The sequence below is a fragment of the Phenylobacterium sp. genome (assembly GCF_041913825.1).
Taxonomy (GTDB): domain Bacteria; phylum Pseudomonadota; class Alphaproteobacteria; order Caulobacterales; family Caulobacteraceae; genus Phenylobacterium.
Genome location: NZ_JAYSEO010000024.1, coordinates 1 through 54,265, shown reverse-complemented (window position 1 = coordinate 54,265; position 54,265 = coordinate 1). Strand labels below are relative to the sequence as shown.

Sequence of the window (54,265 nt, the reverse complement as noted above, 5' to 3'; positions counted from 1 at the left end):
CCTGTCCGGCGCCGCCAGCACCGATGTCCTCGCCGCAGGCAAGGGCGCAGACCTGGTCCAGGGCGGCTCGGAGAACGACACGCTGCTGGGCGGCGAGGGCGACGACCGGCTGTTCGGCGAGGCGGGCCGCGACATCCTGCGGGGCGGGCCAGGCGACGACACCCTGTCCGGCGGTGACGGCGACGTGGACTTCTTCGTGATGGAGCGGGGCGGCGGGCACGATCTGGTGACCGACTTCATGCTCCATGAGCGGGTCGACCTGCGCGAGTTCGGGCCGGACGGGCATGGCTATGCGCTGACCCAGGCCGCCGACGGCGCTCTGATCAGCCTCGGCGACACCAGCCTCCTCCTGATGGGCGTCCAGGCCTCACGGCTGCGGGACGGCAACTTCATCTTCGAATGAGAGCCGCCGCGCGCCCTCACTCGAGCTCGACAGAGCGGCCGAGGCGAGGGCGATGCAGCGTCCGCTTCTGGAACTGCAGCGGCCGGCTGACGGCGAGGCTGAACATCGGGCTGTAGGCGTAGCTCACGTCCGTGACGATCACGCTCTCGCCGGCCCGCAGGGACCCTGCGGGCAGGCTGGCCGGCGCGTCGCCGACGTAGGCGGGGCCGAGCACCTGCCAGTCGCGCCGGATCACGCCCTTGTCGTCGGCGCTGAAGCTCATCACCCGCTCGCCCAGCGCGGCGCCGGGGAACGGCGCCATCATGGCCGGACCGGCGGCGAGCACGTCCTGCAGTTCCGTCGGGCTGAGGCTCCGCTCCCGCGCCACCACGTCGCCGATCGCGGCGCCCACATGGGCGAGCTTCCGCTGCGCCTGGACGGCCTGCACGACCTCGATGGTCCCGAAGAACAGCAGGATCAGCACGGGCGCCAGGAAGGCGAACTCCACGAGCACGGCGCCCCGCTCTTCCCGGAGGATCGCAAATAGCGCCCGCCTCACCGGAAGGGCTCGTTCTTGAACAGCATGTGCGCCGTCATCCGCGCCGTCCCGGGCGGTCCGTGCGTGAAGCCGTCGCCGAGGAAGGGCGTGAACATCGGCCAGTCGTAGGTGGCGGTGACCAGCATGATGGCGTTGGCCCCGCCGTTGACGAACCGATCCTCCTCCGGCCGCGCCTGGTCCTGGGCCGCCGCGGCCTGGGCGAAGGTGGCCAGCGGCCGCACGTTCACGCGCAGGCGCGCCAGGCAGGTGGGCGGCGGATCGAACATGCCCTCGCAGATCAGGGCCTTGAACGCCGCTGCGCCGCCTGCGCCGCTCGCCTGGCCCGTCCGGATGTGACGCGAGGCCGCGAGCACGGCGTCGTCGAAGCTCGCCGACACCATGCCCGCGATCCCGTGCTGGATCGCCCCCAGCAGCAGGCCGAGGAAGAGCGGGACGAGGAGGGCGAACTCCACCGCCGCCGCCCCGGAGTCGCACCTCTTCAGGCTGGTCACGGGCATCTTCGTGTCGCTGCTCCACTACGCAGGCCGGCTCTCATTTGAGGCGGAGGCCCGCCCTACGGCCGCGCTTAGTCTTCCGCAGAGCGGACCACGGGAGCTGATCATTTGAACGTCCGTCGATACGCACGCCGACGGCTGTGGCGCCTGGCCGGCGACACCGGAGGGGCCATGGCTGTCAGCCTGGCGCTGGCCCTGCTGCCGCTCACCATCGCCACGGTGGGCGCCCTCGACCTGCACCGGGCCCTTTCGGCCCGGACCCAGCTCCAGGACGCCCTGGACGCCGCGGCCCTCGCCGGCGCGGGCGCGGTGACGGCGAAGGCCTCGCCGGCGACCGCCGGCGACGACGAACGCCTGACGGAGGTGGCGGCCCGCGCGTTCCAGGAGAATCTCGGCGCGGGACGACCGGATTTCCAGGTCACCCGCCGCGCGTTCCGGTTCGACCGCGACCATGCCGGGGTGGTCGTCGCCGAGGCCGAGGCGGAGATCCCGACGATCCTCGGCCAGCTCGTGATGGCGGGCCAGCCGCTGCGGGTGACGGCGCGCGCGGAGGTCGTCCGCGGCGCGAAGAACCTGGAAGCGGCGCTGGTGCTCGACGTGACCGGGTCGATGCGGGGCCAGAAGCTGACGGCGCTGAAGTCCGCGGCCAAGGACCTGGTGGACCTGCTGGTCCAGGACGAGCAGACGCCCTTCTATTCCAAGGTGGCGCTGGCGCCCTACGCCGCGACCGTGAACCTCGGCGGCCTGGCGGACGAGGCGCGGGGCGAGGCGCGGAAGAACTGCACCAGCTATGGCTGCGCGCGGTTCCGGTTCACGTCGGCTTCCGGCGATCCGCAGGAGTTCAGGGCGACCACCTGCGTGACCGAGCGCACCGAGCGCGAGCAATACACGGACGCGGGCTTCCGGCAGGCGCCGGTCGGCTTCAACTACGCCGGCGCCGCGAACCCTTGCCTGGGCAGCCAGGTCCGGCCCCTGAGCTCCGACCGCGCCGCGCTCAAGGCGTCGATCAACGGCTATGTGGCCGAGGGCTACACGGCCGGCCACATCGGCCTGGCCTGGGGGTGGTACGCGCTTGCGCCGGGCTTCGCAGGTCTGTGGCCCGTGGAGAACCGCCCCGCCGACTACGACCGTGACAGGCTGCTCAAGGTGGTCGTCCTGATGACCGACGGCATGTTCAACACCGCCTACCGCGACGGGGTCGTGGCGGCCGAGGACTCTCGGCAGGACTGGAACGCCCGCCGGGAGCAGATCCCGGGCAGGGCGACCAACGGCGACGCCTTCCACCAGGCCCGCGCGCTCTGCGACGGCATCAAGGCCCGCGGCGTCCTTGTCTATGCGGTCGGGTTCGATCTGGGCAGCCAGTCGGCGGCCGATGCGGCCGCCTCCCGCGCGCTCATGGCCCACTGCGCCAGTTCGCCGGACCACGTCTACCTGCCGGAGACGGGCGCCGACCTGAAGGCGGCCTTCCACCAGATCGGCGAGGAGATCTCCGCCCTGCGCCTCTCGCGCTGATCGCGGGTTTGGGGGGCTGCTCAGCCCGCCTGGCGGATCGCCCCCCACCGGCCCGCCAATCTCGCCCGGTCGCGCCGCCGCACGGCGGCAAGGTCGCCCGGGCAGGCTTCGTCTCGGTCGGCCTCCGCGGAATTCAGCCCGACCACGGGCATGGCCGGATCTACCTCTTCAGGTGGTCCTCGAACCACCGCACCATCGCCTGCATGGCCTCCGTGGCGTAGGCGTCGGTCTTCGCCGGGTCGCCCTTGACGTAGAAGTCGTGGTCGGCCCCGGCGAACAGCCTCAGTTCCGACTCCACCCCGGCCTTCTCGAGAGCCTGGCGCATGGCCGCCCCTTGGGAGGGCGGCACGCCCCTGTCGGCGTCGCCGTGCAGGATCAGCGTCGGCGGATCGCGCGCGTCGATGCTGTGGATCGGTGAGACCGACGCCAGCAGCGTGTCGTCGAAGGCGATGGCGCCGGCCTTGGGACGGCCCTGGAGGAGGGCGGCCAGGTCGGTGGGCGGGAAATAGGCGACGACGGCGGCGATGCGGTTGCCCGAACGCTCCACGGGGTCGGTGGCCGCGGGATCGCCGTCGTCGGCCATCATTCCGGCCACGAGCGCCAGATGTCCCCCGGCGCTCGCGCCCCACGCACCGATGCGCCTGGGATCGGCGCCGTAATCGGCGGCGTGGAGCTTGATGTGACGCATCCCGCGCCGGACGTCTGCGACCGCGTCCGGAACCTGGAAGCGGGGCGCCGAGGCGTGGTAGAGGGCGACGACGGTGAAGCCCCTGTCGATCAGCGCCTGATAGCGGGCCTGGCGTTCTTCCGGCGGGGCCCACGACGATCGCCAGCCGGCCGACACCATGTTGACCACAAGCGCGCCGTTGGCGTTTCTCGCCGGCTTGAAGACGTCGTAGGTGAGCGCCATGCCGTCGCGGTGGCCGTAGACGACATCGCGGACATAGGTCGCCGTCTTCAGTTCCGCGGCCGTCGGCGCTCGCAGGGCGCTGCGAGGGTAGCCGCTGAGCGGCGGGCCCGGGTCGGGCGTCGGCCGGACAGGAACCTGCGCCGAACTCACGCCGCCGAAGCCGACCGCCGACGCGAAGGCGAGCGCCGCGCCCCATAGCCAGGCCATGATCTTCCCCGTGCCTTTACTCTTGGAGCCTAGCGGCTCTCTTGGAGCCTAGCGGCGCCTGCGTCCCGGCGCCAACAGCGTCCGCCGCCGTCGCGGCGACGCGGATGGTCAGGGGCCCGACCTCATAGGCCGCGCAAGCTAGAGGGCGACGGCGGATCCCAGGCGCGATCCCGGACGGCCATTCAGCGCTGGGCTGGAGGCGAAAGCCGAGATCATTGGCCGGGCGGCGCGACTAGGCGGCCAGGCTGCCATCGGCGCGCCACATGGCGACGATCCCGAGCTGGCCGAGCGTCGTGAACATGCGGGCCAGGTCCCGCTGGTTGTTCCGCAGGATGCGGACGACGTCCCTGCGCCCGAAGCTGGCGACGGGGAGGGTGGCGCCCTTTGGGGAGAGGTCGCAGAGGCCCAGCTCCGCCAGTGCGCCCACACGGCGACGCACCGTTTCCGCGGGCAGGCCCAGACGTCTCGCAAGCTGAGCCGCGCTTGCGGGCTGCTGCCGCTCCGCGCTCAGTCCAGCCTCGAGGGGCAGGTGCTCGTGCGTCGAGCGGAGCAACTCGAGCCAGACCGTTGACGTGACCACATCGCCCAGCTCGGCCGAGAGGACCCCGACGAGACGAAGGAGGTATTCGGCCGACGCCCTCGCCACCGCCCGCAGCGGAGGCGCGCCTTCCCAGGGAGGCGCGGAGGAGGGCTCGAAAGGGAAGCCGAGGCTCGCCAGGCGGCTGAAGAGCGCCACCGCTCGGGCGTAGCCCGCCTCGGCGGCCGCGCGGTGAGAGGTGGCCCTGACGACCCAGCCGGGCACAATCACCCCGGCGGGGGTCGTGCGGTAGACGCCGACCAGGGCCAGGCGCGCGACGCGCCGGCGCGCCGTCTCGAACGGAATGCCCAGGGATTGGGCTACGGCGTTGATACTGATCGGGCGGCGTATCGCCTCCGGAGGCGGGCTGTCGTAGGTCGCGTATCGGCGATTGAGTCCCGGGTCCCGAAGAACCGGCTCCACGTTTGCCTGGGTGACCGCCAGCATGATGAGCGCGTCGACGAGATCGAGCGGGCCGCGTCCAAGCCGCACCTGGTCCAGGAGGACGTCGGCGGAGGCGCGAAGCACCGCCTGGGGTAGCTTGAGTGCCACGCTCCTCTCCGCCTCTGCGCTGCGTCCTCTCCAGGTTGAAGGATGATAGTTTGCTTCTGCGGTCTCAGGCCATGCGGCAGCCCGCCCGCGCCAGTCGCCCTGCCACTCGCTGCGCGTCGCGTCCGTTCGATGGCGCGGGCGCCCTGGCAAAGGCAGTCGAAGCGATAGCGCGGCGCGTCATCAGCGAACACGAGCTTCCGGCGCCGCCCTGGTCTGGACTTTCCACCCAGCTGCCAAGAGGGGGCCGCAGACCGCTTCTGGCGCATGACGGCCAAGCACGCCTCAGGCGAAGACCGTCTTGCTGAGCAGGACGTCCACCTTCTGTACGTGGGCGGGGACGGCGAGAAGGCGGTTCATCCGCTCCACGTCGCGGAAGATGTCTCCCCCGCCGCCAGCCACATGTGCGTCGCGGCTGGCGATACTTGGGAACGCTTCGAAGATGGCGAATGTGGTCTGCGAATGCCGTACTGCGTACCAGGGGCCCGTGCCTGGCTCGTCCTCCACGCATGCTCGAATGTCGTGGAGCATCTGCAGCACTTCGTCCTCCCGCCCTGGGAGGGCCTCGACAAGGATGTAGAAGGCTTTCGGGCCCTCTTCGCCGTCCCCTCCGGTCATTACGACCCCGCGATGCTGCTCGTCGTTGGTCATGATCAAGGTCTGCTCCCTCGCGTCGAGCGCAGTGAATCCGGGCCGGAGCCCAATCTGCCGCCGAGAGCGCAGCCGGGGTTGCGCGCTTGACCTGAAATCTTGCCCAAAACTCCGATGAACCTTTACGCTGTGGTTGGTCCGGCAAGGAGGTCCGCGTGACCCAGGCTCTTCGGGACGCGATAGACCGCTACGCCCGGACCCACGCCGACGCCGCCGGTATCGCTGGGACGCCTGTTCGCGGAATGAGCCTGGTGCGCTCGATTTCGGCGGGGGAGCTGCGGCACGCGATCGACCGCCCGCTGATCTGCCTGGTCGTCCAGGGGACAAAGCAGGTGACCACGCGATCTCAGTCTCTGGCGTTTCGCGCTGGCGACTGCATGCTGCTTACGGCTGACGCCGTCACGGTCAGCCAGATCACTCAGGCCAGCCCGAGCACGCCCTATCTCTCGTTCGCACTCAATCTCGACGCGGCCATCATCGCCGAACTCAGCGCCGAGATGAACGCGGTCGCGTCCGAGGGCGGCCCAGCGCTTCGGCTGCAGCCCACTGATGCAGAGGTGGCCGACACCGCCCTGCGGCTCGTCAACCTTCTCGATCGCCCGGCGGCCATGCCCGTGCTCCAGGCGCAGATTGTGCGGGAGCTGCACTACTGGCTGCTGGCTGGCGACCAAGGCCCAGCGATGCGCCACATGGGGCTGCCGGACAGCCGCTCGCGGCGGATCGCCCGCGCCGTCGAGATCGTCCGCACAGACTTCGCTGCGCCCCTGTCTGTCGCGCAGCTCGCATCGGCGGCCGGCATGAGCACCTCAACCTTCCACCACCACTTCCGAGCCGTCACCTCACTCTCCCCCTTGCAGTTCCAGAAGCAGCTGCGGCTCATCGAGGCGCGACGCCTGATGCTGGCGAAGGGGCTGAAGCCCAGCGTCGCGGCCCACAAGGTCGGCTATGAGAGCGTGTCGCAATTCACGCGCGAGTATCGCCGCCTCTTCGGACAGCCGCCGGCGCGCGAAACTCGGCAAGCTCAGCGCGCGCTTCGGTCTGCCTGACGCCCAGGGACTCCTAGGCGGTTGCCTGAGCCGGTCCGGCGTGGAAATGGTCGTGGGAAGAGCGGCCGGGCTCTGCCCCGCGCTGCCGACATGCAGGTCCTCCTGAAGGTCCGTCAGCGGTCGCGAGCCGACGGCCGGTGGCAGGGCCAGCCAAGGTCTGCTTCGCGGCGAGCAGTGAATATCCGCTCGGGGTCGCGAGCGGACCTTGGCCCCTGTCCAGCAAGCGGACGTCGGCGTCGGAGCACAGAGCGCCGACCACTAGGGCCAGCTATGCGTAGAGAGCGCACTCCGCCCTCGCCGTAGCCTTCCGCCGCAGGCAAGCCTGCGACATCGGAGGATGGAGCCTTAGCATCAGACACCTGCCAAGCTGGGACCACACGAGCAATCCTGATGCGCTACTTCACAGCCACGGCCCGTCCCATCGTCACTGACCTTGCCTCGACGCTGGTCTTTTATGGCGTCTACCTGGCGACGGGGTCAGCCCGGCTGGGCGCCGCGCTTGGGCTCGTGATCGCCTTGGCTCAGCTTTCGGTTTTCCTATTCCGTCGCCTTCGACCGCCCGGCCTCCTGATCGTGAGCATAGGCCTGACCCTAGCCTTGGGGAGCCTCACCTTCCTCACCGTCGATGCGCGCTTCCTGCTGATCAAGCCTGCGCTGATCTCCCTGGTGCTCGGGGTGACCATGCTGCCGCGCGGATGGGTGACGAGCTATGTTCCCCCGCTCGCTCGTGAGCTTCTCTCAGACCGCACGTTCGATCACGTCGGCTGGGGGTGGGCGGCGCTGATGTTCACGAGCGCGGCCGTGAACGTCGCAGCCGTTGCGCTCCTCCCCCCGGATAGAGCCGCTGTGTTCTTCACTCTGTGGGCCGTGGCCTCCAAGTGCGCGCTGTTTATCGGCCAGTACGCAGTTCTACGTCTAAGGGCGGGGCGGCTTTACCGCGAGCGGAGCGCCGCCGAGACGGCGCCTTCGTCCAATTGAACGTTGGCGGCTCGGTAGGTGGCCGGTCCGCCAGGGTCGCGAGCGGCGATTGCTCCAGGCCGAGCAGCAGGCCTTCCGAAGGTCCGCTCCCGACCCGTTGCGGAGCTTCGATCCGGGCGGCCAGTCGGCGGCCGAAGCGGCCGCCTCCCGCGCGCTCATGGCCCACTGCGCCAGCTCGCCGGACCACGTCTGCCTGCCGGAGACGGGCGCCGACCTGAAGGCGGCCTTCCACCAGATCGGCGAGGAGATCTCCGCCCTGCGCCTCTCGCGCTGATCGCGGCTCTGGGGGTCGATGGGCGGGGTGCTCAGCCCGCCTGGCGGATCGCCCCCCACCGGCCCGCCTTCGCACCCCAGACGCGTTGACCCCGTCCGAGGGGGCGCGGTGCGATCCGGCGGCGGAGCACAAGGCCGACCCATTCCTGGCCTTCATCCACGTCGCGCTATCCGTTCTGGCTGCGCCGGACGGTGAGTCCTCCTAGATCAGCTTCCGCATCTCCCGCGACATCACGGCCTCACGAGGCGCAACCGTCAGTACGTAGCTCCCCGCCGGTGGCGTACAGGCGAAGGCTTCCTTGCCGGGACCATTGAGGTCGAGCCATTCGAGCCCTTGCTCGAGCGTCAGGATCGAGGGCGTGCGGTCGTGGATCGGCTCGACGTCAGCGCAGGCCGGCCCGGTGACGAATGCGAAGCTCTCCAACCCTTCGGGGAAGTCTTCAGGGTTCGAGCGCTCCCAGATCCCGGCGAAGTAGCGGACGCCGCCACTCCGCCACGTGATCTCGTGGCGCGTCTTCGGCTGGCCCTTTTTCCAGCCGGGCGGTTCGCTGTACTCGATGAAGGAGGTGAGCGGCACGAGACAACGCCGCTTCCTGTAGGACTCTCGGAACGTCGGCGCCGTGTCCACGGTCTCGAAGCGGGCGTTCGTACACATCGCCCGCCAATCCTTCACGGCCTTCCGATGGAAGAACGGCACGAGCCACCAACGGACGTCGGCGGCGTAGAGGCCGGCGCGAGGGTTCTCCGGATCGTCGGGCCGGATGATGGTCGCGCGGTTGGTCGGCTTAAGCGGCTCGCCTGGCGGACGGTTCGAGGCCGCACCCTCGAACCTCAGCGGAATGTGGAGTTGCGAGAATTCGGCTGCGATCTCGGCGAGCTTGCCGTTGAAGCGGTATTCGTTGCACATCACGAGAGCTAACGTCCGCTAGGGGCGCGTGTCGAGATGTCTGCCTCAGCCCCATGACCGACCGCGGAGCCATGGCTGCCCAGCATTGCACGCGCCGGAATCGGACGGGCCGGTCACCCCGCAGGCTGCAAAGCCCGTCGCATCCGGAGGTGGAGGACACGATGATCGACCCGCGGACCTCACGCCTGCGCCGTCCCTAGAACCGCCGGCTGAATCGGAAGGTCACGGTGCGGGGGCTCGGTGGGGTGATGATCTGCTCACGGCCGATCAGGTAGGGGTTGCCGTAGGCGAAGGTGTTGGCCTGGCTGTTCAGCGGGTTATCGACGGCGGCGCTCAGCGTCCAGTCCGGCGTCGCCAGGCTGGCGACCCCACGCAGGCCCACGACATCGCCCATCGCGTGAGCCTGATCCGCGTCGAAGGTGAAGTAGGACGCGCCCACATAGGAGGCCTGGCCCTGCAGGCGCAGGGTTAGCCCCGCGGCCAGTTCCCGGTGGTAGTCGAGGCCAAGGCTGGCCGAGGTCCGCGGAACTCCGGGGAGGGCGGCGCCTTCGCGCCCGCTGAACGCGGGGTCGAACCGGGTGACTTCGGGATCGTTGACCAGCGCCGCGGCGCGCAGGTCGAGCCGCTCGTTGACGCGGAAGGCCGCCTCGACCTCGACGCCTCGGTTGGCGCCGTCGCCGATGTTGGCGGTGTAGGCGACGCCGTCGGCGAGATACTGGTCGCTCTGGACGGACTCCCAGCTGGCGTAGAACACCGCCGCCCGGCCTTGCAGGCGCCCATCGAAGCCCCGGACCTTGGCGCCCAGTTCGAAATTCCACAGCTCGTCGGCCAGGTAGCGACCCGGTGGCGTCCCCGGCGCGCCGAACAGCTGTCCGATCCGCCCGGCGGTGTTGAACCCGCCCGGGCGGTAGCCCTCGGCGGCCTGGGCATAGACTAGGACCTCGGGGCGGACCGCATAGGTGACGAGAAGCTTCGGGGAGAAGCCACTGGCCTCGGCGGATCGACGGGTCTCGCGCTGGCCCGCCGCCTGGGTCACCGTGGAGGCGGTGGTGAAGCTGTAGTCGAACCAGCGCAGACCGGCCGTGGCGGAGAGGCGGGCGGTGGCGTCGAAGGTGACTTCGCCATAGAGCGCAACCTCGTTGATCTCGTCGCGCCGACGCTCGGCATAGGCCGTCGGCGAGCCGGCGGGCAGGGCGTGAAGGTCGGCGGCGAGCCCGAGCGAGCCCTGTGAGGCGAAGGCCCCGATGAGGCCGTGCAGGCGGTGCTCGCCCGGGGTGGCGTAGGTGACTTCCGCCACCGTCAGGTCGATCCGCCTGTTCTCGTCGAACGCCGCCGGGCCAGCCGCGAGGCCGTAGAGCGGGGCGACCGCCGTGGCGTCGTAGCGGCTGTCGAACTGGTGGGAGAGCCGCGAGACCGCGCCCGTCGTCCGGCCCCAGCCGCCTTCGCCAGCCAGGGACACGGAGGCATGGTCGAAGTCGCTGTCGTGGGGCTCGCGCACCAGGGTGTCGCGGGTCCTCGGTCCCAGGCGCCGCAATCCGTACTGGGTGTCCGCGTTGTCGATCGACTGGTGGGTCAGGCCCAGCGTCAGCGTCCAGCTTGGCGTGACAATCGCGCGCAGGGACGCGCGCGCCCCAACCTGGTCGGATCCGTTCGCGCGGCGCAGGCCGAGCGCGGGGTTGGCGATATAGCCGTCCTGGGCCTCCCGGTAGACCACCGCCCGCAGCGCCGCGCGGCCCCGCATCAGCGGCAGGTTGCCCATCGCCTCCAGCTCCGTTCCGCGCCCGCCGCCCTCGGTGAGGCCGACCCCGGCCGACAGGCTGGCGGAAAATCGGTCGAGGTCGGGCTTGCGCGTGACGATCCGCATCACCCCACCCAGCGCGCCGCCGCCGTAGAGGGTGCCCTGCGGGCCGCGCAGGATCTCCACGCGCTCGATGTCGGCCAGGCGCAGGTTCGGGTCAGGGGCGCTGTAGGTGATCGGCACGTCATCGAGATAGAGCGCCACCATAGACTGCGCCTGACCGCTGAAGGCGCCGTCCGACAGGCCGCGGAGCAGCACCTTGTCGCGGCCAGGGCCCAGGTTCGTCACGGTCATGCCGGCGACCTCGCCGGCGAGGTCCTCAAGGCTGGTCAGCGCCTGGCGCTCGAGCACGTCGCGCGGCAGGACCGAGATGGCGTAGGGGGTGCGGCCGGGCAGGTTGGGATAGCGCTCGGCGGTGATCACCACCTCTCCGAGCGCCAGGGGCGCCGGTGCGGGGCGAATGGGTGCGGCCGGGGCTTCGGCCAGGCGGTGGATGATCACCGTGCGGGGATCGGGCCGCCGATAGCCGCAGCCGCTCCCGGCCAGGATGGCGTCGAGGGCGGCGGCCGCTGAAAGGCGGCCCGACAGGGCGGGAGCCTGGCCGCGACAGGCGTCCAGGTCGCCGCCGAGGGAAAGCTCGGCCTGGAGAGCGAAGTCGATCAGCGCCGCCCGGACCGGCTTGGCGGGAATCTGCAACCGTACGACGGGGGCGCTGCGGCCGGCGAACAGGCGCGGCGCAGCCTCGGCGGACGCGGCGCCCATGCAGGCTAGGCCCATGCCCAGCGCCGCGGCCCGGTGTCGGGTGCGGACCTGGCCGAGGTTTCCCTCCGCCATCAGCGCCGCGCTGGCTTGGCCTTCAGGATCACCTCGGGCGGCGTCGTTTCGGCCACGATGGGGGCGAACAGCTCCAGGCGCCGGACCATGGCGGCCTCCTCGTCGACAAGCAGGACGCCCGAGACGGTCACCGCGGCCGCGCTGGGATCGACGCGGATCGGTGTGGCGACATAGCGGTTGAGGTCGGCGACCACCTCTGGAAGCGGCGTGCGTTCGTAGATCAGCTGGCCCGATCGCCAGGCGAAGGCGACGTCCGGCGCCACGTTGCGTTTCCGGGCGCGGCCGCCGGGAGACTGCGCCAGCTGCTCGCCGCGGGTCAGCTGGACTGTCCCCTCCTGGCCGCCCGAGACGGCCACCCGTCCACGGCGAACGGTGATGGCGAGGCGGCCGCCGTGGCTGAGGATGTTGAACTCCGTGCCGAGGACCCGCACCTCGCGCGCGCCGACGGCCACCACGAAGGGGCGGTTCTCCAGATGGGCGACGTCGAAGCTCGCCTCGCCATCGACCAGGGTGACAACTCGTTGCTGGCGGCCCAGCCGCACGCGCAGGGTCGTCGCGCTCCCCAGGGTCAGGCGCGAGCCGTCGGCGAGGGCGATCTCGCGCGTCTCGCCGCGGCGGGTGACGTAGTCCGTGTATGAGGGCGCAGTCAGGTGCGGCGTCACCACGGTGGCGACGATCGCCGCCGCCGCGGCCACGCCGAAGCCGAGCAGCAGGCGGCGTCGCGGGGGGCGGCTGGCGCGCGGCGGGCGCAAGGCGGCGATGTCGGCGGCCAGCGGCGCGGCTTCCTGGGCCTCGGGAGGAAGCCCGTCCAGATCGACCCAGACCGCCTCGACGGCGTGGTAGGCGTCGGCATGCTCGGGATCAGCCTCCAGCCAGGTCTGGAACGCCGTCCAGTCCGCCAGGCTGGCGTCGCCCTGCAGCCTGGCGAACCAGTCGGCGGCGGCCTGATGGATCGGATCTTGAGCGGCGGGCTTGGTCATCGACGGTCTGCGCCTTCTTCGCGCGCGGTCCTGGGCGGGCATCGCCCTAATGACGCCAGGGCGGCCGAGGGCCCACCCAGCATTCCGACGAGGCGATGCAGGCTGGCCACAGTCATCGCCCCACCTTGCTGACCAGATGGCCGAGGGCGAGGCTGATGTGCTTCTCGACAGCGCTGCGCGAGATGCCGACCCGCTCGGCGGTCTCGGCGTGGGTTAGGCCCTCGAACTTGTGCAGACGGAACACCCTCTGGGTCAGCGGCGCGAGGGTCTCCAGCGCCGACGAGAGCTTCTCCAGCCGCTGGCGGGCGATGACCGCGCTCTCGGCGTCGGGCGTGTCGGAGATGTCCAGGGCGCCGACGCTGGCATGGTGGGTCCGGCGCCACTCCGTCTCGCGCGCGGTCGAACGCCTGGCCTGTTTGAGGCGGTCCAGCATCAGGTTGGAGGCGAGGCGGTAGAGATAGGCCGGCGGGTTCTCGACCGGCTCGTGGGCGACCGCCTGGACCTTCAGATAGAGCTCCTGGACCAGGTCCTCCACATCGCCCCGGCCGCCCAGGCGCGCCAGGAAGAACCGACGCATGTCGTCGCGGCGCTCGAGATAGGCGTTGGCCAGAGGCGAGAGGTCGAGGGAGGCGTCCTTCATGCCCAGGTCTGGCGCGAGGTCGGGGCCTGTCGATTGGCGTCGTTCGTCATCACCGGGACATGGGCCCGCTGGAAGGGGCGGCGGTCGAGACATGACGCGCCGAAGGGGCGAAAGCAAGCGCCGGCGGCATGCCGCGACGGCGACTAGTCCGGCAGGGCCTGTGGCCGCCGGAGCATCCGGCCGACCGCGGCGAAGACCGCGGCCACCTGCTCCGAGAGCCAGCTGACCGGGTTCTCGCCGGGACGCCTGCGGCTGGCGATCCAGGTGGCCACGCAGGCGCCGCCGAACAGGCCGGCCGGCGCGCCGATAGCGGCGGCGGCCGGCACGGACGTCGCCCGCACCACCGCCTGGGCCAGCACCATAGAGGTCTCGAAACCGAAGAGCATCAGTCCGCCGATCGCCATGGCGGCACCGGCGCCCCCGCGCTTGGCGCTCAGCCCCAGCGGCACGGCCAGGAGCGGCAGGAGCGGCAGCACCAGCGCCCGCGATGTCCGCGTGAACAGCTCGGCCAGCGCCACCTGGCGCGACAGCGCCGGTTCGGGGGCGGCGAAACCCTGCCTGGCCAGCTCGACCAGCGTCAGTTCGCTGATCTCCTGGCCGCGCCCGCGCAGCAGCGCGGCGGCGTGGGCCGTCGGCAGCCTGACCCTGAAGGTGGTGAAGTCCGTGACATAGGCCCGCCCCTCGCGCGTGGTGCTGACCAGCTGGCCGCGGTCCAGCACCAGGGTGACCACGCGCGCGCCCGGCGCCCTGACGACCTCCGCAGACGCGGCGGCGATCACATCCTCGCGGCCGTCCGGCCCCACGGTGCGGATGAACACGCGCTTCAGGCGATGACCGCTCGAGTCGGCGTCGTCGGCGGTGAGGACGAGGTCGGGGCCGGCGGAAACGATCGCCGCGGGCCGGACGGCCCCGTCCCAGCCTGCATTGGCGGCTGCGTGCAGCACGGCGTGATAGGCGTAGCGGCTGTAGGGTTGCAGGAAGCCGAACAGGGCTACGCTCAGCAGCATGAGGGCGAGACCCAGGCCAACGAGCGGCGCGGCGAAGCGGCCCAGCGAAACGCCGCTGGCCAGGATCGCGTCGATCTCCGAGCTCTTGTTCAGCCCGTGGACCACCACGAACAGCCCGATGAAGAAGCCGCCGGGCAGGGTGAGGCCGACGTAGTGCGGGAGGAGCGTCGTCAGCAGGCGCATCAGGAGGTCGAAGCCTCCCGCGGTCTGCGACAGCAGCTCGAGCGAGCGCATCAGCCGTTCCATCAGGAAGGCGACCATGGTGCTGATCAGCACCGCGGACATCGGGGTCACCGCCCGTCGCAGCAGGTAGCGGTCGAGGTTGGTCAGGATCATGGCGCGAGCCGACCCGACGCGCGGGCAGGGCCGCCCGCCAGGGCTCGTCGCGAGGCTTCCAGTCTGGCTGCAGCCGGCGAGCGCCAGCGGGGGCTTGCTGCGGCAGGCGCGGACGAAGCGGAAGGGCGGTCGAGCGCCTCGGCATAGACCGAGACGACGTCGTCGAGGATGTCCGACCAGCGGTAGGCGGCGCTGCGCTCGAGCGCCGCGGCCGCCAGCCGGCGCCGCGCGCCGTCATCGAGGAGAAGCTTGGAGATGGCCTCAGCGTAGGACTCCGGACGTTCCGGCGCGCAGAGCAGGGCGTCGCGTCCGTGGCGGAGCAGGGCGCGGGTGTTGGGCGCATCGGCGCAGACCATGGCGAGGCCGCAGGCCATGGCCTCCAGGTTGACGTTGCCGAAGGTCTCGGTGGTGCTGGGGTTGAGGAAGATGTCGCCGCTGGCCACGGCCCTGGCCAGGGCCTCCCCCGTCAGGACGCCGGTGAAGACCGCCCGCGGCAAGCGGGCCTCGAACCAGGGGCGGGCCGGACCGTCGCCGATGACCAGCACCTGAGGCGCGTGGCCGAGCGCCTCGAGCCGCGCGATCGTGTCGGCGAAGGCCGCCAGGCCCTTCTCCATCACGATCCGCCCGAGATAGACGATCACCGGGAGGTCACGGTCGAAGCCGACGCCCTGACGCCAGGCCTCGTCGCGGCGCCCCGGATGGAAGAGGGCGGGGTCGACGCCGCGGGCCCAGATGCGGACCGCCGTCGAGCCGGTTTCGCGGCGCAGTTCGTCGGCGATGGCCTCGGTCGGGGCCATCACATAGTCGCAGGCGCCGTAGAAGCCCCAGAGCTGCCGGCGAACCACGGGGCGCAGGAAACCGAGCCCGTAGTAGTCGAGGTAGGTGTCGAACAGAGTGTGGAGGCTGGCGACGACCGGGACCTCGAGCTTTCGGCCGTGGGATAGTGCGGCGCGGCCGAGAGGGTCCGGCGCGGACAGGTGGATCAGGTCGGGCCGGAAGGCCTCGAGGTCGCGCCGGATCGCTGCGGGAAACCCCAGGGCCATGCGGTAATCCGGCCGGAACGGGATCCGCACGGAGGGCACCGACACCAGCTTCCCCACCGGCGGAAAGGCGGGGGTGGGGGAGGTCGGCGAATAGACCCGGACGCTCGCGCCCAGGGTCTCTGTCAGATGACCGACCAGCCGGTTCAGGGACTTGTTGGCGCCGTCGAGGGTGTAATTGTAGTTGCCGGAAAACAGGGCGATCCGCGCCGGGCGCGCGCCGTCTGCGCCCGTGAGAGCCTTGATGCTCATGCTTGTCCTTCCAGGTCGTCGTTCAGCCCCGGCGACAAGGACGACGCGGGCCGCACGCCCCCGCACGGATTCCCGGAATCGATGAGAGCCGCGCCGCCCAGCGTCGTCTTCTCGTCAGGGCAGGCCGCTCGGCGCCGTCAGGGGCGGCGCCGAGCGGCGTCGGCGGGGCGGACCTGGAAGCTGCGAAGACGCGATGCGGGTGGTGGATGTGGCCGAGTTCTATTCCCCGACCGGCGGGGGCGTGCGGACCTATATCGACCGAAAGTTCGAAGGGGCGGCGCAGCTAGGGCACGAGCTGTTCGTGATCGCGCCGGGGCCGTCGGACGCGTTCGAGGCCCGCAGGGCGGGCGGCGTAATCCGAGTGCGCTCTCCCGGCCTCCCGTTCGACGCCAACTATCACATGTTCTGGGAGGCCGATCCGGTGCGCCGCTGGCTGGACCGACTCCAGCCCGACCTTGTGGAGGCCTCGTCGCCGTGGCGGGGCGCCTGGATCGTCGCCAACTGGGCGGGCCCGGCGCGGCGCGCCATGTTCATGCACGCCGATCCGGTGGCCTCCTATCCGCACCGCTGGCTGGCCCCGATCGCCAGCCCGCAACGGGTGGATCGCCTGTTCGAGGGATTCTGGTCCTACCTTCGTCGGCTGGCCGGCCGGTTTTCCTCAGTCGTCACGGCCGGGCCTTGGCTGTCCGAGCGCCTTCAGCGCCAAGGGGTGGATGCGGTGACCAGCATCCCCTTGGGCGTCGACCGCGGCGCCTTCTCGCCCGCGTTGCGCGACGAGCGGCTGCGATCGGCGCTGCTCGCGGCCTGTGGCTGTCCCGCCACGGCCCGCCTGGTCCTGGGCGTGGGCCGCTTCCATCCCGAGAAGCGCTGGCCGATGGTGATCGAGGCGGTGGCGCGGGCCGGCGCTGACGCGTCCCTCGGGCTTGTGCTCGTCGGCGATGGCCTCGACCGCAGGCGGATCCAGCGGGCCGCCGCCCGCCACCCGCACGTCCGGATCATGCCGCCCATCCGTGACCGCGCCCGCCTGGCCGCGTGGCTGGCCAGCGCCGACGCCCTCGTCCATGGCTGCGAGTCGGAGACCTTCGGCCTGATCCCGGCCGAAGCCATGGCCAGCGGCCTGCCGGTGGTGGGGCCCGATCGCGGCGGCTTCCCGCATCTGGCCCAGCCCGCGAGCTCGGAAATCTACCGCGCCGGCGACGCCAGGGCCGCGGCGGCGGCGCTCGCTCGGCTGCTCGCCCGGGATCCGCTCGCCTTGAAGTCGGCCGCGAACGCGGCGGCGGTCCGGGTGCGGCGCGACCTTGACCATTTCGCGGAGCTTTTCGGCCACTATGGGTCGCTGGTGGAGGGCGCGCCGGCATGACCCGGACCTCCGCGGGTCATGCCGGCGCGCCGAACGCCGCGGGAGATGGGGTCTCCCGACGCTGGCTGTGGCTGGGCGGGGGGCTCTCGGTTGCGATGGTCGTGGCCATTGGCCTGCAACTTGGCGGCGCGGCGCCGGAGGCGCTGACACTGATCGGCCAGATGCCGCCCTTCGTCTGGCCAGCCCTGTTGCTGCTCTATCTGATCCAGCCGCTTGTCGACTTCGTCGTCTTCCGGCGGCTCTGGCGCCTGCCTCTGGCGGGGATGGCGGCGCTGTTCCGCAAGAACGTCATCAACGAGGTCGTGCTCGGTTACAGCGGCGAGGCCTACCTCTATGTCTGGGCGCGTCGCGCGGCCGGCGGCGGGGTCGCGCCTTTCGCCGCCATAAAGGACGCCAGCATCCTCTCGGCCCTGCTCGGCAATTTCCTGACCCTGGTCCTGGCGGCGGTCAGCGCGGCGCAGCTGCGCGACCTGGATTTCGCCCGACAGGTGGGGCCGGCGCTCTGGTCGGCGCTTATCCCGTTCGCGATTTCCGTCGGAGCGCTCCTTTTCGCGCGCCGGGTGTTCTCGCTCGCCGCGGCGCAGCTGGCCTATGTCGGCGCCGTCCAGGGTCTGCGTCTGGCCGCCTGGACCGGGCTCACGCTCCTGATCTGGCGGCTGGCGCTGCCGGAGACGCCGCCCGGCGCCTGGATCGTCCTCCTGGCGCTCCGCTGCCTGGTCTCGCGCATCCCGCTGATCCCCAACAAGGAGCTGGTCTTCGGCAATCTGGTCCTGCTCCTGCTCGGCGCCGACGCGCCGATCTCGGTCCTGCTCGCGGCCCTGGCGCTCGTCATGCTCATGCTGCATCTCGTCGTCATGGTCGCGCTTGGGGCGGCGGACCTGGTCCGTCACCTGCGCCCGCCCTCGGGCATCACGGTTCGGGCGGCCGCCGCCGGCAGGGGCGGCGCATGCTGAGGTGGAGCCTGCCGGGGCGTGACATCTGGCGGATCGGTCTCGTGGAAGCGCCGATCGCCGAGGTGGCTCGCCACGGCTTTGCTCCCGGCGCGCTCGTCCATTGGCTGCCCGAGGAAGCGCGCCGGGCGTTCCTGGCCGACCCGTTCGGCGTCTGGCGCGACGGGCGGCTGCTGGTGTTCGCGGAGGCCTATGACTACCGGACGCGCCATGGCGTCATCGTGCTGATCGAGCTGGACGCCGGGTTTTCGCCCGTGCGCCGCTCGGTCGCGCTGCGCGAGCCGTGGCATCTTTCTTATCCGCAGGTCTTCAAGGCCGACGGCGACTGGTGGATGATCCCCGAGGCGCATCGCTCCGGCGGCCTGACGCTCTACCGCGCCGCCGCGTTTCCGCATCGGTGGGAGCCGGTCGTTCGTCTGGAGCTGGACACGCCGGCGATCGATCCCACGCCGTTCCGCCACGACGGCCTCTGGTGGCTGGCCTATTCGCCCTCCGGCGGTCAACGCCGGAAGCAGGGGCGGCTGCATCTCGCCCATGCCGAACGACTGTCGGGGCCGTGGCGGTTGCATGCGGGCAACCCGGTACGCGACGAGCTGGCGTCGAGCAGGCCGGGGGGCACGGCGTGGCTCGAGGATGGCGTTCCACATTTGCCGGTACAGGATTGTACACGGACCTACGGCGGGGCCCTTCGTATGTTGAAGCTCGTGGAGCTCTCACCCGATCGCTTCCAGGCCGAAACGACCGCGCCGCTGCGCCCGCCGCTCGGCGCGGGCGCCTACCGGCAGGGCCTGCATACTCTGTCGGCCTGCGGGCCGGTGACCCTGTTTGACGTGAAGCGCATCGACCGGCGCCTGTGCTGAGGCAGCGCTGAAACAGCCGCTCCGCCGCTGGGGCGGCAGGTGCGTTGAGCATCCGACGCCGGCTTCCGGCTGTCCGCCAGGGTTCGGTTCGAACGCGGATCTCGGCGCTCGGTCTGGGAGCGGAGGTTCCGCCGACCGGCTCAGGAGCTCGCCCGCTGACGTCAGCCAAGGGTGGTTAGCGGGCGATCGTCCCGATACGTTTCCGCCATGACTGGCTCACACGACAAGATCATTGCGAAGGCGGCGAAAGCGACGCTTCAGCCGCTGGGGCTTCGCCGGAAGGGCCACTCGCGCTTGTGGATCGGCGACCATGGCTGGTGGCTGACGATCGTCGAGTTCCAGCCGAGCGGCTTCAGCAAGGGCAGCTACCTCAACGTGGCCGCACATTGGCTCTGGTCTGACAAGGGGTACATCAGCTTCGACCTTGGCAGTGGAGCCGATTGGGATAGTCGAGCGGCTGACTTCGAAGATCACCAATCCGTTGAGCAGTTCGAGGAAGCGGCGAACAGGCTCGCCGTGATGGCATCGGAATAAGTCCGTGACTTGGCCGCTCGCCTACCGTCGGTCGAGGCGACGGCGGACCTTCTGCTAAGCCACGAGAAATCCACGCGCGGCGGGAGCTGGTCGACCTACAACGCAGGGATCGCAGCAGGGCTTTGCGGACGCGCAGAAGAGGCAGCCACCATGCTGCGCTCCATCACGGACGCGCGGATCAAAGGCGCGGCAGATCGTTATGTGAGCCTGACATCCGACCTCTCGCGCTTTCGCGAGCTGGCCCTCCTGCAAATCGCAAGTCAGCGCGAAGCACTACGATTAGCACCCCTTCGCAGTCCGCCCTCTAACGTCCGCAACTGGCGCTGAGCGGACCAAGCTGGGCGATCAATCGGCTCGAGCTGAGTGCGACCCGGCCTCTCGAGGCGGAGCATTCAGTTCGCTTCGAAATCCTTCGGTTCTAAGGGCCGGCCAGGCCGCCTTGGTGTGTACATTCTGATCCGCGCCGCGGAGCCGGCGAGCACCAGGTAAGTCGCGCCGCCACCGAGCAGGGCCCACAGGACTGCGCCCTCGAGCGAACCGCCTGTCCTCAGCTTCCAGCCGAACGCCCCCGCGGCCGCGACGGCGCAAATCGCGCTCCAGCCGATCTCCTCGGCCCGCTTGGCCGCCCTGATCTCGAGAACGAGGTAGAGGAGCACCGCGCCGAACGCGGCCAAGCCGAAGAAGATCGCCAGCCGTGCGTTGATCATGACGGTCGCTCAGGATGTCGCGGCAAGGCGAACCAACCATCGCGACTGCGGCTGAACATGGGCTTTCCGCGGGCAGGCCGTCGATGTCTGTCTGGCGCGCGCCCTGCAATCCGCGCCCGACCCGTTGCGGAGCTTCGATCAGGGCGGCCAGTCGGCGGCGGACGCGGCCGCCTCCCGCGCGCTCATGGCCCACTGCGCCAGTTCGCCGGACCACGTCTACCTGCCGGAGACGGGCGCCGACCTGAAGGCGGCCTTCCACCAGATCGGCGAGGAGATCTCCGCCCTGCGCCTCTCGCGCTGAGGCCGGAAGGCGTTGGCCGGAGCTAGCTGAAGACGAAGTCGCCGGCGCTGAGCTGAGCCGCCTGAACGCCGGCGATCAGGACCCAGTCTGCGCCGGAGAAGACGATCAGCACGCCCGCCTCCGCCGGTTGGAACAGGCTTGCGAGCTCGTTGAAGCCGTCGAGGCCATAGCCGCTGAGCTCGATCAGGTCCTTTCCGGGCTCGAAGTCCATCACCGAGCGGACCGCGAGTTGACCCGTCGGCGCGAACACGAAGCGGTCGGCGCCCGTGGTCGCGCCCGCCGCGCGGAACGCAGCGTCGCCCCACATGTCGGCGGAACCGCTCGGCGCTATGAGGAGGTCGTCGCCTCCGGAGCTCAGGCCTTCCAGCCGCTCCGCATCGCCGAACAGCCGCACAGCGCCGTGCAGGCTCGACAGACCGGTGACGGTGTCGTCGCCGCCCACGCCGGCCCCGAGGATGACCTCCGCGTCGCCGTAGGCGGTGGGCGTTCCGAAGCCGTCGGCGCTGACCCGGTCGTGTCCGCCCCTCGCCAGGCCGCCGATGGTCGCAGCATCGCCGTAGGCGACGGCGGTCTCGTCGGCCCCGGCGCGAACATCGTCATCGCCGCCGATCGCACTCCCCGTCAGCAGCTCTCCGTCGCCGAAGGCGTAGGCCTCCGCGCCGCCGCCGGCGACCACCAGATCATGCCCGCCGCGAGCGTGGCCGAGGAGGGTGAACGCGTCGCCCCAGACACGCGCGGCATGCGCGAGCGCCGTCAGCTCGTCGCTCCCGCCCTGCGCGAAGCCCGCCAATGATCGGCCGTCGCCAACCAGGTCGACCATCCCGTCCGGCAAGTCCGTCAGAAGCAGGGTCTGGTTCCCGGCGTGGGTGAAGGCTGCCAGCACACCGTCATGGTCGCCGAACACCGCTCCGGTCGTCGGAGTGTGGGACTCTGCGAGCATGGCGAACTCCTTCGTTCGTGACGCTGCCGCATACGGTAGCTTGGCGCATTTCCCCGCGACCCGGACAACAATCCGCACGGGAGCGATCATTAGATGGGCGGTCTTGATGTCCGATGGTGTCTCCGCGACCGTTCCCCCGACAGGAAGGGCCGACGAGGCGATCACGCGGGTTCGTTCGACGCGGCTCTCCGCCGCGCGCCCCGACAGATCAGGTTGCGGCAGCCGCGTCGATACAGGGTGGCGCGCCGGCGTCTTGGAGGCGCACAATCATTTCCGCGTCCGTCGGGGCGGTCGCTTGCGTCGCCCGCTCGGCCCGAAGGCGGCGCCCGCAGCTGACCGGCCGCAGACCGGGCGAGGGCGAGGCGAGGATGAGCAGGCCGACGCAGGTGGTGATCGTTGGCGGCGGGTTCGGCGGGCTGGAAGCGGCCAAGGCCCTGCATGACGCCCCGGTGGAGGTGACCCTGATCGACCGGCAGAACCACCATTGCTTCCAGCCGCTGCTCTATCAGGTCGCCACGGCCACGCTCAGCCCTGCCGATGTGGCCTGGCCGATCCGGGGGATCCTGTCGCGACAGAAGAACGTCCGCGTGGTCATGGCCAACGTCACCGGGATCGACGCCGACGCCCGCCTTGTCCGCACGAACAGTGGCGACTTCCCCTACGATCACCTCGTGCTCGCCACCGGCGCCACGCACGCCTACTTCGGACACGACGAGTGGGCGCCGAGCGCGCCCGGACTGAAGCGGATCGAGGATGCGACCGAGATCCGCCGCCGCATTCTGACCGCGTTCGAGCGCGCGGAGTTGGCGACCGACGCCGCGGAGCGGGAGCGGCTGACGACCTTCGTGGTGGTCGGCGGCGGCCCGACCGGTGTCGAGATGGCGGGCGCCATCTCCGACATGGCCCACGAGGCGCTGGCTCCGGATTTCCGCAACGTGGAGCCCGCGGCTTCCCGCGTTCTGCTCGTGGAGGCGGGGCCGAGGCTGCTGGCCGCCTTTCCCGAAGCCCTGAGCGCCTATACGCGCCAGGCGCTCGAGCGTCGGGGCGTGCAGGTCCTGCTGGGGGCGCCTGTGACACGGATCGCCGAGGATCATGTCATGCTCGGAGAGCGCCGCCTTCCCGCCGGCGCGGTGATCTGGGCGGCCGGCGTGGCCGCCTCGGCGGCGGCCGACTGGCTCGGCGCAGAGCGCGACCGGGCTGGCCGGGTGATCGTCGGCCCCGACCTGTCCGTGCCGGGCCGCCCCGAGGTCTTCGCGATCGGCGACACGGCGGCCGTTCCCTGGGAGCCGGGGAGGACCGTGCCGGGCGTCGCCCCGGCGGCCAAGCAGATGGGCGCCTACGTCGGGCGCCTGATCGGCGATCGCGCGCGAGGTGAAGCCGGCTCAGCTCCCTTCCGCTATCGGCACGCGGGCGATCTCGCCACCATCGGGCGCAAGGCCGCCGTGGTGAGGCTGCGCCGGCTGACGTTGAAGGGGTACGCCGCGTGGCTCTTCTGGGGCGTCGTCCACGTCTACTTCCTGATCGGCCTGCGCAATCGCATCGCCGTGGCGTTCAGTTGGGCCTGGGACTACCTGACCTTCGGCCGGCGGGCGCGGCTGATCACAGAACCCGCGGGCGTCCGGCCTGCCGAGGCTGAGCGTGAGGGATCGTCGGGCGTCCCCTCTGCGCCTGCGGCCGCGAAGGCGGCGCAGCCCGACGCCGCGCCTGTATGGCGGTAGGGCGCGGACCCCTGCGGCTTGTGGCCGGTCAGTCCGCGAAAAGGGTGCGCGCGAACAGGATCAGGATCGGGACGAAGATCACGCCCACCAGGCTCGGGAAGATGCAGAACACCAGGGGGAAGGCGAGCTTCACCGGGAGTTCGGCGGCGCGCCGTTCGGCGTCCAGGTAGCGGGCCTTGCGGATCTCTTCGGCGGCGGTCCGCAGGGCCGCGCCCAGGCTGGCGCCGACGGCGTCCGACTGAATGAGGATGGTGGTGAGGCTGCGCACCTGCTGGCCGGGCGCGCGCCGGGCGAGTCGGGCGAGGGCCTCGGCGCGGCTCGCTCCGGCCTGCATCTCGGCCAGCATCATGGCCAGCAACTGGCAGAGCTCCGGATGGAGGTCGCGGAACTCGGCGACGACCCGCTGCAGGGCGGCGGGCGCGGTCGCCCCGGCCTCCACCGCGACCACCAGCAGGTCCACGGCGTCCGGGAGGCCGCGGGCGATCGCATCGGTGCGGGCGGCGGTGCGCCGGCGCAGCCAGAGCACCGGGCCGAACAGGCCGAGGTTTCCCAGGCCCAACACGAGGGCGGCAAGCCACAGCGGTCCGAGCTCGGCCGTGAGGGCCAGGGCCAAGCCTGCGGCGGCGCAGGCGGCGGCGGCGAGGGCGCGGACGCCGAAGAACACCTCCGCGGCCCGCTCTCCGAAGAAGCCGGCGTGGACGAGGCGGGTGCGCAGGGCGCCTCTCTCCTCGGTGTCCAGGCTGCCGCGCCCGGCGCGCCGTCCCCAGGCCACGAGCGTGCGCGTCAGGCGCGGGCTGAGGGTCTGCAGCAGAGGCTGAAGCGATGGGCCCGCGGCCGGCGCGGCGGCCAGGCGGCCGGCCAGACGGGTGTCGAAGCTCCGGTCGCCGAAGGCGGCGGCGAGGGCGCCAGCGGCTGCGCCCGCGAGCGCCAGGACGAGGACGATCAGCAGGAGGTGCGCCATGCTCAGACCCTGAAGTTCACCATGCGCCAGATCACAACCGCGCCGGTGAACCAGAGGAGCGGCGGGGCCGACATCAGCGGCCAGAAGAGCGGATCGCCGGCCGCGTCGCGGTAATAGTCCGGTCGCAGCAGCATGATCGCGGCGACGACGAGGAAGGGCAGGCTGGAGATCACCCAGAAGGAGAGCCGGCCTTCCGCCGTGACGGCCTGAGCCTTCCGCTTGAGGTGCGCCGTTGCCCGCAGATCGTCGGCCAGCTTGAGCAGCACCTCGGCCACGTTGCCGCCGGTCTCTCGGGTGACCTCCAGGGAGGCCGCGAACATGCGGAGCTCGGCCACGGGATACCGTTCGGTCAGCGCGCGCAGCGCGCTCGCCCGGTCACGGCCGAAACTCATCTCGTCCAGGACCGCCGCGAACTCCGGCCCGATGGGGCCCGGCATCTGCTGGGCCACCACGCGCATGGCGACCACCACCGGGTGGCCCGCCTGCAGACTGCGCGCGATCAGCTCCACGGCCTGGGGAAGCTGGGCGAGCAGGCGCTCGCGACGCTGGCCGGCGATCAAGGACAGGACCAGGCCCGGCAGGGCGCCGCCCGCGCCGGCCGCGGCGGCCAGCGCCAGCATCGGATGCAGTCCGGCGACCGCCAGCGCCGCGAAGACAGCGACTGCCACCAGACCGCTGCCCAGGACGAGCTGGACGGGCGTGAAGCCGCCGCCGGCCGCAAGGATCCGCCTGCGCAGGCCCGGCCACCGGCGGTCGACGAGGGCGTCCAGCGCCGCCAGCGGCCCGCTATAGGGCCTGGCCTCGGCGCCTGAGGGCGCGCCCACCCGCATCAGTCGCCGGTCGAGCGATCGCGCCTCGCCGCCGAGCGCCCGCAGCAGCAGCCAGCCGCCAAGGGTCGCCAGGCCCAAGGCAAAGGCGAACAGGGCGCCGAGCAGCTCGATCATGCGTGCAGTCCTTCGGGAAGGGGCACGCCGCTGGCCCGGAACTTCTCGGTGCAGACCGGCCGCAGGCCCGTCCACACGAACCCGCCGCGGACGCGGCCGAAGTCGTCGACCCCCTGCGCCTCGAAGCGCAGCAGCTCCTGCATGGTGACCACCTCGCCCTCCTGACCGGCGATCTCCTGGATGCTGACCACGCGGCGGCTGCCGTCGGAGAACCGCTGGAGCTGGATCACGACCTCGATGGCGCTGGCGATCTGGGAACGCATGGCGCGCGGCGCGAGGTCGAGGCCGGCCATGCCGATCATCTGCTCCAGGCGCGAGAGCGCGTCCCGCGGCGTGTTGGCGTGCACCGTGGTGATCGATCCGTGGTGCCCGGTGTTCATCGCCTGCAGCATGTCGAACGCCTCTCCGGCGCGGACCTCGCCCACGACGATGCGGTCGGGGCGCATCCGCAGCGCGTTGCGCAGCAGGTCGCGCTGGGTGATCTCGCCGCGGCCCTCGACGTTGGGCGGGCGGGTCTCGAGCCGCACCACATGCGGCTGCTGAAGCTGTAGCTCGGCGGCGTCCTCGATGGTCACCACCCGCTCGTCGCGGCCGATCGCCATGGACATGGCGTTCAGCAGGGTGGTCTTGCCGGTCCCGGTGCCGCCTGAGATCAGGATGTTGAGGCGCGCGGCGACCATGCCTTCGAGCAGGCGGGCCGCGGGCGCGTCCAGCGCGCCGCTCGCCACCAGCCGGCCGAGGTCGAAGGGAATGCGTGCGAAGCGGCGGATCGAGAGCTGGGCACCGTCGACGGCGATGGGCGGGATCACCGCGTTGATCCGCGAGCCGTCGGGCAGACGTGCGTCGACCATCGGCTGGCTCTCGTCGATGCGCCGGCCCACCTTGTCGACGATCCGCTCGATCACCCGCAGGAGGTGCTGCTCGTCGGCGAACCGGACAGGCGTGCGCTCGATCCGGCCGCGGCGCTCGACGTAGACCTCGCGGGCGGTGTTCACGAGGATGTCCGAGATCTCCGGATCCTGCAGCAGCGGCTCGAGCGGCCCGAAGCCGGTCAGGTCGTCCATCAGGTCGTCCAGCAGCCGCCGCAGCTCCTCCTCGTTGAGGGGCCGGGCGTCCTCCTTCAGCATCGTGGCCAGCAGCTCCGCGACCTCGGCGCGAACCTGATCCGGGGCGCGCTGGCCGAGGGCGGCGAGGTTCAGCCGCTCCAGCAGCCGGTGGTGCAGGTCGGACTTGAGCGCGAAGTAGTCGTCGGAGGCGATTTCCGTGTCGGGCGTTGGTTCGGGCCCCGCGCCGCCGGGGATCGGGCGGAGCCGCGTCCTTGCCGACGGGGGGGCGAAGGACAGCTTCACTCCGCCGCCTCCAGACGGGCCGGCGCCCCGGCGGCGAGCCTGGCGTCGACGGCTCCGAGCAGGGCGCGCACCGCGCGGGCGGCGGGCGCCTTTGGCGCGGCCTCCGCCACCAGCCGGCCCCGCTCGACGGCGCGGGCGAGCTGGGCGTCGAAGGGGATGGCGGCGTCGACGGGCGCCGCCAGCGCCCGCTGCACCCGCGCCGGCTTGTCTATGGCCTCCAGCACACCCGCCACCCGGTTCAGCACCAGGAGGCAGGGCGGGGCGACCCCCGCCGCGTTCATGGCGTCGAGCACGCGCCGGGCGCCGAGCACGCCGCCGACCGTGGCCATGGTCACGAGGATCACCAGATCCGAGCGCGCCAGGAGCGACGGCGTCCAGTCGGTCCAGGCGGGCGGGAGGTCCACGAACACCCTGTCGAACCGCGCCGCCGCCAGGTCCACCACGTCCAGGGCCAGCTCCGCCGGAAGCGCGTCGAGGGGCGTCAGCGCGGGCGCGGGGCCGAGCAGCCGCAAGCCGCTCGAATGGTCGGCGAGGACGCTGTCCAGCAGCCGGGCGTCCAGCTTGCCTCCGCTCTTGATGAGGTCCAGCACGCCGGTGCGGGGCTGAAGATCCAGGGCCACGTCGCTGTCGCCGAACTGCAGGTCGAGGTCGAGGACGACGCTGGACAGCGGCCGTGCGCGGCGCGAGCCGGAGACGGCCACGGCCGCGAGATTGAGCGCCAGGGTCGTCGCGCCCGCCCCGCCGCAGCCCTTCAGAACGCTGATGACCGCGCCACGCGGGCGCTCGGCGGCGGCCGCCGGCTGGAAGAGGTCATGCAGGGCGGCGGCGAGGCTGCCGGCGTCCTGCGGGCCCGCGAGCACGTCCCGCGCGCCGGCGCGGAAGAGCTGGCGAACGGCGAGGCTGTCCGCCTCCGGCGCCACCACCACCACGGGCGCGCCGCCGATCCTGCCGACGAGGTTCCTCAGCCGCTCCAGCCCCGCGGGCCCCGTATCCTCCAGGGCCAGCAGCCAGGCGTCGGCCGAGACGGCTCCCGCCCCGGTGGGCGACAGGATCCGGAGGCCCGCCAGGCGCGCGGCGGCGGCCTGCAGGTCGCGGGCGAGATCGCCCCGCACGTCCGCCAGGGCGAGCGACAGGTTGCGTGTCATCGTGCGCTCCTTCGGTGCGGGTCAGGGCGTGGGGGCGATGGCTGTGGAGAGCGAGCTGGCGCCGAGCTGGGACGCCGCTTGCGTCTCCGCTTCCTTCACCTCGCCGGCCTCGTAGCGGCGGATCGCCGCCACGCCGCGAGCGGCCGAACTCGCTCGGGGGCCGGGATCGGGCGCCGGGGGGATCGCCTGGCTCTGCAGGGTCGCGGCGGCCACGCCGAAGCTGGGCGAGAGCGGCGCATCCAGCGGGGTGCTGCAGGCGCCGAGCCCCAGGCCGGCGGCGGTGACAAACATGGCGAGGCGCAGGGTCATGGTCAGGATCTCCCTCACGGACGACCGGCGCCCGGCGTCCGCGGCTTGTCGACGTTGGGCGTGAGCAACTGTTCGGCGGCGCTCGGCGCCTGGCGGGTGTCGGTGGGCAGCAGGAAATCCCGCCGCGTCCCCGGCTTGGCGAGATGGGCGGTGACGATGATCACCACCTCGGTCTCGTTGTTCTGGAAGCTGGTGGACCGGAACAGGGCGCCCAGGACCGGCAGGTTGGATGCGCCGGGCAGGCCGCGGAGGCTGTCGGAGAAGTCGCGCTTGATCAGGCCCGCGATCGCGAAGCTCTCGCCGTTGCGAAGCTCGACGGTGGTCTTGGCGCGGCGGGTGGTGATCCCCGGGATCCGGAAGCCCTGGAGAACCACGCTGTTCTCGCGGTCCAGCGCGCTCACCTCGGGGGAGACCAGCAGGTTGATGGTCTCGCCGTAGACTGTCGGCGTGAAGCCGACGCTGACGCCGTAGGGCTTGTACTCGACGGTGATCTGGGTCTGGCCGGGGCCGCCGAGCTGCGGCACCGGGACGGGGAACTCCCCGCCGGCGAAGAACACGGCGGTCTCGCCGGACAGCGCGATGAGCGTCGGCTCGGCAAGGGTCGAGGCGAAGCCGCGGCTCTCGAGCGCGGTAAACAGCGCCTGGAGCGTGATGTTCTCGCCGATGCCGGCCCGCCCGAACAGGTTGGCCACCGCTCCGGGGTCGAGATCGACGCCGGGCAGGGCGATGGGGCTGATGTCGCTCCAGGCGCCAGTGAGGCTCTGGATGCCGAGCTGGCGAAGCGCCGAGCGCTGCACCTCGGCCACGTGCACCGACAGCATCACCTGCTCGGGCCCGCGGACGGCCAGCAGGTTGACCACCTTCTCGGGCGCATAGCGCTCGGCCAGCGCCACGGCGCGGGCCGCCGCGGCCGACGACGAGACGTCGCCGCTGAGGATCAGGCCGTCGCCCTCGGCGCGGACGTCGATCGCCTCGCCCGGGAGCACGCCGGCGAGCGCCCGCGTCAGGCCGACGACGTCGAAGCCGACCCGCAGGTCCATGGTGGCGGCGGGCCGAGCGCCGTCGCCGGCGGCGAAGACGGTCAGGCTGCTCGCACCCGGCGCCTTGCCGAGGACGTAGAGCGTGTGGGCGCCGAGCGGGATCACGTCGGCGACCTTCGGATCGCCCAGCATCACGCGACCGATCGGCCGCTGGAAACGGAGGACCTGGGACCCGCCAGTGGGCAGCGCCAGCCGCCCGCCGTAGCCGGCGGCGTCGGCCTGGATGAGCCGGGCTTCAGGCGACCTGGGGTCTGGCCCCGGTTTCGAGGGCTGCGCGGCGGCGGTCCCAGCGAGGGCTGTTAGCGCGAGGGCGGCGGCGGCGGTCAGCAGGCGCCGGGCGGGCGCGCCGCCGGTCTTACGGGCGTTCATGTCCCACTCCTGGTCGGGTTGTTCGGGGCGCTAGTCGCGGCCCACGCGGACGTCGCGCGGTTCGGCGCCCAGATAGAGCTGCATGCTCGGCCCGGGCGGGGCGGTGTGTCGCGGCGCGGCCCGGGGGCGAGCCGGGCGGGGCGCCGCCGGCGCGGCGGCGATCGTCAGGTCGGTTTCTCGCACCGGGCGGGCGGCGGGTCCGCCATCGACCGCCGGCGGTCCGTCCTCCGCGCCGCGGAGCGCGAGGGAGAGCGTGCCTACGGCGGCGGCGAGCGCTAGCTTCTGCGCCTGTTCGGGGCTGACCTCGATCGTGGCGGCCTTCGCCACGATCGGGTCGTTCTTGCTGTCGCTCGCCATCTGGTCGACGGCGAGCACCCGGACCCCGCGCAGGAGTACGTCGGCCCGCATCTGCGGTTGTTCCTGGCCCTCCTTGCGGGTGACCAGGACATCCACGAAGTCGCCGGGGAGGACGAAGCCCGCCACCCCCATCACGTCGTCGACGCGGATGGTGCTGGCCCGCATCCCGGGGCGGATCAGGCCGGACAGGGTGGCGCGGCCGCCCGGCCCGGTGATCTTCTGGCGCAGGATCGGCTCGTTCACCGCGATCGGGGCGAGCGCATAGCGCGGCCCGCCGCCGAGCTCCTCGGCGGAACGGAAGGCGCCCGGCGGCGTCGCGCCGGCCGGCCAGGGCTGGACGCGGAGCGCCTCGGCCGGGACCGGCTCGCCATAGCCGATCGGCCGGGCCGCCACCAGCACGCGGGCCTGGGGCGGCGAGGGCGCCGCCGCCTGGGCCTGCGAGCCCGTGACGAGCCGCAACCCCCAGGCGCCCACGGCGCCGATCACCAGCGACAGCGCCAGCAAGATGAGACCGAGCCTGCGCATCGGCGCCCCCTTTTCCCGCGTCCGGCCTATTTGAGCTGGGTGAGCTGGGTGCCGACCTTGCCGAAGGCCGTCTTCACCTGCGGGGTCAGCGCGCCGGCGGCGGCGATGACGCACACGGCCATCAGGCCGATCAGCAGGGCGTATTCGACGAGCGCGGCGCCGCTCTGGTTCTTGCGGAAGGTGCGCAGGCCGGCGGCGAGCGCCTCGAGGCGAGACTTGGCCGCGAGTTGGAGGCTGGTCATCTTGGTGTCCCTCTGGTCGTGTCCTCCCGGTACGGCAGAGCCGCCCGGGCGTGAGGGAGCTAAGTTCGCGGCCGGACCCGGCGGACGATCATTTGAGAGCCGACGCCGCATTTCCGCCGGCCGAAACCTATCGAAATGAGGGCGCCCGCCGCTTTTCAGCCTTGAACGGTGCTCTGCGGACGAGGGCCGGGAGGGCCCTTGCGCGGGGCGTGGCCGACCCGGGCTGCGGCAATTGAGGGCGCAGGGCGGCGGCCGGCGCGCTACGCGGGAGTGCCTCGCACCAGGCCCCGGGCCGGCGCCCGCCGCCTTGGTCGGCAGCGGGGCGGGGGGAGCCGCAACGACGATGCAGGTGGTGTGCGTGGGCGCGGGCCCGGCGGGCCTCTATCTCGGGATCCTTCTCAGGCGGTGGGCGCCGGACTGCGAGGTCGTGGTCTACGACCGCAATCCCCCCGGCCATGCCGAGGGCTGGGGCATCGTGTTCTGGCGGGACCTGCTCGAGACCCTGCGCCGGTGCGACCCGGAGAGCGCGGGGGCCATCGAGGCGTCGGCCGTGGCCTGGCCGGGGCAGGCCCTCATGCGGGCGGGCCGCGCGCTCAGCGACCTGCGGGCGGGCGGCTACGGGCTCGACCGGCGCCGTCTGCTCGAGATCCTCGCGGAGCGCGCGGCCGGGCTCGGCGTGCGCCTGCGCTACGGGACCGAGATCGGCGGCCCGGCGGAGCTCCCGCCCGCCGACCTGGTGGTGGCCAGCGACGGCGCCGGCAGCCGCCTGCGCGAGGCGCAGTCCCACGTCTTCCGGCCCAGGGTCGTCACGGGCCGCAACAGGTACATCTGGCTGGGGGCCGCGCGGACCTTCGAGGCCTTCACCTTCGGCGTGGCCGAGACCGCGGAGGGACCCGTGTGGTTCCACGCCTATCCGTCGGGGCGGGCCAGCACCTTCATCGTGGAATGCGCCGCCGGGACCTGGACGAGGCTGGGGTTCGGCGGGATGTCCTCCGACGAAGCCGCCCAGGCGCTCTCCCGGGTCTTCGCGCGGGAGCTGGCGGGGTGTCCGCTGATGTCCGGGGGCGCACGGTGGCAGAGCTTCCGGACCGTGCGCACCGACACCTTCGTCGGGGAGGGGATGGCGCTGGTGGGAGACGCGGCGCACACCGCCCACTTCAGCCTCGGCTCCGGAACCCAGCTGGCCATCGACGACGCCGTGGCGCTCGCCACGGCCCTGGTGCGGGAGCCCGGCGTGCCGGCCGCCCTGCGGGCCTATGACGCCGCGCGCCGCGGGCCGGTCGCCCGCGCCCAGGCCCGGGCCGACCGCAGCGCCGCCTGGTTCGAGGCCCTCGACCGCTACGCGGCGCTCCCGGACGAGGCCTTCTTCGACCTGCTGCTGCACCGGCGCTCTCGCCTGCTGGGCGTCCTGCCGCCCACGCTCGCGTGGCGGGCGCATCGGGCCTCGCGCGCCTCCGCCCTCCTGCGGGCGCTGCGGCGGACGGGCGCCCGCCTGCATCGGCGGCTCACGGAGCCCCGGCGGCGAGGCGGGCGCAATAGGCCTGGAGGCGGGCCGCGGCCGTCTCGGTGAGGCGGCTCTTCTCCGCCTGGCGTCGGTAGCGGGCGAAGCTGGACGCGCTGCGGTGCCCGAGCATGGCGGCGCCTTCGGCGTCGCTGCAGCCGGCCAGGGCCAGCTCCACGCCGCGGGTGTGGCGCAGGCCGTGCAGGTCGTAGTCGGGCTGGTCGAGGACGCCCTCGCGGTGGAGCTGCTGGACGAACTTCACCACCTCCTGCCCGAGGCCGTCCTCCGTGTAGGGGGCGCCCGCCATGTTGAAGACCAGGCGGGCGGGGGGCCCGGAGGCCTCGGGGCGGGCCCGCAGCGGGTGCGGCGCCGGCCGGTCGGGGATCCGGGTCAGCCAGGCGGTGAGGCGAGGGTCCTCCGGAATGTCGATCTGGACCTGCCGCTTGCCGGTGCGGACCACGATCCGCCCGTCCTGGCGATGCCCGGGGGTGAGCCGCACGAGATCGCCCCGGCGCAGGCCCGTGTAGCGCGCCAGGGCTACGGCGCGGGCGAGGCCGTGGCGGGCGCGCGCCACCCCCGCCTCGAGCACGGCCTGCAGGGCGGCGTCTGGCCACAGGCGGTGCGGCTCGCCCAGCATGCGCGGCCGCGGCACGTTGCGGACCAGGGGGAAGGGGTCGCTGCGAAGCGCGCCGGAGACCAGACAGGGGCGGAGCACGTTCTTCAGCACCTGCAGCCGGACGTTGGCCGCCCGATGACCCCGGGTCGCCCAGGCGTTGCGGAGGCGCTCCAGGTAGGCCGCGCTGAAGGCGGCGATCGCGACCCCGCCGAGGTCGGCGTCCAGCTCCTTGAGGATCAGGCGGTACTCGTACTTGGTGGACGGGGCGAGGACCTGGAAGGCGGGGTCCTGCAGCTCGTAGGCGCGCAGGGCCGCCCTGAGGGTTCCGGGGCCGGCCGGCGGGGCGCCGGCATGGCGCGCCACCAGGGCCGCCACATGGGCCTGGAGCTGCGCGGGCGCGAGGTCCTGCGGCAGGCGGATCCGGGGACAGGCCGGGTGGCGGAGGTAGAGGTGGACGGCGCCGCTCGGCCGGCGGACGCGGTGGACGTGCTTCATGCCCTCCGAGACGCACGGGGCCTAGCCTGCCCCTGGCGGGCGGCGCGACGGGCGACGGCCTCCAGGGCGGACAGCGGATCCCCTCCGGTCAGCCCGTCCGGGGGTGCGGGTCCGGGGCCGAGCCGTCGCAGCAGGTCGTCCAGGTCGGCCCGCCGCCAGCGGCGGAGCCGAAGGCCGAGGGCAAGCGGGCGGACGCCCTCGCGGGCCAGGAGCCGGGCGAGGGAGCGGCGGCTCATCTGCAGGTAGGCGGCCGCCGTGCGCGCGTCCATGACGGCGGGCCAGCGGTGGGGAACGGGCGGCTGGGACATGGCCCCGGAACGCGCAGCCGGCCGCCCCTGGCGCGGTCGGCGCGCAGAGACTTGCGCCGTCGCAGGTCTGCGTCAGAACCGGACGCCGCCGGCTGGCGGGCTGTATGAAACATACAGTTTTTCTTAGGCTGGGGGCGGGCCCCTGCGGTACAGTGCGAGCATGTCCAGAGCGCCCGCGAAACGCGACATCCATGCCCTCTCCCTGAAGATCGGGAGCTGGTTCGAGGCCCAGGCTAGCGGCTGGGGCCTGGCGGCGATCCTTGTCCTCGTGGGCCTGGTGCTGGCCGCCGCCGTGGCGGCGGGCCGGCTCGGCTGAGTCCGGCGTGCGCCTGCGTCTCAGGGGGCGAGCGGCAGGACCAAGGCCGAGCCGGCCTCGCCGATCCTCGCCCTCCAGCGCTGGCCCGCGAGGGGCGGGGGGGACGACTACGCCCTGACCGCAGGGCACGGCTCGCGGGCGCAGGCCCGGCTTTGGGTCGCGCGGCTGGGGGATGCCCCGGAGGTGGCGCGGGTGGAGCACAAGATCCTGGGGCGCCAGCTGGGCTGGCCCGGCGGTGTTGTCGCCATCGACTTCCGAGGCAGGGCGGCCCCGGGCGGCGCGGCCAAGGCCGACCCGCCGGCGGCGGGTGGCCGGCCTGTCTGGGACGGGTGGCGGCGGGGTTCGGGGCGGTCCGTCGCTGGGTCGCCGGAAGAGCCGGGCGCGGCCAGGGGCGTGGGCGCCGGTCGTGGCCGCTCAGGCCGCGGTCCCGGTCGGCGGCGTCGCCAGGACGTGCGCCAGTGGCGCGCGCAGGGCGCAGCGCAGCCCCTCGGGGGCGAAGATCATCTGCACCGCGCCGCCCAGCTCCGCCGCAAGGCCCCGCTCGAGGAGGCGGGAGCCGAAGCCGCGCGAGGCCGGCTCGACCACTGGAGGTCCGCCGCGCTCGGACCAATCCAGGGTGAGCGCCGCCGGGTCGCCATCGATTGACCATGCCAGCCGCACGGCGCCGGCCGGATGGCTCAGCGCCCCGTACTTGAGGGCGTTCGTGCCGAGCTCGTGGAAGGCCATGGCCAGCGCGAGCGCCGCCTTCGAGTTGAGGCGGAGCGATGGCCCGTCGAGGCGGACCCGGGCGCCGGCCCCGTCGAGGGCGCCCAGGACGCCGGCTGCGACCTCGGCCACGCCCGCCCCCTCCCACTGCTCCCGCGTCAGGATGTCGTGGGCGGCGGCGAGCGCCGTGAGCCGACGCAGGAGCGCCTCGCGCATCGCCCGCGGGCTTTCCGTGCCCCGCAGCGTCTGGCTGGCGATGGCCTGAACCGTGGCCAGGTTGTTCTTCACCCGGTGGTTCAGCTCCAGCACCATCAGCCGCAGGTGCTCCTCGGCGGCCCTGGTCTTCTGCTCGGCGACGACGCGTTCGGTCACGTCGCGGAGGGCGACCGCCACGCCGCCCGCCCGCAGCGGACCGATCCTCAGCTCCACGAACCGCCCGGCCCGGAAGGCGGACGGGGCCTCGAGCTGCGAGACCTCGCCGCGCTCCATGGCCGCCAGGCAGGCCTGGCCAAAGGGACGGTCGCGGCCGTCGGGAAAGATCTCCCAGAGGTTCCGCCCCAGCACCGTCTCGCGGCCGAAGCCGAAGAAGTCCTCGGCCGCCCGGTTGCAGATGACCACCCGCCAGTCGCGGTCCACCGCATAGAAGGCGTCGGAGACGCTCTCGATGAGATCGTCCAGCCGGCCGCGGGCCATGTGGTCTGTACTCGGATCCGCACTCACCACCCCACTCTCGCAGCCCGTCGCCGGATGCGGAAGCCGAAGAACGAAGCCTCGTCCGATCTGCGCGGCCCCCTGGGCCGCGGGGGCGGCCCCGTGGGGGCGGGCGCCAGCGAGCAGGGCGGGACCTTGGGGCGGCGGTGGGGAGGGTCGTCCCTGGGCCCCAAGGCGGTGAACCGGGCGCGGCGGCGGTGGGAGGGGGGAGGGAGAAGGACGGGAGGGGGCGCCCCCGCATCGGAGGGGCGAGCACCCTGCAGGAGGCCGCCATGCGCGCGCGGCGCAGCCCCGAACCCCAATTCGCCCCCGAGCCGGCGCCTTCACCTGAGATCGAGGCGCTGAAGGACCTCTGCGCCCGGGCCGGCCAGACGGGCCTGGCGGCCCTCACCGGCGAGGAAGTTCTGCGGCTCTTCCTGCTGCGCGGCGCCGGCCCCGCGGCCGGGCCGCTGGCGCGCCGGCTGCTGGCGCGGTTCGGCTCGCTGCCGGAGGTGCTGGGAGCCCCGGAGCCGGAGCTCCGGGGGGCGGCCGGCGCCCGCGCCGCCCGCGAGATCCGCCTGTTGCACGAGTTGATGGTCCGCAGCCTGCGCGAGCCCTTCCGCGAGCGCCCGGTGCTGAGCAGCTCGGCCGCGGTGGCGGACTGGCTGCGGGCGGCCATGGCGGCTCTGCCGCGGGAGGAGTTCCGGGTGCCCGGGGTTCCTGGCGGCCTATAACGCCGGCCCGGGGCGCTACGCGGCGCACCTGGCCGGACGCGGCCCCTTGCCGGCGGAGACGCGCGCCTATGTGGCCCGGCTCGCGCCGGCGGTGACGCAGGCCTCTCCGGCCCCGGCCGGCTGGCGGACGGCCGGGCTCTTCCCCCCTGCGGAAGGGCGGTCGACCCTCTTCGCGCCGCCGCCGGAGTGAGGGAACGCCGGGGTCACGTGCGTCTATACCGGCATGAGCCCTGCGAACCCTCCGGCTGAAGCCGACCTCCCCGCCCGCCTGGCCGAGGCGCTCGCCCGGCGCGGCGTGCCGTTCACGCTCGATGTGGGCGGCGACCCGGTGCGGTGGCGCTTCCATCTGGGCGGGGGGTCGATCCTGGAGCTGGACGCGGCCGGCGCCGGAGGCTGGCTCGTGCCTCTGCCGGCGGAGCCCGCCGCCCTGGCCGCGGCGGCGGCGGCCGCGTTCGAGGACGCGGGGCTCGGGTGATGGCGCCGGCGGGCGGTCGCGGGCCTGCTCGGGTCCTTGGCGCCGGGTCTCCTGCGGGGCGGGCCGCCGAAGCGGCCGCTCGGGGCTGGATCTGACCGGGCCGGCCGGGTCGCAACGCCGGGGCCGGGCTTTCACTCCCCGGGCCTGACGGCCCTTCCTCGCGAGGCAGGAAAGCCCGGCCCCGTCGTCCTGCGCTGCGCTGCGGGCCCTGCGGGCTGCGCCCCGGCCCGGCGGACCGGTCGGACGATCGCCATCGCGGCCGCAATCGGGCGGCCCGATCAATCACAGGAGACCTCACATGGCCACCATCGGAACCTTCACCAAGCAGGCGGACGGCTCCTACGCCGGCGCCATCAAGACCCTGACGCTCAACGTCCGGGCGGCGGCCTTCCGGCCCAACGAAGCCAAGGCCGACGAGAAGGCCCCCGACTTCCGGATCTTCGCCGGCCAGACCGAGTTCGGCGCGGCCTGGCGGAAGACCAGCCGGGAGAACCGGGACTACCTCTCGTGCAAGCTGGACGACCCCAGCTTCCCGGTGCCGATCTACGCCAGCCTGGTGGACGCCGAGGAGGGCTACAGCCTGATCTGGTCCCGCAGCCGGGCGGCCGACTGAGCCTCGCCGGCGGCGCCTCCGGGCGCCGCCGGCTCCACCCGCGAACCCGTGGCCGCGGAGCCTGAGGCTCCGCGGCCTTTCGTCTGCTGGTGGCGCGCGGCCGGCCGACCTAACGGCAAGGCCCGTCCGGAGTCGACCCGAGGCCGCCCATGCCCATCCCGCCCCCCATCGACCCGCGCCAGCTGGCCGCCGAGATCGGCGCGGCCGTGTCCGAGTTCAACCGGCTCGCCAACCTGGCCGCCGAGCTCGGCCTGCTGGTCCAGGCGGAGATCATCCCGCAGCCCACGCCCGGCGGCCCCGGCCCACGCCCCGTGCTGGCCGTGCAGGTGGTGGCGCCGCTCTGAGGAACATCGCCGCAGGTGCGACGGAGAACGACACCCAGGAGGGCAAGATGAAAGGGCGCGGGACCTTCCGGTCCCAGGCGCCTGTGGGTGTTGGGTTTTCCGCGGGACCCGGCGGCGCGGCCCGGTCCCGCGTCCGCGGAAAACACGAGATCTTCCAGCCGGCGGCGCGGGACCTGCGCGGGGGCGCGCGCCGGCGACCGGTCAGCGGACCAGGGCGACCACCGGGCAGTGGTCGGAGGGACGTTCCCCGGCCGGATAGGTGAGCTCGTCGAAGCCGGCGAGGTCGCGGGCGGCCCGGCGGTCCAAGACGAGGTGGTCGATGAAGGCGCGGTAGCGCGGGTCGCAGGCCGGGGCGCGGTCTCCGGCGGCGAGCGCCAGGTCGGCGTTCGGCGGATCGGCGTCGTCGAGCTCCGCCCACACCGGATCGGCCGGTCCCGCCAGGCGGCGGTTGAAGTCCCCCAGCACCGCGAAGCGGATCGGCTCGCGGGCGCGGGCGTCGATCCAGCGCTCCAGGACCGGCACCTGGCGCCGCAGCGTCTCGCAGGCCTCGCCCCGGTCGCCGGACGCGCAGCCGGACTTCAGGTGGACCGCCAGGAGGCGCAGCGGCGGCCGGCCCTTCGGACGCAGGGTGACGTCAACGGCGGAGCGCAGGTTGGGGTCGCCGAGCTGCAGGTCCGTCAGGTCCGGCGCCCGCTGGAAGGCGATCCCCTTGCGGATGGCGAAGCCCACCGCCTGGCGGGTGAGGGTGCGCCCCTCCAGCCCCCGGCAGGGGAAGCGATCTCCGGCCGGCCGGGCTTCGATGACGATGTCATAGACCCGGGGATCGAACACCCGGGCCGCCGCCCGGGCCGACTCCGCCTCCTGGAATGCGACCACGTCGGCGTCCAGCCGGTTGGCGACGTCCCGCAGGCGGGCGTAGTCGGCGTCCGTACGCGGGCGGCAGCCCCGGGCCCCGTCCTCGGAAAGATGCTCCAGGTTCCAGCTGGCGACCCTGAGCGGCGGCGCTCCGCGGGCGGTCTCGGTGGCGCACCCGCCGAGCGCGAGCGCGAGAACCAGGGCGGCGAGGGGCTTGCGCATGAAGGGTTCCGGGACGGCCGACGGCGGCTCCGGAGCATGCGGCGAGTCGCGGAGAGGGTGAGCGTTCGGCCGCGGAGCAGCGTTCAGGGCTCGTCCAGCTGCCGCTCGGCGCGGGATCGGCTCGCCAGCCGCTGCTGGCGGTCGGGCAGGTGGCCGGTGAGGGCGTAGATGGCCGCCATGCCGCCGAAGCGGCCGCGGCAGACCTCGGCGCTGGGCAGGTCGGGGCAGGCGTTGATCAGGTCGACGCTGATGCGGCCTTCCCGCCTCTGCAGGGCGACGAGCCGGTCGCGGAGGTCCTCGTCGGTCCAGGGGGAGGGGCCGCGGCGGAAGTCGGTGGGACGGCAGCGCCGGGCGCTCTCGGCCGCCGCCGCCTGCTGCCGGCGCGGCTCGTAGCCGGCCAGGCGGTAGGCGGTCAGGAGGTCGCCGAACCGGCGGCGGTAGACGTCGGGCGCGTGGGCGGCCGGATGCTCAAGCAGGACGCCCGCGCTCAGCCGGCCGCGCTCGCGCAGGACCGTGCGCAGTTCCTCGATCAGCTGGTGGTCCTCCACCCATGGCTTGCGCCGGCGGATGTGCCGGGCGGCCAGGTCGAACAGGGCGCGGGAGACCATCGGCGGGAACCGGGTGGGCGTGCGCAGCCAGCGCGCGGGGTCGTCGCGGGCGCGCTGGCCCAGGCTGTAGCGGTAGCGGCCGTAGACCTGGACCCCGACGTAGGCCTCGTTGCGCAGCACCCCCAGCACCCGGGCGGCGGTCCAGCGGCCGCAGGCCCCCGTGGCCACGCCCTCGGCGTTGAGCAGGCCGGCGATGGCCTGCCTGGACATGCCGCCCACGGCGAACAGGCGGAAGATCCTCCGGACCGTCTCGACCTCGCCCTCGGGGCCAGCCACCAGCACCGTGCGCTGGCCCTGCAGGGCCTTCCGCTCCCCGTTCTCCAGGCGGCGCAATGCGCCGTCGGACGCCGTCACGATCGCCCGGCGCAGCCCGTAGCCGGGCCGGCCGGAGAGCCAGTAACCCTCCGCCGCCAGGCCGCGCTTGGCGCGCGAGATCCGGGCCGAAAGCTCGCGGCTGGATTCGGCGGCCATGGCCCGCTTCAGCTGCTTGACGATCGCGGCGGGGAGGCCGCCGTCGGCGGTGAAGGCCTCGGCGGTGTAGACGATGCGCACTCCCGCCGCCCGGCAGAGGAACTCGTAATGGGCGCTCTGGTCGGGATCCTGGAAGCGGCCCCAGCGGCTGACGTCGTAGACCAGCACGGCCGCGAAGCCCGGCGCCCCGCCGAGCACGTCCGCCAGCAGGCGCTTCAGCTCGGCCCGCCCCTTGAGGCTGATCCCGCTCACCCCGGCGTCGGCGTAGGTGGCGACGATCTCCAGGCCGTGGTCGGCGGCGTAGGCGGCGTTGTGCGTCGCCTGGTACTGGAGGGAGTAGTTCTGGTGCTCCGTGGACATGCGCAGGTACTGCGCGACGGGCGTCCGGGACTGGGCGGCGGTGGTCATGGCGCGGCTCCCGCCCGCCCTCGTCGCGCGGAGCCTAGCGGCCCGAGCGCCGGGAGGCGAGGGGCTGCCGCCGCGGACCGGCGGCTTCAGCCAGGCCGGGCGGAGGCACGGGAGAGGTCGGTGTCCGATCGCGGCCCTGTTGCGGGCGGTCCGCCCCGGGACCGGGGATTACGGCGCGGGAGTCCTCGGCCAGTAGACACCCCACCAGCAGGTCCGGGCGGTGGGCTCGCCCACGTGCCGCGGATCGGGGGAGCCGAAGCCGGTCTCCAGCAGGCGCTCCCGCAGCAGGGCCCGGACGTCCACGCCATCGCGCGCCCAGGGCTTCTCCACCGCCGGGACGCAGCGGGCCAGGCTGTTGACGACCACCAGCCGGCCTTCCGGAGAAAGGCTGGAGGCGATGGCGTCGACGACTAAGCGCGGATCCAGGGTGTGTTGGATGACCCAGACGGCGAAGGCGCCGTCCACCCGCACGCCGTCGCGGACGCGAGCCTCGAAGGCTTCCGGAGAGATCGCCTCGAACCTGTCCGAGCCCACGTAGTCGAGCGCCATGCGACGCATGCTGGCGCTGATGTCGACGCCGAGCACCCGGCAGCCGCTGCGTTCGATCAGCTCCTTGGAGAGGCGCCCCACGCCGCAGCCGTAGTCGAGCACGAGGTGCTCGGGCCCCGGCATCAGGTGGGCTGCGAGCAGCGCGCCGAAATAGGGGGTCTCGCGCGCCCAGCGGGTGTCGGTGTCGAGCGCCTGGTCCGGTGTGAGGATGATGCGACGCGCCGCGTCCAGGTCGGCGACGTCGAAGACCCCGGGGTTGTAGGTGACGGTAGCCATGCGGCTGGCTTACCACAGCTCGCCGGAACCTGCCGCCTTGGCGGTCAGCTTGCGCCCGAGGGCCGCGTCTTCCGCGCGACGAGCGTCAGCCGGTATTCCGCAACGATATTGTTCCGCTCGCGGGCCAGCAGGTCGACCTCCGCGGAGCTCAGCGTCCCGGCGCTCAGCTGCGAGGCGTAGGGCTCCGCCAGCACGGCGCTGCGCTCGGCCAGCCGGAAGTCGACGTCGGTGTAGTGGGCGAGGGGCGTGTTGGCGACCCTCGCGGCGCGCCAGGCGTCGTTCAGCTCGCGATCGAACAGTTGCAGGGTGGCGGGCGTAATCGGCCTCACGTGCGTGGGGTCGCTGATGAAGTTGTCGTGCCGCGGATGGGGCGCGTGGATCACGACCCGGGCTCCGGGAGCACAAATCCGGTAGAGCTCCTTCATGATGGCCAGGAACGCCTTGGGGTCACCTCCCATGTGCTCGAGCGAGTGGATGAACCGGACCTCCTCGGCGCAGTCGTCCGGCCAGGGCCAGGGGGCGATCTCGAGGTCCCAGACCACGTCCGGCTGGCATTCCGCCGCCGCGTCCACGTTGACGAACTCCTCGATGCGGTTGTGACCGCAGCCCATGTTCAGCTTCATGCCGTCTCCTTAGCACGCTGGGTGATGACGAAGACCCAGGGAGCGGCCACTCTGGGATGGATCCGCTGCAGGATTTCGCCTGTAGGCGCCGTAAGGACCCGCTCACGCCCCGTTCGGCGGTCAGGGCGCCGCCGCGCCGATGCGCCGGGCCGGCGGCTTCGATCAGGCGACGAGAGCCGGCGCGACCATTGGCGCGGGCCCGAATGGGGGCGCGGCTCCGGCGAATCGGCGGGCCGGCTGGTACCAGCCGGCGCATGAAGCAGCACACCGGCGAGCAGATCCGCGCGATCATGATGGAGATGCCGGAGGCCGTGGTGGCCCAGCTGCAGGCCGACCATGCGGAACATCGCATCACGGAGCGCGAGGCGCGCTGGTGGGGCTATCTCATGTTCGCCCGGACCGGAGCCTACGAGGGAACCTCGTACACCATCACCGTGCCGAGCACCGGGGAGGAGGTGACCCAGGGCTTCCTGGCCTATGTGCTCGAGGACCGGGGCGCCGACGCCCGCTTCGGACTGGTTCGGCGGGCCTGGCCGGAGAGCGGGTTCGACCGCGCCTGACAGAGGTCGCGCCCCGCGCACCGGTCCGCGCGGGGGCATCTGGGCTCCGTCATCTCTTGCGCCGCCGTAGCGTCGGGACGAAGGCGCCGGCAGCCGTTCTTGCCTAGTTCAGACGGCGGCTGCGGCGCGCGAACGTCGGCGGGCGCACGCCCTCGCGCGGGCATACGCTCCACGCATGTCCATGGAGGAGGAATTCCGGGTCCGTCCCGGACGGATCCGCGACCGGGGCCGACCGGGCCGCGGGTTCGTGGGGCAGGTGCTGCGCGCCGTGGAGCGCGCCGGAGGGCGCGCCGGGCCGCCTCGGCGCGGGCTCGTCCGCGGCGGGCGGGGCCAGGCTGCGGCCCTCCTGGCGGAGCTGCGGTCGCCGGGGCGGCGGGTGGTGGTCAAGGCGCGCATCGTCCGCCACGCCGGGGCCCGCTTCCGGGCCGCGCCCCTGCCGGCGCACCTGGCCTACCTGCAGCGGGACGGGACCGAGCGGGACGGCGCGCGCGGTCGGCTGTTCGGGCCTGATGGTCCGGCCGACGGGCGGGCGTTCGCCGCGCGCTGCGAGGGGGACCGCCACCATTTCCGGTTCATCGTGTCGCCCGAGGACGGCGCGCAGCTGGCGGACCTCGGGGCCTTCGCCCGGGACCTGATGCGCCAGGCGGAGGCCGATCTTGGCGGACGGCTGGACTGGGTCGGCGTCGCCCACTGGAACACCGCCCGGCCGCACCTGCACCTCCTGGTGCGGGGCGTCGACGACACGGGCTCGGACCTGGTGATCGCCCGCGACTACATCACCCGCGGGCTGCGCGGGCGGGCTGAGGCGCTCGCGTCCCTGGAGCTCGGGCCGCGCACGGCGCGGGAGATCGCCGCGGCCGCCGGTCGCGAGGTCTCCGCCGAGCGCTGGACCCGCCTCGACCGAAGCCTCGAGGTCCTCGCGACCGACGGGGTCGTGGACCTACGGCCGGGCGCCGGGCTGGACCCGGAGGCGCGCGCCCTGCTCGCCGGCCGGGCCGCCGCCTTGGCCCGTCTGGGGCTGGCGGCGGGGGAGGGACCCGGCCGCTGGACGCTCGATCCCGAGCTGCGGGAGCGGCTTCACGCGCTGGCGCTGCGCCAGGACATCCTCGTCAGGCTCCAGCGGGCGCAACCCGGGCGCCGACCGGAGGACCTCGTCCCGTCGGGCGAGGCGGAGGGCCTGCCGGTGTTGGGCCGGGTGGCGGGCCGTGGGCTGCACGACGCCCTCACCGGGACCGCCTACCTGGTGTTGGACGGGGTCGACGGGCGGCTGCGGCACGTGCGGCTGCCGGATCTCGCCGCCGCCGGCGACACCCCGGCGGGCGGGCTGGTGGAGGTGCGGGGCGGCGAGGATGGCCCGCGGGTGCTGAATCGCAGCGACCTCGCCCTCGACGCGCAGGTCAGGGCCTGGGGCGCCACCTGGCTCGACCGGCGGCTGCTCGCCGGCGCGGAGCAGGGCCTGGCGGCGCACGGCTTCGGCGCCGAGGTTCGGGAAGCCCTGGCGGCGCGCCGCCAGTGGCTGGTCGACAATGGCCTGGCGACCCGCAGTGGGCGCGGCGTGACCCTGGCCCCGGGGCTCCTGTCCGCCCTGCGGGACCGGGAGCTGGGCGCGGCGGGCCTGGCGCTCGGGCGGGAGGCGGGCGCCCCATACGTGGCGTCGGGGGTGGGGGACGCCGTGCGCGGGCTCTACCTTCGACGGCTGGACCTGGCGTCGGGCCGCTTCGCCGCGGTGCTCTCGGAGGACGCCGTGCGCCTGCTGCCCTGGGCGGGGGCGCTGGACCGGCGGCTCGGGCGCACCGTGTCCGGGCGCCTGGGCCCGGACGGCATGGCCTGGGACCTCGGACGCGGGCGGGAGCCCGGGCCGTGAGCCGTCCCGGCGCAGCGTGGGGAAGCCGGCTGCTGTGGGGACAGCTGCTTGGCGCGCCCGCCCTGCTCCTGGGGAGCCTTCAGCTGGCCGTGCAGTGGACCGCCTGGCGGCTCGGCTTCCAGCCCGCCCTTGGAGCGCCCGCCGCGGAGATCCTCGGCTGGCCGGTCTATCCGCCCTGGGCGCTGTTCGCCTGGTGGCTGGCCTTCGACGCCGACGCCCCGAAGGTGTTCGCAACCGGCGGCGCCGTGGCGGTGGCGGGCGCGGGGGGCGCGGTGCTGCTGGCCCTGGGCCTGAGCCTGTGGCGCGCCCGCGAGGCCGCCGTCGCCACCACCTATGGCTCGGCCCGGTGGGGAACGGCTCGCGACGCCCGGCGCGCCGGGCTGCTGGGGCCCGATGGGGTGGTGCTGGGGCGTCTGGGACGGCGCCTCCTGCGGCACGACGGGCCCGAGCACGTCCTCTGCTTCGCGCCGACCCGGAGCGGCAAGGGCGTGGGCCTGGTGATCCCGACGCTCCTGTGCTGGCCGGGCTCGGTGCTCGTCCACGACCTGAAGGGGGAGAACTGGGCGCTCACCGCCGGCTGGCGGGCGCGGCTCGGACGCGTGATCCGGTTCGACCCCACGGATCCGCAGAGCCCGGCCTGGAACCCGCTGGAGGAGGTGCGGCCGGGGGAGGGCGAGGTGCGGGACGTGCAGAACATCGCCGACATCCTGGTGGATCCGGACGGGGCGCTGGAGCGCCGCAGCCACTGGGAGAAGACGGCTCACGCCCTCCTCTCCGGCGCCATCCTGCATGTGCTCTACGCCGAGCCCGACAAGACCCTGGCCGGAGTGGCGGCGTTCCTTTCCGATCCGGGCCGGCCGATCGCGGCGACGCTGCGGGCCATGCTGGAGACGCCGCACCGGGATGGCCGGCCGCACCCCGTGGTGGCGCAGGCCGCGCGGGAGATGCTCAATCGGAGCGAGAACGAGCTCTCCGGCGTCCTGTCCACCGCGCTCAGCTTTCTCAGCCTGTACCGCGACCCGGTGGTGGCGGCGGTGACGCGGCGCTGCGACTGGCGCATCGCGGACCTCACGGAGGGGGCGGGGCCGGCCAGCCTCTACCTGGTCGCGCCGCCCAGCGACCTCGCCCGGACCCGGCCGCTCGTGCGCCTGGTGCTGAACCAGTGTGCGCGGCGGCTCACCGAAGACCTGGCGACCCGCGCGGGCGGGCGCCGCCTGCTGCTGATGCTGGACGAGTTCCCGGCGCTGGGCCGGCTGGAGTTCTTCGAGAGCGCGCTCGCCTTCATGGCCGGTTACGGCCTCAAGGGTTTCCTGGTCGCCCAGAGCCTGAACCAGCTGGAGAAGGCCTATGGGCCGAACCATGCCCTGCTGGACAACTGCCATGTGCGGGTGGCGTTCGCCGCCAATGACGAGCGCACAGCCCGCCGGGTGAGCGAGGCCCTTGGCGTCACCACGGAGCAGCGGGCCATGCGCAACTACGCCGGCCACAGGCTGGCGCCCTGGCTGGCGCGGCTGGCGGTGAGCCGCCAGGAGACGCCGCGGCCCCTGCTCACGCCGGGGGAGGTCCTGCAGCTGCCGAGCGACGAGGCCCTGGTGCTGGTCAGCGGGACGCCGCCGCTGCGGGCCCGCAAGCTCCGCGCCTATGCCGATCGCCGGTTCCGGGCGCGGGTGGACTGTCCGGCGCCGGCGGCGGCGAACGAGACGGTGCGCACGTCCTGGACCTCGCCCTGGGCCGGTCGCATCGCGGCGGCGCCCGTCCGCCCCGCCGGCGCGGCGTATGAGCCGCTCCCGCAGCCGAGGATCGGCCCCGAGCGGGATGGCGGGGAGGGCATTCCTCTGTGAGCCCGAAGCACATCCAGACCAAGGTCTTCCTGCCGCCCGACCTGGTGCGGCGGCTGGACGAGCAGGCGAAGCGGCTTCGACGTCCGAAGTCGGAGATCGTCCGGGCCGCAGTGGCGGCGTGGCTGTCCGCGGATGGACCCGAGCAGCTGGAGGCCGCGCTCGCACGGCGGCTGGACCGGCTGAGCCGGCAGGCCGAGCGGCTCGAGCGCGATCTGCTGATCGCCAACGAGTCCCAGGCCCTGTTCATCCGCGCCTGGTTGACCGCCACCCCGCCGCTCGCGGACGCTGACCGTCCGGCGGCCGAGGCCAAGGGGCGGGAACGCTATGCCGGCTTTGTCGAGGCGCTCGGCCGTCGGATCGCGGGGGGACGCAGCCTGGCGGCGGAGGTGCTTGAGGACCGCGGCCGCCCCTCCGACGGACTCGGAGGTTGAGCGACAATACGGGCCGCTTCGTGCTGCGTGCCTGCACGCGGGGGATGGTGCGGGCGTGTGCGGCGCGCGGGCAGCGTCACGCGAAGTCCGCCCAAGGCGCCCCTGTCCGCTCCGGGTCAGGAGCGGACCTCCCAAGGCTGATGACCGGCTCGGCGCCGGGAGCGAATCGGGCCCGCGCTCTGTTCGCGCGTTGCGCCGGTCGCTGCCCCATCGCCTCTTGCCAGGTTCGCTCACCACGCGCGCGAGACCTCGGGATGCCGTCCCTCCTGGTGGTGCGGCCGTCCCCGAGCCCTCCTCGTTGGAAGAGAAGGTCAGACCGGCCGCGGCCCGGGCGCGCTGTCGGCAGCGCGGCTGGGAGTCGCACCCGGCGCGCTATGGCCGGCGCCTGCCGGGCCGGGCATGTCCGCGGAGACGGCCGGCTGCACGGCAAGGGCGAAGTCGGCGATCAGGCGGTTGTAGATGTCCGCCCGCTCCATGGGGCCGAGGTGGTTCACGTCTTTGACAATGTGCAGTTCGCCTTGGGGCGCCGTGTCGGCGATCTCGCGGTTGGCCTCCAGCTTCGTGACAATGACCTTGTCCCCGCCGATCACGAGCACGGGCCGCCGAAACTTCGCCATGGCGCCGGTGGCGTCCCAGTGCAGCATGGCCAGGTTGCCCGCCGCCTCGACGGCCGGCGGGTTGCGCGTCGACAGCAGGGTGACGTGTTCAAGCTGGCTGCGGGTTACGTAGCGTCCGAAGCCGAAGCGGTGGGCGAGATGCGACGAGCCGCTCAGATAGCTCTGCCATTTGGAAAGCCAGACCAACGGGTGCAGCGCCTTGGTGAGCCGCATCGCCGGTTCGATCAGCGGCTTCTGAAGCGCCCGGAGCAGGCCGCTCATGACCATGGTCCTGAGCGGGTTGGTGTAGGTGGTGTTGAGCAGCACGACCCCGGCGATCCGCTCGGCGAGGTCGGGCCGGTCACGCACGAGCGTCTGGATGGTCATGCCGCCGATGCTGTGGCCGACCAGCACGGCGGGCCGGCGGCCTGAGACTTCAAGCAATCGGGCGAGGTCGGATGCGAAGGCGGGAAGGCCCACCTGGCGCGCGCGGCTCTTGCCCAGGCCCGGCAGGTCCCAGAGCGTCAGGCTGAACCGGTCGGCGAGATCCTGCCTGGCATAGGACCAGAACGTGCTGTCCATCCCCCAGCCGTGGGTGAAGATGATCGGCGGCGCGCCGGCCGGCCCATGCCGCTCGACGTAGAGCGTGGCGCCGCTCGCCCCTTCGATCGTCTGGCCTTGGCCGCGTGCCGGCCTGGTCGGCCTCTGGTCGCGCCGGGCGAGCAGCGGCAACATCAGCAGTCGCCCCAGGAACGACCAGGCCAGAAGGCCCAGCCCGGTCCACAGCCGCCAGTCATCGCGCACCCGCTCGGGCACGCCAGCGGCATCGCGCACCCAGTCGCCCTGATACCAGCTCCAGATCAGATATCCGGCCGCGGCCAACACGATCAGGGACAGCAGCGTCGTGAAGAAGCGGATGATCGAGAGGAGCGGCATGGTCCGGCCCTGCATGGAAGACGGCTGCCAACCGCCGAGGCGCGGCCTTGTTCCAGCAGGCAGCAAAGGACGTTTTCCGGAAGCAGTCGGCAGCTCAAATTCATCCCGGAGCCCGCCGTCAAGCGCAGACCGGACGCTGAAATCTCAGCAGGGACTGATGAGAGCCATGGTCAAGCCCGCTATGGCCCCCAGCCTTCTTTCGGCGGCGCCGCTCCGCTCTTGCTCAGGCCGCCTCGAGCACCGCCGCGCCACCGGCGGCGACTTCGCGGATCGCGAGGGCGTCTCACGTCGCCGCGGCGGCGCCGCCGCGTCGTCGTCGGCTGCATGTCGGCACGTTAGCTCGGCAGCATGGGCTTGGTGAGGATGCGCAGATCCGTCATGAACCTCCGGGTCTTCTGGGGCCCTGGCAGCGGTGAGCGCCCCGGAGCCTGCAGCTGCGCTCGGGCCTCTTCCTGGCGTAGGGAACGGCTCGTGGCGTTGCGCCGGAAAGCGGCGTCCTGAGCCCTGCAGTCGCAGGAGAGACCTCCAGCTCCGCGGTGGTTCCTTCACAACCGTCACCATGCCGCCGTCTGCGCTCATCGCCCAGGCGCCGGAACTCGCCGGTCGCCGGGGTGTCGAGCCGGCGAGCGAGCCTCTGGAGCGCGCGCCCGGCCAATCGAGGCTGCGGCTCAATCGTGAAAGCATTCTGACGGCGGCCTCCGCCACGGAGCAAAGCTGGCGCCCTGAGCGCACCAACCTTTCGCTTACGAAGGCGGGCGATGCTCCGGTCCGCCGCCGTCCGTGGCGACACAGCAGATCGGGAAGTCCATGCACCGCCACGTCCTCCTCGCCACCGGCGTCTTTCTAGCTGTCGCGCTGCCCGCGGTGGCCGAGCCGACCGGCCGCTGGTGGTCGGGCTGGGGGCAGGGGACGGCGGAGTACGGGTTCTCCGCGGCCAACGGGGACAAGGTCTATATCGCCTGTGACGAGGGCAGCGGTTTCGGCACCACCGTGTCGTTCGCCATCGAAGGGACTGGTCCCGAGCCCGGCGAGACGGTGACGGTCCGCACCGACCTGACCGCGTTCGACTTCCCCGTGGACGACAGTGGGCGGCTCGAGACGGCGTCCCGTGCGGGGAATGAGAACTTCCTGGCCCTGTGGGACGCCATCCGCCGCGGCGCGGTCCTCAGCATAGGCTTCGGCGGACGCACCGCGACCTTCCCGCTCGCCGGCTCGACGCGGATGCTCGCCCCCGAGGCCTGCGAGACGGATTTCGCTCGGCCCTGATCGCGGTTCCGCTTATCCGCCGCCGGCCCGCGTTCACCGAACGTATACGGATGATGAGCAGGGTGAACGGCCAAGCTTGTTCGGAGGGGCGGATGCGGGGGAAGATCGTGGCGCTGGCCTTGGCCGGCGCGCTGGCGACGGCCGGCTGCCAGCAGAGCGCCGCCGAGGCGGGGGCCGGGGCCGCGCAGCCGATCCGCGCGGAGCTCGACGACGGCAACTACGGCAAGGCCGCCGAGCTGGCCGCCGCCGCGGTGAAGCAGAACCCGACCAACCCCGAGCTGCACCTCCTGCAGGCCCGCGCCGAGGCCCGCCTGGGCAATGCTGGCGACGCGGCGCGCGCGCTCGAGCGCGCCATCCTGGCGGGACTTGAGCGGCCGGAGGAGGCCCTGGCCGATCCGGCGTTCGATTCCATCCGCCGCGACGCCGCCTTCCAGCGCCTGGCCGATCGCTTCGCGCCCGCGCCGCGGGCCCGCCCGCGCGCCGTGGCGCAGGACAGCGGCGAGACCATCAGCGCCGGGGACGTGGAGATCTCCGGCCCGCCCGGCGAGGAGGTCATCCGCGCCGGCGACATCGTGCTCGAAGCCAACTGACACCTGAAGAGCGGGGGCCCTTCCGATGCGTTACCTGATCCCGGCCGCCGTGGCGGCGCTGTCCATTTCCGGCGCCGCGCAGGCGCAGCAGATCGTGCCCGGAACGGGCAAGGCGCCGATCACCCGTGACGTGGAGACTGTGCGGGCCCAGGCCGAGGCCGACGCCAAGGTCGACCTGGTCCGCAACCTGGTGATCCAGACGCTCGGCGCCGAGCGTCTGAACGAACTCTCCCCGGAAGTGCTGCAGCGGCTGGCCCGGCAGATCCGGCCGGACATGATCGTCGACCGGAGCTCCCAGCGGCTCGGCAAGGAGTTCCAGGTGACGCTGAGCGCCCGGGTGGAGCAGGCGTGGTTCCAGGGGCTCCTGGACAACGAGCAGATCAAGACCTCCGTGGCCCGGGCGGGCGGGGCGCAGACCCGCATCCTCCTGATGCTGGACGAGGCGGTCGGGGCGGCGCAGGACTATGCGAAGCCTGCCGAGATCGTCACCGAGTACGACCGTCAGACCGGGGCCAGCTTCAGCGACAGGTCCGTGTCCGCCTATTCGGAGAAGGATCGCTCGGCGTCCACCTTCAAGGGGGCGAGCGCCTCCCAGCGGCAGGGCTCCATGGCCGTGGGCTACAGCGACGCCTACGGCTCCGCGGCCGGTCGCGCCAGCGGCTCCTCGGCCTCGGCGGCCCGGGTGCAGAGCGCCCAGGCCTCCTCCCGCTCGGTGTCGTCGGTGGACAAGACCGACGTCCAGGCGGAGGTGCACGACAACGAGCGCTTCCGCCAGCGCATCACCTACCAGACCGCGGCCGCCAACGGCCCGTCCCGGTTCGCCAGGTCGAGCCTGAGCGAGGAGCTGAAGCGCTACGACGTGGAGCTCGCGGACGAGCGGATGGTGATGTCGAGCTACTTCAACGGCGCGCCCCCGACCTTCGAGAGCCTCAGCACCAGCCCGCGCTTCGAGCCCTTCCTGCGGGTTGCGGCGCAGCGCGGCATGAACTTCTTCATGGGCGGCGGCATCCGCGTGGAGCATGCCGGGACGGACGCCGCGACGGGGCAGTTCGTCTGCACCGGCTCCCTCTACGCCGACGCCTACGCGAGCAGCACGGGCGAGCACCTGGCGTCGGGCAAGGCCTCCGGCGAGGCCTACGCCCGCACCAACGAACTCTGCCAGGCCAAGCTCGCGGAGACGCTGTCGCAGAAGGTGGCGCTGTCGATTGGCCCCTCGGTGCAGAACCACTGGCGCACCCAGACCCGCAACCAGGCCGAGACGGTGGCGTTGGCCGCGGGGCCCGTCGACTACACCCTGACCGTCCGCGGCGGATCGATCTCCATGGCCATGCAGGCGGACCTGCTGGACGCCCTGTCCTCCACCTCCGGGGTGGAGAAGCACGTCTTCCTCTCGCAGACGCCGAACCAGGTGAGCTTCCAGGTGCGCTACAACAACAGCCTGCCCCTGCAGGTGGCGCTCTTCCAGAAGCTTCGGACCAATCCGGCCTTCGCCCAGATGCAACCCACCGTGGACGGGCGCAGCGTCACCCTGTGCCTCTCCGGCTGCTGAGGCACGGCCTATGAGGGCTCCCGGCGCACTGTTCGCGGCGGCCTGGGTGGTCGCGGCGGGTTCCGCCTCCGCGGCCGACCTCCGGATCTTCCCGGTTGCCGGGGTGTACGGCCTGCCGGCCGACCCCTGCGCGCCCGGTGGGGCGCAGGACGCGGCCCGCGTCGCCGAGGACCTCTGCGGAACCCTGGACGCAACGCTCCGGCGCGCCCTCGGGGAGCGCTTCGCCGCCCAGGTGCGCGCCGCCTTCCCGGGCGTGGTTTCCGGCGTGGCCGAGCAGATCGAGGCGGGCGAAACCGCCGAGGGTCGCCTGTCTAAGACCATCATCGCCTCGCTGCAGGTGTCGCGCGTCGACCTCTGGCGGGTGGAGAAGCCGGCCACTTACGACGTCTATGTCCCCATCACGCTGAGCCTGTTCCTGACCAATGCGCTCAGCGGCGAAGTGCTGTTCGTGGAGAACCACAACGTCATCGTGCAGGGCGCGGTGACCAAGGCGAACCTGCTCGACCAGGTGCGAAGCCAGCTGCCGGGCCAGCTCGCCGCGGCGGTGGACCAGCTGGTGACCAACGCGGCCGGCAAGTTCAAGCCCTATCCGGTGAGCGGCCGCATCCGCGAGAAGGTCGGGGCGCGATACGTGTTCGACGTGGGCCGCAAGGGCGGCCTGCGTGAGGGCGACACGCTCGGGGCGGACGCGCGGGTGGTGTTCAGCGACGCGACCTACGCCATCGTCGAGCCGGTGCTGCAGCACCTCTCGGTCGGCCAGACCCTGGCCCGCCAGGTGGCCCAGCCCGTGGAGATGCTCGAGAAGCCCTCGGCTCTGGTGGTGGTGGGTTCTCACCCGCCGGACCTGTCCCGCGGCTATGTGAACGCGGTCTTCGCCGACGCGCTCGGCGCGGGCGCCGGTCTGGCGGTCTCGCCGGTCAATCCGAGCTTCACGGCGCTCAGGGCCTTTGCGCTCGGCGAGGCGCGGCTGGACTCCCGCATGCAGGACCGGCGGCGGCTGCCGGACTACTTCGTCCGGGTCAGCGTCGCGGCGCTCGAGCCGGTGGAGATCGCCACCAACATCCAGGGAACTCGTCGGCGAGTTTTCGGCGCGCGCGCCTTCGTGGAGGTGGTCGATCACAATGGCCGGGTGATCTACGCCACCCAGGCCGCGGACCGCATCGTCGACGACGTGGTCGACGACATGGCGCTGTCGCGGGAGCAGCGGCGCGACACGGCGGTGAAGAACGCCCTGACCCGGGCGGCCACGCAGCTGAGCGCCGGCTTCCGGCCCGCCCGACTGCGGCTGGATGTCCGTCCGGCCGGGGACGAGGTCGAGATCGACGACCCCGGCGGGGCGCTGGGCGTCGGGGTGAACGCGGTGCTGCTGCGCCGCAGTGGCGGCGTCGCCGGCGTCCAAGGCCAGGTCTGGACCCCCGTGGGCGAGGTGGAGGTCACGTCGGTCTCGGGGACGTCCGTGCGCGGCCGCCTGGCCGGGCTGGAGGACGTCCGCGTCCGCCCGGGCGACCAGGTCGCCTTCGACAGCGGGGCGGGAGAGTCGGTCTCGCGCCAGAGGTTCGCGGTCTGCACCAGCGCCTCCGGCGAGACGGCGGTCAGCCGCCGGGGCCAGGTGGAGCAGCCGCTGTACGCGCAGATCGCCATCAACAGCTTCGCCGCGGGATTCAAAGGACCGGTCTACCTGTCCGGCTTCGAGCGCGAGTTGCGCCCGTCGCTCGCCCAGTTCGAAGGCGCGGAGCGCCTCGGGGCGCTGCAGGCGCGAAACGCCGACGTCTGCTTCGCCCCGGTGCACCAGGTGGACGCGCAGGGCGAGAAGGCCGCGGCGTCGGGGTTTGTCACGCCGCTCTACTCGGTGGCGCTGGGCTACACCCTGCAGCGCGGGGACGAGAAGCTGGGCGGCAGCGGGCTGCAGTCCACGCTCGCGGGATCGGGGGTCCCGGCCGGCGCCGATACGCCGCTGAAGCTTCGCGCGGTCCAGTTCGACTTGGCCGACGAGGCCGCCAAACTCACGGGCCAGGTGGCCCGGGGACTGAAGCCGCCGCAGTGACGGCGTGCAGAGACGGGGGACAACCATGAAGATGAGAATCCTGACCACGGTGGCGGCCTGCGTGGCGCTCGCCAGCCCCATGCCGGCGGCGGCCCAGCTGGGCATGCTCCGTGGCGCGATCCCGGGCGCGAACACCTCCTCGGCCGCGTCGGTCGATCCCGACGCCTTCCTCGCCGAAACCGTCGAGACGACCCGCTACATGATGGTCGCCGCGGCCGTCCTTGCGGCGGCGGCGAAGAACTCGCAGGACCGCGCCGCCCTCGGCGCACGGGTCAACGCGATCCAGTCCGCGCAGGACGTGAAGGAACTGGGCGCGTTCAAGGTCTCGCTTCAGGAGGACCTCGCCGCGATTTCGGCCAACAAGGAGTCGGCGGCCGAATTCGAGGCCCGCTACGCCAAGATGACCGCCGAGCAGCGGGAGCAGGTGGCGGCGGCGGCGTTCAACTTCGCCCTCGGCATGTACCGCAACGTGAGGCTGTCGCAGCAGGCCCCGGCGCTGCTGGACAGCGTCAAGACCAACCCGCGCCTGCTGGCCAAGGCCGGCCAGCTCAAGACGGCGGCGGACCTCGTGGTCCTGCAGGCCAAGGGGACGGCCTCCATGGCGGGCTCCATGCGCCAGATCATGGGCGCGGCCAAGGTCGCGGCGCCCGCCGAAGCCGAGAGCACCAAGCCGAAGGCCATCCAGTTCACCTGACGTGAGCGGGGACCGGCGCTGGCGCGCCGGTCCTCGTCCTTCCGCCGCCCGCCGCCTGCCAGACCAGATGCCGAAAGAGCTCATCCAGTTCCTTGCCGCCGGCGCCCTGTTCGCGGGATCGGCTTCGGCCGTCGTCCTGACCCTCGCCTTGCCGGCGCCCGGCTGGGCTACGGCTCAGGTGGAGACGGCGCGGGCCAGACCCGCCCCCGTCAGATGGGAGCCGGTCCCGCTGCCGACGCCGCTGGCGGGAGCGCCCACCCCCTCGGCGGCGCCTGAGGCGGAAGTGGTCGCCGCTGAGACGCCCGCGACGACTACGCCGGAGGTGAGGGCGGACGAGCTTGTCCCGCCGCCGTCGCCCGCGCTGGCGCACCGTCGCAACCCGCCGAGCCAGGACCCGGCGGCGCCCGGCGGCGCCGGACCCGCCCGACCCCCCCCCCCCCCCCCCCCCGGGCCCCCCCCCCGCCGGCGGGGGGGGCGGGCGGGGGGGGCCCGGCCCCCCACGGCTCGATCTCCGCCGGGTCGTGCTCGACGGCGGCGGCGAG

At 72.7% G+C, this 54,265-nt stretch carries 55 protein-coding genes and 1 pseudogene (1 of these 56 cut by a window edge); 27 read left to right on the top strand and 29 right to left on the bottom strand.

Translation table 11 applies throughout. The features are described 5' to 3' along the window. Positions 1–403: the end of a calcium-binding protein gene (locus ACE3Q8_RS18350; RefSeq protein WP_374471745.1), read on the top strand. 1,310 nt of this gene lie to the left of the window's left edge; only the last 403 of its 1,713 coding nucleotides appear in the window; the start codon falls outside the window, past its left edge; it ends in the stop codon at positions 401–403. A 16-nt stretch (positions 404–419) separates the two neighbouring features. Here ACE3Q8_RS18350 and ACE3Q8_RS18345 read toward each other — a convergent pair whose 3' ends face one another. Beyond that, a complete protein-coding gene (locus ACE3Q8_RS18345; RefSeq protein WP_374471744.1) occupies positions 420–896 on the bottom strand; it encodes a TadE/TadG family type IV pilus assembly protein in 477 nt (158 codons plus the stop codon). 41 nt (positions 897–937) lie between these two features. Beyond that, a complete protein-coding gene (locus ACE3Q8_RS18340) occupies positions 938–1,432 on the bottom strand; it encodes a TadE/TadG family type IV pilus assembly protein (RefSeq protein ID WP_374471743.1) in 495 nt (164 codons plus the stop codon). 174 nt (positions 1,433–1,606) lie between these two features. Here ACE3Q8_RS18340 and ACE3Q8_RS18335 point away from each other — a divergent pair, with 174 nt between their 5' ends. Beyond that, positions 1,607–2,947, top strand: a complete 1,341-nt coding sequence (locus ACE3Q8_RS18335) for a pilus assembly protein TadG-related protein (protein WP_374471742.1) — start codon at positions 1,607–1,609, stop codon at positions 2,945–2,947. A 160-nt stretch (positions 2,948–3,107) separates the two neighbouring features. On the opposite strand, the gene ACE3Q8_RS18330 is transcribed toward ACE3Q8_RS18335, so the two are convergent. The 3 genes from ACE3Q8_RS18330 to ACE3Q8_RS18320 form a co-directional block, all read right to left on the bottom strand. Continuing rightward, a complete protein-coding gene (locus ACE3Q8_RS18330; RefSeq protein ID WP_374471741.1) occupies positions 3,108–4,064 on the bottom strand; it encodes an alpha/beta hydrolase in 957 nt (318 codons plus the stop codon). A 232-nt stretch (positions 4,065–4,296) separates the two neighbouring features. After that, entirely contained in the window at positions 4,297–5,193 is an 897-nt protein-coding gene (locus ACE3Q8_RS18325; RefSeq protein ID WP_374471740.1) for a hypothetical protein, read from the bottom strand. A 282-nt stretch (positions 5,194–5,475) separates the two neighbouring features. Further along, on the bottom strand, positions 5,476–5,841 hold the full coding sequence (locus ACE3Q8_RS18320; RefSeq protein WP_374471754.1) for a putative quinol monooxygenase: 366 nt from the start codon (positions 5,839–5,841) through the stop codon (positions 5,476–5,478). 155 nt (positions 5,842–5,996) lie between these two features. On the opposite strand from ACE3Q8_RS18320, the gene ACE3Q8_RS18315 reads away from it, so the two are divergent. From ACE3Q8_RS18315 to ACE3Q8_RS18305, 3 genes are all read left to right on the top strand, one after another. Next, positions 5,997–6,887: an AraC family transcriptional regulator N-terminal domain-containing protein gene (locus ACE3Q8_RS18315; RefSeq protein ID WP_374471739.1), complete on the top strand. Its 891-nt coding sequence runs from the start codon at positions 5,997–5,999 to the stop codon at positions 6,885–6,887. A gap of 390 nt (positions 6,888–7,277) precedes the next feature. Next, positions 7,278–7,865, top strand: coding sequence for a septation protein IspZ (locus ACE3Q8_RS18310; RefSeq protein ID WP_374471738.1), 588 nt, complete (start codon positions 7,278–7,280; stop codon positions 7,863–7,865). A gap of 49 nt (positions 7,866–7,914) precedes the next feature. Then, positions 7,915–8,139: a hypothetical protein gene (locus ACE3Q8_RS18305; protein WP_374471737.1), complete on the top strand. Its 225-nt coding sequence runs from the start codon at positions 7,915–7,917 to the stop codon at positions 8,137–8,139. A gap of 201 nt (positions 8,140–8,340) precedes the next feature. Here ACE3Q8_RS18305 and ACE3Q8_RS18300 read toward each other — a convergent pair whose 3' ends face one another. The 6 genes from ACE3Q8_RS18300 to ACE3Q8_RS18275 all read right to left on the bottom strand — a co-directional run bounded on the left by ACE3Q8_RS18300 (position 8,341) and on the right by ACE3Q8_RS18275 (position 15,932). Next, positions 8,341–9,045, bottom strand: a complete 705-nt coding sequence (locus ACE3Q8_RS18300) for an SOS response-associated peptidase (RefSeq protein WP_374471736.1) — start codon at positions 9,043–9,045, stop codon at positions 8,341–8,343. A 196-nt stretch (positions 9,046–9,241) separates the two neighbouring features. Further along, positions 9,242–11,677: a TonB-dependent receptor gene (locus ACE3Q8_RS18295; RefSeq protein WP_374471735.1), complete on the bottom strand. Its 2,436-nt coding sequence runs from the start codon at positions 11,675–11,677 to the stop codon at positions 9,242–9,244. Continuing rightward, positions 11,677–12,657: a FecR domain-containing protein gene (locus ACE3Q8_RS18290; RefSeq protein WP_374471734.1), complete on the bottom strand. Its 981-nt coding sequence runs from the start codon at positions 12,655–12,657 to the stop codon at positions 11,677–11,679. Before ACE3Q8_RS18290 ends, ACE3Q8_RS18295 begins: the two co-directional genes overlap by 1 nt. A gap of 112 nt (positions 12,658–12,769) precedes the next feature. After that, a complete protein-coding gene (locus ACE3Q8_RS18285; RefSeq protein ID WP_374471733.1) occupies positions 12,770–13,297 on the bottom strand; it encodes an RNA polymerase sigma factor in 528 nt (175 codons plus the stop codon). A gap of 143 nt (positions 13,298–13,440) precedes the next feature. Further along, entirely contained in the window at positions 13,441–14,640 is a 1,200-nt protein-coding gene (locus ACE3Q8_RS18280; RefSeq protein ID WP_374471732.1) for an LptF/LptG family permease, read from the bottom strand. After that, positions 14,637–15,932, bottom strand: a complete 1,296-nt coding sequence (locus ACE3Q8_RS18275) for a glycosyltransferase family 4 protein (protein ID WP_374471731.1) — start codon at positions 15,930–15,932, stop codon at positions 14,637–14,639. Before ACE3Q8_RS18275 ends, ACE3Q8_RS18280 begins: the two co-directional genes overlap by 4 nt. A gap of 193 nt (positions 15,933–16,125) precedes the next feature. Here ACE3Q8_RS18275 and ACE3Q8_RS18270 point away from each other — a divergent pair, with 193 nt between their 5' ends. The 5 genes from ACE3Q8_RS18270 (at position 16,126) to ACE3Q8_RS18250 (ending at position 19,963) form a co-directional block, all read left to right on the top strand. Further along, positions 16,126–17,292, top strand: a complete 1,167-nt coding sequence (locus ACE3Q8_RS18270) for a glycosyltransferase (protein ID WP_374471730.1) — start codon at positions 16,126–16,128, stop codon at positions 17,290–17,292. Then, a complete protein-coding gene (locus ACE3Q8_RS18265; protein WP_374471729.1) occupies positions 17,289–18,245 on the top strand; it encodes a hypothetical protein in 957 nt (318 codons plus the stop codon). The genes ACE3Q8_RS18270 and ACE3Q8_RS18265 overlap by 4 nt, the downstream gene beginning before the upstream one ends. Beyond that, positions 18,239–19,102: a hypothetical protein gene (locus tag ACE3Q8_RS18260; RefSeq protein ID WP_374471728.1), complete on the top strand. Its 864-nt coding sequence runs from the start codon at positions 18,239–18,241 to the stop codon at positions 19,100–19,102. Before ACE3Q8_RS18265 ends, ACE3Q8_RS18260 begins: the two co-directional genes overlap by 7 nt. A 207-nt stretch (positions 19,103–19,309) precedes the next feature. Then, positions 19,310–19,636, top strand: coding sequence for a hypothetical protein (locus tag ACE3Q8_RS18255; protein ID WP_374471727.1), 327 nt, complete (start codon positions 19,310–19,312; stop codon positions 19,634–19,636). A gap of 150 nt (positions 19,637–19,786) precedes the next feature. Next, entirely contained in the window at positions 19,787–19,963 is a 177-nt protein-coding gene (locus ACE3Q8_RS18250; protein ID WP_374471726.1) for a hypothetical protein, read from the top strand. A 65-nt stretch (positions 19,964–20,028) separates the two neighbouring features. Here ACE3Q8_RS18250 and ACE3Q8_RS18245 read toward each other — a convergent pair whose 3' ends face one another. Further along, positions 20,029–20,343 (bottom strand): hypothetical protein, encoded by a 315-nt coding sequence (locus ACE3Q8_RS18245; RefSeq protein ID WP_374471725.1) that lies wholly within the window; start codon positions 20,341–20,343, stop codon positions 20,029–20,031. 124 nt (positions 20,344–20,467) lie between these two features. Between ACE3Q8_RS18245 and ACE3Q8_RS18240 the strand changes: the two genes are divergently transcribed. Next, the gene (locus tag ACE3Q8_RS18240) at positions 20,468–20,644 is read left to right on the top strand and encodes a hypothetical protein (RefSeq protein WP_374471724.1); all 177 of its coding nucleotides are present in this window, start codon (positions 20,468–20,470) and stop codon (positions 20,642–20,644) included. A gap of 22 nt (positions 20,645–20,666) precedes the next feature. Here ACE3Q8_RS18240 and ACE3Q8_RS18235 read toward each other — a convergent pair whose 3' ends face one another. Beyond that, on the bottom strand, positions 20,667–21,584 hold the full coding sequence (locus ACE3Q8_RS18235) for a hypothetical protein (protein WP_374471723.1): 918 nt from the start codon (positions 21,582–21,584) through the stop codon (positions 20,667–20,669). 368 nt (positions 21,585–21,952) lie between these two features. On the opposite strand from ACE3Q8_RS18235, the gene ACE3Q8_RS18230 reads away from it, so the two are divergent. Next, on the top strand, positions 21,953–23,302 hold the full coding sequence (locus ACE3Q8_RS18230; protein WP_374471722.1) for an NAD(P)/FAD-dependent oxidoreductase: 1,350 nt from the start codon (positions 21,953–21,955) through the stop codon (positions 23,300–23,302). Positions 23,303–23,330: 28 nt separating this feature from the next. Here ACE3Q8_RS18230 and ACE3Q8_RS18225 read toward each other — a convergent pair whose 3' ends face one another. From ACE3Q8_RS18225 to ACE3Q8_RS18190, 8 genes are read right to left on the bottom strand one after another with little or no spacing between them, the layout of a single operon-like run. Beyond that, entirely contained in the window at positions 23,331–24,263 is a 933-nt protein-coding gene (locus ACE3Q8_RS18225) for a type II secretion system F family protein (RefSeq protein WP_374471721.1), read from the bottom strand. Positions 24,264–24,265: 2 nt separating this feature from the next. Further along, positions 24,266–25,207 (bottom strand): type II secretion system F family protein, encoded by a 942-nt coding sequence (locus ACE3Q8_RS18220; protein ID WP_374471720.1) that lies wholly within the window; start codon positions 25,205–25,207, stop codon positions 24,266–24,268. Beyond that, entirely contained in the window at positions 25,204–26,556 is a 1,353-nt protein-coding gene (locus ACE3Q8_RS18215) for a CpaF family protein (RefSeq protein ID WP_374471719.1), read from the bottom strand. The genes ACE3Q8_RS18220 and ACE3Q8_RS18215 overlap by 4 nt, the downstream gene beginning before the upstream one ends. Beyond that, the gene (locus ACE3Q8_RS18210) at positions 26,553–27,701 is read right to left on the bottom strand and encodes a CpaE family protein (RefSeq protein ID WP_374471718.1); all 1,149 of its coding nucleotides are present in this window, start codon (positions 27,699–27,701) and stop codon (positions 26,553–26,555) included. Before ACE3Q8_RS18210 ends, ACE3Q8_RS18215 begins: the two co-directional genes overlap by 4 nt. A gap of 21 nt (positions 27,702–27,722) precedes the next feature. Further along, a complete protein-coding gene (locus ACE3Q8_RS18205; RefSeq protein ID WP_374471717.1) occupies positions 27,723–28,010 on the bottom strand; it encodes a hypothetical protein in 288 nt (95 codons plus the stop codon). Between the two features lie 14 nt (positions 28,011–28,024). Then, on the bottom strand, positions 28,025–29,419 hold the full coding sequence (locus ACE3Q8_RS18200; RefSeq protein ID WP_374471716.1) for a type II and III secretion system protein family protein: 1,395 nt from the start codon (positions 29,417–29,419) through the stop codon (positions 28,025–28,027). Between the two features lie 30 nt (positions 29,420–29,449). Beyond that, positions 29,450–30,301 carry a Flp pilus assembly protein CpaB gene (gene cpaB / locus ACE3Q8_RS18195; protein ID WP_374471715.1) on the bottom strand — a complete coding sequence of 284 codons (852 nt, stop codon included), beginning with the start codon at positions 30,299–30,301 and terminating at the stop codon, positions 29,450–29,452. Positions 30,302–30,327: 26 nt separating this feature from the next. Beyond that, positions 30,328–30,543 (bottom strand): Flp family type IVb pilin, encoded by a 216-nt coding sequence (locus tag ACE3Q8_RS18190; protein WP_374471714.1) that lies wholly within the window; start codon positions 30,541–30,543, stop codon positions 30,328–30,330. Positions 30,544–30,886: 343 nt separating this feature from the next. Between ACE3Q8_RS18190 and ACE3Q8_RS18185 the strand changes: the two genes are divergently transcribed. Beyond that, complete coding sequence (locus ACE3Q8_RS18185; RefSeq protein WP_374471713.1) at positions 30,887–32,113, top strand: FAD-dependent monooxygenase; 1,227 nt, start codon at positions 30,887–30,889, stop codon at positions 32,111–32,113. Here ACE3Q8_RS18185 and ACE3Q8_RS18180 read toward each other — a convergent pair. Then, the gene (locus tag ACE3Q8_RS18180) at positions 32,049–33,155 is read right to left on the bottom strand and encodes a tyrosine-type recombinase/integrase (RefSeq protein ID WP_374471712.1); all 1,107 of its coding nucleotides are present in this window, start codon (positions 33,153–33,155) and stop codon (positions 32,049–32,051) included. The two genes, ACE3Q8_RS18185 and ACE3Q8_RS18180, sit on opposite strands and share 65 nt — an antisense overlap. Continuing rightward, the gene (locus tag ACE3Q8_RS18175) at positions 33,152–33,463 is read right to left on the bottom strand and encodes a hypothetical protein (RefSeq protein WP_374471711.1); all 312 of its coding nucleotides are present in this window, start codon (positions 33,461–33,463) and stop codon (positions 33,152–33,154) included. Before ACE3Q8_RS18175 ends, ACE3Q8_RS18180 begins: the two co-directional genes overlap by 4 nt. Positions 33,464–33,623: 160 nt before the next feature. Between ACE3Q8_RS18175 and ACE3Q8_RS18170 the strand changes: the two genes are divergently transcribed. Continuing rightward, the gene (locus tag ACE3Q8_RS18170; RefSeq protein ID WP_374471710.1) at positions 33,624–33,779 is read left to right on the top strand and encodes a hypothetical protein; all 156 of its coding nucleotides are present in this window, start codon (positions 33,624–33,626) and stop codon (positions 33,777–33,779) included. 414 nt (positions 33,780–34,193) lie between these two features. Here ACE3Q8_RS18170 and ACE3Q8_RS18165 read toward each other — a convergent pair whose 3' ends face one another. After that, positions 34,194–35,204, bottom strand: a complete 1,011-nt coding sequence (locus ACE3Q8_RS18165; RefSeq protein ID WP_374471709.1) for a sensor histidine kinase — start codon at positions 35,202–35,204, stop codon at positions 34,194–34,196. A 263-nt stretch (positions 35,205–35,467) separates the two neighbouring features. Here ACE3Q8_RS18165 and ACE3Q8_RS18160 point away from each other — a divergent pair, with 263 nt between their 5' ends. The 4 genes from ACE3Q8_RS18160 (at position 35,468) to ACE3Q8_RS18145 (ending at position 37,340) form a co-directional block, all read left to right on the top strand. After that, positions 35,468–35,908 (top strand): hypothetical protein, encoded by a 441-nt coding sequence (locus tag ACE3Q8_RS18160; RefSeq protein ID WP_374471708.1) that lies wholly within the window; start codon positions 35,468–35,470, stop codon positions 35,906–35,908. A gap of 223 nt (positions 35,909–36,131) precedes the next feature. Further along, on the top strand, positions 36,132–36,383 hold the full coding sequence (locus tag ACE3Q8_RS18155) for a hypothetical protein (RefSeq protein WP_374471707.1): 252 nt from the start codon (positions 36,132–36,134) through the stop codon (positions 36,381–36,383). A gap of 298 nt (positions 36,384–36,681) precedes the next feature. Next, a complete protein-coding gene (locus tag ACE3Q8_RS18150) occupies positions 36,682–36,996 on the top strand; it encodes a DUF736 domain-containing protein (protein WP_374471706.1) in 315 nt (104 codons plus the stop codon). Between the two features lie 149 nt (positions 36,997–37,145). Beyond that, complete coding sequence (locus ACE3Q8_RS18145) at positions 37,146–37,340, top strand: hypothetical protein (RefSeq protein ID WP_374471705.1); 195 nt, start codon at positions 37,146–37,148, stop codon at positions 37,338–37,340. A gap of 201 nt (positions 37,341–37,541) precedes the next feature. On the opposite strand, the gene ACE3Q8_RS18140 is transcribed toward ACE3Q8_RS18145, so the two are convergent. The 4 genes from ACE3Q8_RS18140 to ACE3Q8_RS18125 form a co-directional block, all read right to left on the bottom strand. Beyond that, positions 37,542–38,417: an endonuclease/exonuclease/phosphatase family protein gene (locus ACE3Q8_RS18140; RefSeq protein WP_374471704.1), complete on the bottom strand. Its 876-nt coding sequence runs from the start codon at positions 38,415–38,417 to the stop codon at positions 37,542–37,544. An 83-nt stretch (positions 38,418–38,500) separates the two neighbouring features. Next, a complete protein-coding gene (locus ACE3Q8_RS18135) occupies positions 38,501–39,904 on the bottom strand; it encodes a recombinase family protein (RefSeq protein ID WP_374471703.1) in 1,404 nt (467 codons plus the stop codon). 168 nt (positions 39,905–40,072) lie between these two features. Beyond that, positions 40,073–40,729: a class I SAM-dependent methyltransferase gene (locus tag ACE3Q8_RS18130; protein ID WP_374471702.1), complete on the bottom strand. Its 657-nt coding sequence runs from the start codon at positions 40,727–40,729 to the stop codon at positions 40,073–40,075. 44 nt (positions 40,730–40,773) lie between these two features. Continuing rightward, positions 40,774–41,352, bottom strand: coding sequence for a hypothetical protein (locus ACE3Q8_RS18125; protein WP_374471701.1), 579 nt, complete (start codon positions 41,350–41,352; stop codon positions 40,774–40,776). 254 nt (positions 41,353–41,606) lie between these two features. Between ACE3Q8_RS18125 and ACE3Q8_RS18120 the strand changes: the two genes are divergently transcribed. The 4 genes and pseudogenes from ACE3Q8_RS18120 (at position 41,607) to ACE3Q8_RS18105 (ending at position 46,048) form a co-directional block, all read left to right on the top strand. Next, positions 41,607–41,912, top strand: coding sequence for a hypothetical protein (locus tag ACE3Q8_RS18120; RefSeq protein ID WP_374471700.1), 306 nt, complete (start codon positions 41,607–41,609; stop codon positions 41,910–41,912). Between the two features lie 175 nt (positions 41,913–42,087). Next, positions 42,088–43,776, top strand: coding sequence for a DUF3363 domain-containing protein (locus ACE3Q8_RS18115; RefSeq protein ID WP_374471699.1), 1,689 nt, complete (start codon positions 42,088–42,090; stop codon positions 43,774–43,776). Then, positions 43,773–45,572: pseudogene (traG, locus tag ACE3Q8_RS18110) on the top strand (IncP-type conjugal transfer protein TraG); the annotation flags it as partial. The gene ACE3Q8_RS18115 and the pseudogene traG, both read left to right, overlap by 4 nt. A gap of 41 nt (positions 45,573–45,613) precedes the next feature. Next, positions 45,614–46,048 (top strand): ribbon-helix-helix protein, CopG family, encoded by a 435-nt coding sequence (locus ACE3Q8_RS18105; protein WP_374471698.1) that lies wholly within the window; start codon positions 45,614–45,616, stop codon positions 46,046–46,048. 311 nt (positions 46,049–46,359) lie between these two features. On the opposite strand, the gene ACE3Q8_RS18100 is transcribed toward ACE3Q8_RS18105, so the two are convergent. Further along, on the bottom strand, positions 46,360–47,580 hold the full coding sequence (locus tag ACE3Q8_RS18100; protein WP_374471697.1) for an alpha/beta fold hydrolase: 1,221 nt from the start codon (positions 47,578–47,580) through the stop codon (positions 46,360–46,362). 807 nt (positions 47,581–48,387) lie between these two features. On the opposite strand from ACE3Q8_RS18100, the gene ACE3Q8_RS18095 reads away from it, so the two are divergent. From ACE3Q8_RS18095 to ACE3Q8_RS18075, 5 genes are all read left to right on the top strand, one after another. Beyond that, entirely contained in the window at positions 48,388–48,846 is a 459-nt protein-coding gene (locus tag ACE3Q8_RS18095; protein ID WP_374471696.1) for a hypothetical protein, read from the top strand. A 92-nt stretch (positions 48,847–48,938) separates the two neighbouring features. Then, positions 48,939–49,436 (top strand): tetratricopeptide repeat protein, encoded by a 498-nt coding sequence (locus ACE3Q8_RS18090; protein ID WP_374471695.1) that lies wholly within the window; start codon positions 48,939–48,941, stop codon positions 49,434–49,436. Positions 49,437–49,461: 25 nt separating this feature from the next. Beyond that, positions 49,462–50,985: a hypothetical protein gene (locus ACE3Q8_RS18085; protein WP_374471694.1), complete on the top strand. Its 1,524-nt coding sequence runs from the start codon at positions 49,462–49,464 to the stop codon at positions 50,983–50,985. Positions 50,986–50,995: 10 nt separating this feature from the next. Beyond that, positions 50,996–53,029, top strand: a complete 2,034-nt coding sequence (locus ACE3Q8_RS18080) for a hypothetical protein (protein WP_374471693.1) — start codon at positions 50,996–50,998, stop codon at positions 53,027–53,029. Positions 53,030–53,054: 25 nt separating this feature from the next. After that, positions 53,055–53,723, top strand: coding sequence for a hypothetical protein (locus tag ACE3Q8_RS18075; protein WP_374471692.1), 669 nt, complete (start codon positions 53,055–53,057; stop codon positions 53,721–53,723). Positions 53,724–54,265: the final 542 nt, after the last annotated feature.

Bases quoted from the DNA above. Each gene is read 5' to 3' on its own strand.
- ACE3Q8_RS18335 (WP_374471742.1), top strand. From the start codon at position 1,607: ATGGCTGTCAGCCTGGCGCTGGCCCTGCTGCCGCTCACCATCGCCACG.
- ACE3Q8_RS18160 (WP_374471708.1), top strand. From the start codon at position 35,468: ATGCGCGCGCGGCGCAGCCCCGAACCCCAATTCGCCCCCGAGCCGGCG.
- ACE3Q8_RS18100 (WP_374471697.1), bottom strand. From the start codon at position 47,580: ATGCCGCTCCTCTCGATCATCCGCTTCTTCACGACGCTGCTGTCCCTG.
- ACE3Q8_RS18275 (WP_374471731.1), bottom strand. From the start codon at position 15,932: ATGAGCATCAAGGCTCTCACGGGCGCAGACGGCGCGCGCCCGGCGCGG.
- ACE3Q8_RS18130 (WP_374471702.1), bottom strand. From the start codon at position 40,729: ATGGCTACCGTCACCTACAACCCCGGGGTCTTCGACGTCGCCGACCTG.
- ACE3Q8_RS18180 (WP_374471712.1), bottom strand. From the start codon at position 33,155: ATGAAGCACGTCCACCGCGTCCGCCGGCCGAGCGGCGCCGTCCACCTC.
- ACE3Q8_RS18270 (WP_374471730.1), top strand. From the start codon at position 16,126: ATGCGGGTGGTGGATGTGGCCGAGTTCTATTCCCCGACCGGCGGGGGC.
- ACE3Q8_RS18225 (WP_374471721.1), bottom strand. From the start codon at position 24,263: ATGGCGCACCTCCTGCTGATCGTCCTCGTCCTGGCGCTCGCGGGCGCA.
- ACE3Q8_RS18150 (WP_374471706.1), top strand. From the start codon at position 36,682: ATGGCCACCATCGGAACCTTCACCAAGCAGGCGGACGGCTCCTACGCC.
- ACE3Q8_RS18210 (WP_374471718.1), bottom strand. From the start codon at position 27,701: ATGACACGCAACCTGTCGCTCGCCCTGGCGGACGTGCGGGGCGATCTC.
- cpaB (WP_374471715.1), bottom strand. From the start codon at position 30,301: ATGCGCAGGCTCGGTCTCATCTTGCTGGCGCTGTCGCTGGTGATCGGC.
- ACE3Q8_RS18265 (WP_374471729.1), top strand. From the start codon at position 17,289: ATGACCCGGACCTCCGCGGGTCATGCCGGCGCGCCGAACGCCGCGGGA.
- ACE3Q8_RS18200 (WP_374471716.1), bottom strand. From the start codon at position 29,419: ATGAACGCCCGTAAGACCGGCGGCGCGCCCGCCCGGCGCCTGCTGACC.
- ACE3Q8_RS18170 (WP_374471710.1), top strand. From the start codon at position 33,624: ATGTCCAGAGCGCCCGCGAAACGCGACATCCATGCCCTCTCCCTGAAG.
- ACE3Q8_RS18115 (WP_374471699.1), top strand. From the start codon at position 42,088: ATGTCCATGGAGGAGGAATTCCGGGTCCGTCCCGGACGGATCCGCGAC.
- ACE3Q8_RS18125 (WP_374471701.1), bottom strand. From the start codon at position 41,352: ATGAAGCTGAACATGGGCTGCGGTCACAACCGCATCGAGGAGTTCGTC.
- ACE3Q8_RS18185 (WP_374471713.1), top strand. From the start codon at position 30,887: ATGCAGGTGGTGTGCGTGGGCGCGGGCCCGGCGGGCCTCTATCTCGGG.
- ACE3Q8_RS18190 (WP_374471714.1), bottom strand. From the start codon at position 30,543: ATGACCAGCCTCCAACTCGCGGCCAAGTCTCGCCTCGAGGCGCTCGCC.
- ACE3Q8_RS18135 (WP_374471703.1), bottom strand. From the start codon at position 39,904: ATGACCACCGCCGCCCAGTCCCGGACGCCCGTCGCGCAGTACCTGCGC.
- ACE3Q8_RS18230 (WP_374471722.1), top strand. From the start codon at position 21,953: ATGAGCAGGCCGACGCAGGTGGTGATCGTTGGCGGCGGGTTCGGCGGG.
- ACE3Q8_RS18260 (WP_374471728.1), top strand. From the start codon at position 18,239: ATGCTGAGGTGGAGCCTGCCGGGGCGTGACATCTGGCGGATCGGTCTC.
- ACE3Q8_RS18145 (WP_374471705.1), top strand. From the start codon at position 37,146: ATGCCCATCCCGCCCCCCATCGACCCGCGCCAGCTGGCCGCCGAGATC.
- ACE3Q8_RS18175 (WP_374471711.1), bottom strand. From the start codon at position 33,463: ATGTCCCAGCCGCCCGTTCCCCACCGCTGGCCCGCCGTCATGGACGCG.
- ACE3Q8_RS18280 (WP_374471732.1), bottom strand. From the start codon at position 14,640: ATGATCCTGACCAACCTCGACCGCTACCTGCTGCGACGGGCGGTGACC.
- ACE3Q8_RS18250 (WP_374471726.1), top strand. From the start codon at position 19,787: ATGCTGCGCTCCATCACGGACGCGCGGATCAAAGGCGCGGCAGATCGT.
- ACE3Q8_RS18235 (WP_374471723.1), bottom strand. From the start codon at position 21,584: ATGCTCGCAGAGTCCCACACTCCGACGACCGGAGCGGTGTTCGGCGAC.
- ACE3Q8_RS18300 (WP_374471736.1), bottom strand. From the start codon at position 9,045: ATGTGCAACGAATACCGCTTCAACGGCAAGCTCGCCGAGATCGCAGCC.
- ACE3Q8_RS18140 (WP_374471704.1), bottom strand. From the start codon at position 38,417: ATGCGCAAGCCCCTCGCCGCCCTGGTTCTCGCGCTCGCGCTCGGCGGG.
- ACE3Q8_RS18285 (WP_374471733.1), bottom strand. From the start codon at position 13,297: ATGAAGGACGCCTCCCTCGACCTCTCGCCTCTGGCCAACGCCTATCTC.
- ACE3Q8_RS18220 (WP_374471720.1), bottom strand. From the start codon at position 25,207: ATGATCGAGCTGCTCGGCGCCCTGTTCGCCTTTGCCTTGGGCCTGGCG.
- ACE3Q8_RS18120 (WP_374471700.1), top strand. From the start codon at position 41,607: ATGAAGCAGCACACCGGCGAGCAGATCCGCGCGATCATGATGGAGATG.
- ACE3Q8_RS18090 (WP_374471695.1), top strand. From the start codon at position 48,939: ATGCGGGGGAAGATCGTGGCGCTGGCCTTGGCCGGCGCGCTGGCGACG.
- ACE3Q8_RS18290 (WP_374471734.1), bottom strand. From the start codon at position 12,657: ATGACCAAGCCCGCCGCTCAAGATCCGATCCATCAGGCCGCCGCCGAC.
- ACE3Q8_RS18245 (WP_374471725.1), bottom strand. From the start codon at position 20,343: ATGATCAACGCACGGCTGGCGATCTTCTTCGGCTTGGCCGCGTTCGGC.
- ACE3Q8_RS18155 (WP_374471707.1), top strand. From the start codon at position 36,132: ATGAGCCCTGCGAACCCTCCGGCTGAAGCCGACCTCCCCGCCCGCCTG.
- ACE3Q8_RS18255 (WP_374471727.1), top strand. From the start codon at position 19,310: ATGACTGGCTCACACGACAAGATCATTGCGAAGGCGGCGAAAGCGACG.
- ACE3Q8_RS18085 (WP_374471694.1), top strand. From the start codon at position 49,462: ATGCGTTACCTGATCCCGGCCGCCGTGGCGGCGCTGTCCATTTCCGGC.
- ACE3Q8_RS18095 (WP_374471696.1), top strand. From the start codon at position 48,388: ATGCACCGCCACGTCCTCCTCGCCACCGGCGTCTTTCTAGCTGTCGCG.
- ACE3Q8_RS18310 (WP_374471738.1), top strand. From the start codon at position 7,278: ATGCGCTACTTCACAGCCACGGCCCGTCCCATCGTCACTGACCTTGCC.
- ACE3Q8_RS18320 (WP_374471754.1), bottom strand. From the start codon at position 5,841: ATGACCAACGACGAGCAGCATCGCGGGGTCGTAATGACCGGAGGGGAC.
- ACE3Q8_RS18080 (WP_374471693.1), top strand. From the start codon at position 50,996: ATGAGGGCTCCCGGCGCACTGTTCGCGGCGGCCTGGGTGGTCGCGGCG.
- ACE3Q8_RS18330 (WP_374471741.1), bottom strand. From the start codon at position 4,064: ATGGCCTGGCTATGGGGCGCGGCGCTCGCCTTCGCGTCGGCGGTCGGC.
- ACE3Q8_RS18205 (WP_374471717.1), bottom strand. From the start codon at position 28,010: ATGACCCTGCGCCTCGCCATGTTTGTCACCGCCGCCGGCCTGGGGCTC.
- ACE3Q8_RS18075 (WP_374471692.1), top strand. From the start codon at position 53,055: ATGAAGATGAGAATCCTGACCACGGTGGCGGCCTGCGTGGCGCTCGCC.
- ACE3Q8_RS18295 (WP_374471735.1), bottom strand. From the start codon at position 11,677: ATGGCGGAGGGAAACCTCGGCCAGGTCCGCACCCGACACCGGGCCGCG.